49 protein-coding genes and 1 riboswitch (1 of these 50 cut by a window edge) are annotated in these 57,671 nt (G+C 45.2%); of the genes, 28 read left to right on the forward strand and 21 right to left on the reverse strand.

Going from position 1 to position 57,671, the window contains the following annotated elements:
* The first annotated feature begins 36 nt into the window (after positions 1–36).
* From ZX61_RS11305 to ZX61_RS11315, 3 genes are all read left to right on the forward strand, one after another.
* Positions 37–549: a hypothetical protein gene (locus ZX61_RS11305; RefSeq protein ID WP_235431339.1), complete on the forward strand. Its 513-nt coding sequence runs from the start codon at positions 37–39 to the stop codon at positions 547–549.
* Positions 550–554: 5 nt separating this feature from the next.
* The gene (locus ZX61_RS11310) at positions 555–2,027 is read left to right on the forward strand and encodes a diguanylate cyclase domain-containing protein (protein ID WP_235431330.1); all 1,473 of its coding nucleotides are present in this window, start codon (positions 555–557) and stop codon (positions 2,025–2,027) included.
* 62 nt (positions 2,028–2,089) lie between these two features.
* Positions 2,090–3,577, forward strand: a complete 1,488-nt coding sequence (locus ZX61_RS11315; protein ID WP_049844729.1) for a nucleoside hydrolase — start codon at positions 2,090–2,092, stop codon at positions 3,575–3,577.
* Between the two features lie 54 nt (positions 3,578–3,631).
* Here ZX61_RS11315 and ZX61_RS11320 read toward each other — a convergent pair whose 3' ends face one another.
* From ZX61_RS11320 to ZX61_RS11330, 3 genes are read right to left on the reverse strand one after another with little or no spacing between them, the layout of a single operon-like run.
* Complete coding sequence (locus ZX61_RS11320; protein WP_049844730.1) at positions 3,632–4,864, reverse strand: ABC transporter substrate-binding protein; 1,233 nt, start codon at positions 4,862–4,864, stop codon at positions 3,632–3,634.
* Positions 4,861–6,297, reverse strand: a complete 1,437-nt coding sequence (locus tag ZX61_RS11325; protein WP_049844731.1) for an ATP-binding protein — start codon at positions 6,295–6,297, stop codon at positions 4,861–4,863. The genes ZX61_RS11320 and ZX61_RS11325 overlap by 4 nt, the downstream gene beginning before the upstream one ends.
* Complete coding sequence (locus ZX61_RS11330; RefSeq protein WP_049844732.1) at positions 6,287–6,994, reverse strand: response regulator; 708 nt, start codon at positions 6,992–6,994, stop codon at positions 6,287–6,289. The genes ZX61_RS11325 and ZX61_RS11330 overlap by 11 nt, the downstream gene beginning before the upstream one ends.
* A 241-nt stretch (positions 6,995–7,235) precedes the next feature.
* Between ZX61_RS11330 and ptsG the strand changes: the two genes are divergently transcribed.
* Positions 7,236–8,678 carry a glucose-specific PTS transporter subunit IIBC gene (gene ptsG / locus ZX61_RS11335; protein WP_082173464.1) on the forward strand — a complete coding sequence of 481 codons (1,443 nt, stop codon included), beginning with the start codon at positions 7,236–7,238 and terminating at the stop codon, positions 8,676–8,678.
* A gap of 81 nt (positions 8,679–8,759) precedes the next feature.
* Here ptsG and ZX61_RS11340 read toward each other — a convergent pair whose 3' ends face one another.
* Positions 8,760–10,274 (reverse strand): aldehyde dehydrogenase (NADP(+)), encoded by a 1,515-nt coding sequence (locus ZX61_RS11340; RefSeq protein ID WP_049844733.1) that lies wholly within the window; start codon positions 10,272–10,274, stop codon positions 8,760–8,762.
* Positions 10,275–10,307: 33 nt separating this feature from the next.
* Positions 10,308–11,309 (reverse strand): 4-hydroxyproline epimerase, encoded by a 1,002-nt coding sequence (locus tag ZX61_RS11345; RefSeq protein ID WP_049844734.1) that lies wholly within the window; start codon positions 11,307–11,309, stop codon positions 10,308–10,310.
* Positions 11,310–11,420: 111 nt separating this feature from the next.
* On the opposite strand from ZX61_RS11345, the gene ZX61_RS11350 reads away from it, so the two are divergent.
* From ZX61_RS11350 to ZX61_RS11360, 3 genes are all read left to right on the forward strand, one after another.
* Positions 11,421–12,686 (forward strand): NAD(P)/FAD-dependent oxidoreductase, encoded by a 1,266-nt coding sequence (locus ZX61_RS11350; protein WP_049844735.1) that lies wholly within the window; start codon positions 11,421–11,423, stop codon positions 12,684–12,686.
* Positions 12,687–12,772: 86 nt separating this feature from the next.
* On the forward strand, positions 12,773–13,738 hold the full coding sequence (locus ZX61_RS11355) for an ornithine cyclodeaminase family protein (RefSeq protein ID WP_049844736.1): 966 nt from the start codon (positions 12,773–12,775) through the stop codon (positions 13,736–13,738).
* Between the two features lie 76 nt (positions 13,739–13,814).
* Entirely contained in the window at positions 13,815–14,729 is a 915-nt protein-coding gene (locus ZX61_RS11360; RefSeq protein WP_049844737.1) for a dihydrodipicolinate synthase family protein, read from the forward strand.
* Positions 14,730–14,763: 34 nt separating this feature from the next.
* On the opposite strand, the gene ZX61_RS11365 is transcribed toward ZX61_RS11360, so the two are convergent.
* On the reverse strand, positions 14,764–15,648 hold the full coding sequence (locus ZX61_RS11365) for an AraC family transcriptional regulator (protein WP_049844738.1): 885 nt from the start codon (positions 15,646–15,648) through the stop codon (positions 14,764–14,766).
* Positions 15,649–15,822: 174 nt separating this feature from the next.
* On the opposite strand from ZX61_RS11365, the gene ZX61_RS11370 reads away from it, so the two are divergent.
* Complete coding sequence (locus ZX61_RS11370; protein WP_049844739.1) at positions 15,823–17,022, forward strand: sugar efflux transporter; 1,200 nt, start codon at positions 15,823–15,825, stop codon at positions 17,020–17,022.
* A 234-nt stretch (positions 17,023–17,256) separates the two neighbouring features.
* Positions 17,257–19,716, forward strand: coding sequence for a bifunctional diguanylate cyclase/phosphodiesterase (locus tag ZX61_RS11375; RefSeq protein ID WP_235431331.1), 2,460 nt, complete (start codon positions 17,257–17,259; stop codon positions 19,714–19,716).
* On the opposite strand, the gene ZX61_RS11380 is transcribed toward ZX61_RS11375, so the two are convergent.
* Positions 19,713–20,267: a nucleotidyltransferase family protein gene (locus ZX61_RS11380; RefSeq protein ID WP_049844741.1), complete on the reverse strand. Its 555-nt coding sequence runs from the start codon at positions 20,265–20,267 to the stop codon at positions 19,713–19,715. The genes ZX61_RS11375 and ZX61_RS11380 overlap by 4 nt on opposite strands.
* Positions 20,268–20,319: 52 nt before the next feature.
* Positions 20,320–20,976: a 3,4-dihydroxy-2-butanone-4-phosphate synthase gene (gene ribB / locus ZX61_RS11385; RefSeq protein ID WP_049844742.1), complete on the reverse strand. Its 657-nt coding sequence runs from the start codon at positions 20,974–20,976 to the stop codon at positions 20,320–20,322.
* 119 nt (positions 20,977–21,095) lie between these two features.
* Positions 21,096–21,243, reverse strand: a riboswitch (FMN riboswitch).
* 202 nt (positions 21,244–21,445) lie between these two features.
* Between ribB and ZX61_RS11390 the strand changes: the two genes are divergently transcribed.
* Together ZX61_RS11390 and ZX61_RS11395 are read left to right on the forward strand one after the other, a co-directional pair.
* Positions 21,446–21,835, forward strand: coding sequence for a VOC family protein (locus tag ZX61_RS11390; protein ID WP_049844743.1), 390 nt, complete (start codon positions 21,446–21,448; stop codon positions 21,833–21,835).
* 2 nt (positions 21,836–21,837) lie between these two features.
* A complete protein-coding gene (locus ZX61_RS11395; RefSeq protein WP_049844744.1) occupies positions 21,838–22,266 on the forward strand; it encodes a hypothetical protein in 429 nt (142 codons plus the stop codon).
* 66 nt (positions 22,267–22,332) lie between these two features.
* Here ZX61_RS11395 and ZX61_RS11400 read toward each other — a convergent pair whose 3' ends face one another.
* The 4 genes from ZX61_RS11400 to ZX61_RS11415 form a co-directional block, all read right to left on the reverse strand.
* Positions 22,333–23,019, reverse strand: coding sequence for a hypothetical protein (locus ZX61_RS11400; RefSeq protein WP_049844745.1), 687 nt, complete (start codon positions 23,017–23,019; stop codon positions 22,333–22,335).
* Positions 23,020–23,163: 144 nt separating this feature from the next.
* Positions 23,164–24,549: a TRAP transporter large permease gene (locus ZX61_RS11405; protein WP_049844746.1), complete on the reverse strand. Its 1,386-nt coding sequence runs from the start codon at positions 24,547–24,549 to the stop codon at positions 23,164–23,166.
* Positions 24,536–25,093: a TRAP transporter small permease subunit gene (locus tag ZX61_RS11410; protein WP_049844747.1), complete on the reverse strand. Its 558-nt coding sequence runs from the start codon at positions 25,091–25,093 to the stop codon at positions 24,536–24,538. Before ZX61_RS11410 ends, ZX61_RS11405 begins: the two co-directional genes overlap by 14 nt.
* Before the next feature lie 226 nt (positions 25,094–25,319).
* Positions 25,320–26,393, reverse strand: coding sequence for a TRAP transporter substrate-binding protein (locus ZX61_RS11415; protein ID WP_049844748.1), 1,074 nt, complete (start codon positions 26,391–26,393; stop codon positions 25,320–25,322).
* A 214-nt stretch (positions 26,394–26,607) separates the two neighbouring features.
* Between ZX61_RS11415 and ZX61_RS11420 the strand changes: the two genes are divergently transcribed.
* The 6 genes from ZX61_RS11420 (at position 26,608) to ZX61_RS11445 (ending at position 33,325) form a co-directional block, all read left to right on the forward strand.
* A complete protein-coding gene (locus tag ZX61_RS11420) occupies positions 26,608–27,993 on the forward strand; it encodes a cache domain-containing protein (RefSeq protein ID WP_049844749.1) in 1,386 nt (461 codons plus the stop codon).
* The gene (locus ZX61_RS11425; protein ID WP_004746123.1) at positions 27,990–28,622 is read left to right on the forward strand and encodes a response regulator; all 633 of its coding nucleotides are present in this window, start codon (positions 27,990–27,992) and stop codon (positions 28,620–28,622) included. The genes ZX61_RS11420 and ZX61_RS11425 overlap by 4 nt, the downstream gene beginning before the upstream one ends.
* Positions 28,619–29,566 carry a LysR family transcriptional regulator gene (locus tag ZX61_RS11430; protein ID WP_049844750.1) on the forward strand — a complete coding sequence of 316 codons (948 nt, stop codon included), beginning with the start codon at positions 28,619–28,621 and terminating at the stop codon, positions 29,564–29,566. The genes ZX61_RS11425 and ZX61_RS11430 overlap by 4 nt, the downstream gene beginning before the upstream one ends.
* 117 nt (positions 29,567–29,683) lie before the next feature.
* Positions 29,684–31,258: an acyl CoA:acetate/3-ketoacid CoA transferase gene (locus ZX61_RS11435; RefSeq protein ID WP_049844751.1), complete on the forward strand. Its 1,575-nt coding sequence runs from the start codon at positions 29,684–29,686 to the stop codon at positions 31,256–31,258.
* A gap of 119 nt (positions 31,259–31,377) precedes the next feature.
* Positions 31,378–32,112 carry a beta-ketoacyl-ACP reductase gene (locus ZX61_RS11440; protein ID WP_004746120.1) on the forward strand — a complete coding sequence of 245 codons (735 nt, stop codon included), beginning with the start codon at positions 31,378–31,380 and terminating at the stop codon, positions 32,110–32,112.
* A gap of 1 nt (position 32,113) precedes the next feature.
* Positions 32,114–33,325: an acetyl-CoA C-acetyltransferase gene (locus ZX61_RS11445; RefSeq protein WP_049844752.1), complete on the forward strand. Its 1,212-nt coding sequence runs from the start codon at positions 32,114–32,116 to the stop codon at positions 33,323–33,325.
* A gap of 11 nt (positions 33,326–33,336) precedes the next feature.
* On the opposite strand, the gene ZX61_RS11450 is transcribed toward ZX61_RS11445, so the two are convergent.
* On the reverse strand, positions 33,337–33,819 hold the full coding sequence (locus tag ZX61_RS11450) for a DUF2938 domain-containing protein (RefSeq protein ID WP_049844753.1): 483 nt from the start codon (positions 33,817–33,819) through the stop codon (positions 33,337–33,339).
* 89 nt (positions 33,820–33,908) lie between these two features.
* Between ZX61_RS11450 and ZX61_RS11455 the strand changes: the two genes are divergently transcribed.
* A complete protein-coding gene (locus ZX61_RS11455; RefSeq protein WP_049844754.1) occupies positions 33,909–34,298 on the forward strand; it encodes a helix-turn-helix domain-containing protein in 390 nt (129 codons plus the stop codon).
* Positions 34,299–34,303: 5 nt separating this feature from the next.
* Here the strand turns inward: ZX61_RS11455 and ZX61_RS11460 are convergent, their stop codons facing one another.
* Both ZX61_RS11460 and fdhF read right to left on the reverse strand, forming a co-directional pair.
* Positions 34,304–34,858, reverse strand: coding sequence for a class IV adenylate cyclase (locus ZX61_RS11460; protein WP_049844755.1), 555 nt, complete (start codon positions 34,856–34,858; stop codon positions 34,304–34,306).
* Between the two features lie 291 nt (positions 34,859–35,149).
* Positions 35,150–39,361: a formate dehydrogenase subunit alpha gene (fdhF, locus tag ZX61_RS11465; RefSeq protein ID WP_049844756.1), complete on the reverse strand. Its 4,212-nt coding sequence runs from the start codon at positions 39,359–39,361 to the stop codon at positions 35,150–35,152.
* Between the two features lie 316 nt (positions 39,362–39,677).
* Here fdhF and napG point away from each other — a divergent pair, with 316 nt between their 5' ends.
* The 3 genes from napG (at position 39,678) to ZX61_RS11480 (ending at position 43,191) form a co-directional block, all read left to right on the forward strand.
* Entirely contained in the window at positions 39,678–40,439 is a 762-nt protein-coding gene (napG, locus tag ZX61_RS11470) for a ferredoxin-type protein NapG (RefSeq protein ID WP_038197251.1), read from the forward strand.
* The gene (gene napH, locus ZX61_RS11475; RefSeq protein ID WP_049844757.1) at positions 40,439–41,293 is read left to right on the forward strand and encodes a quinol dehydrogenase ferredoxin subunit NapH; all 855 of its coding nucleotides are present in this window, start codon (positions 40,439–40,441) and stop codon (positions 41,291–41,293) included. Before napG ends, napH begins: the two co-directional genes overlap by 1 nt.
* Before the next feature lie 314 nt (positions 41,294–41,607).
* A complete protein-coding gene (locus ZX61_RS11480) occupies positions 41,608–43,191 on the forward strand; it encodes an ATP-binding cassette domain-containing protein (protein WP_049844758.1) in 1,584 nt (527 codons plus the stop codon).
* 21 nt (positions 43,192–43,212) lie between these two features.
* Here the strand turns inward: ZX61_RS11480 and ZX61_RS11485 are convergent, their stop codons facing one another.
* Together ZX61_RS11485 and ZX61_RS11490 are read right to left on the reverse strand one after the other, a co-directional pair.
* A complete protein-coding gene (locus ZX61_RS11485) occupies positions 43,213–45,678 on the reverse strand; it encodes a diguanylate cyclase (protein WP_049844759.1) in 2,466 nt (821 codons plus the stop codon).
* 125 nt (positions 45,679–45,803) lie between these two features.
* Complete coding sequence (locus ZX61_RS11490; RefSeq protein WP_049844760.1) at positions 45,804–46,844, reverse strand: helix-turn-helix domain-containing protein; 1,041 nt, start codon at positions 46,842–46,844, stop codon at positions 45,804–45,806.
* 181 nt (positions 46,845–47,025) lie between these two features.
* Between ZX61_RS11490 and ZX61_RS11495 the strand changes: the two genes are divergently transcribed.
* Both ZX61_RS11495 and ZX61_RS11500 read left to right on the forward strand, forming a co-directional pair.
* A complete protein-coding gene (locus ZX61_RS11495) occupies positions 47,026–47,355 on the forward strand; it encodes a DUF805 domain-containing protein (RefSeq protein WP_049844761.1) in 330 nt (109 codons plus the stop codon).
* Entirely contained in the window at positions 47,352–47,828 is a 477-nt protein-coding gene (locus ZX61_RS11500; RefSeq protein ID WP_049844762.1) for a hypothetical protein, read from the forward strand. Before ZX61_RS11495 ends, ZX61_RS11500 begins: the two co-directional genes overlap by 4 nt.
* 36 nt (positions 47,829–47,864) lie before the next feature.
* Here ZX61_RS11500 and ZX61_RS11505 read toward each other — a convergent pair whose 3' ends face one another.
* Positions 47,865–48,815 carry an endonuclease/exonuclease/phosphatase family protein gene (locus ZX61_RS11505; protein WP_049844763.1) on the reverse strand — a complete coding sequence of 317 codons (951 nt, stop codon included), beginning with the start codon at positions 48,813–48,815 and terminating at the stop codon, positions 47,865–47,867.
* Between the two features lie 235 nt (positions 48,816–49,050).
* Between ZX61_RS11505 and ZX61_RS11510 the strand changes: the two genes are divergently transcribed.
* Positions 49,051–49,494: a CopD family protein gene (locus ZX61_RS11510; RefSeq protein WP_049844764.1), complete on the forward strand. Its 444-nt coding sequence runs from the start codon at positions 49,051–49,053 to the stop codon at positions 49,492–49,494.
* Between the two features lie 98 nt (positions 49,495–49,592).
* Here ZX61_RS11510 and ZX61_RS11515 read toward each other — a convergent pair whose 3' ends face one another.
* On the reverse strand, positions 49,593–50,498 hold the full coding sequence (locus ZX61_RS11515) for a LysR family transcriptional regulator (protein ID WP_049844765.1): 906 nt from the start codon (positions 50,496–50,498) through the stop codon (positions 49,593–49,595).
* Between the two features lie 87 nt (positions 50,499–50,585).
* Here ZX61_RS11515 and ZX61_RS11520 point away from each other — a divergent pair, with 87 nt between their 5' ends.
* On the forward strand, positions 50,586–51,497 hold the full coding sequence (locus tag ZX61_RS11520) for a DMT family transporter (protein WP_049844766.1): 912 nt from the start codon (positions 50,586–50,588) through the stop codon (positions 51,495–51,497).
* A 77-nt stretch (positions 51,498–51,574) separates the two neighbouring features.
* Positions 51,575–51,811: a substrate-binding domain-containing protein gene (locus ZX61_RS24075; protein ID WP_235431332.1), complete on the forward strand. Its 237-nt coding sequence runs from the start codon at positions 51,575–51,577 to the stop codon at positions 51,809–51,811.
* A 61-nt stretch (positions 51,812–51,872) separates the two neighbouring features.
* Here the strand turns inward: ZX61_RS24075 and ZX61_RS11525 are convergent, their stop codons facing one another.
* Both ZX61_RS11525 and ZX61_RS11530 read right to left on the reverse strand, forming a co-directional pair.
* Positions 51,873–53,741 carry a tetratricopeptide repeat-containing diguanylate cyclase gene (locus ZX61_RS11525; protein WP_235431333.1) on the reverse strand — a complete coding sequence of 623 codons (1,869 nt, stop codon included), beginning with the start codon at positions 53,739–53,741 and terminating at the stop codon, positions 51,873–51,875.
* A gap of 205 nt (positions 53,742–53,946) precedes the next feature.
* Positions 53,947–55,650 carry an ABC transporter substrate-binding protein gene (locus ZX61_RS11530; RefSeq protein WP_049844768.1) on the reverse strand — a complete coding sequence of 568 codons (1,704 nt, stop codon included), beginning with the start codon at positions 55,648–55,650 and terminating at the stop codon, positions 53,947–53,949.
* A gap of 90 nt (positions 55,651–55,740) precedes the next feature.
* Here ZX61_RS11530 and ZX61_RS11535 point away from each other — a divergent pair, with 90 nt between their 5' ends.
* Together ZX61_RS11535 and ZX61_RS11540 are read left to right on the forward strand one after the other, a co-directional pair.
* Positions 55,741–56,952, forward strand: coding sequence for an MFS transporter (locus ZX61_RS11535; protein ID WP_049844769.1), 1,212 nt, complete (start codon positions 55,741–55,743; stop codon positions 56,950–56,952).
* Between the two features lie 96 nt (positions 56,953–57,048).
* Positions 57,049–57,671, forward strand: partial view of an Lcl domain-containing protein gene (locus ZX61_RS11540; RefSeq protein WP_049844770.1) — the start only. Its footprint extends 865 nt past the window's final position; only the first 623 of its 1,488 coding nucleotides appear in the window; it begins with the start codon at positions 57,049–57,051; its stop codon lies off the right edge, out of view.

The raw sequence follows: 57,671 nt of genomic DNA on the forward strand, positions 1-57,671 counted from the left end.
ATTCAAAGGATTGATATGGAAGTTTCCAAACGCCTAATGGTGGCTTTGTTGTGTGCAGTGTCTTCAATTGCATCTATTGGTATTGCCTACGCGGACTCAGGTGCAAGTTACCCCGAGGGGTGGGAAGATTGGCCAGTGGTGAAAGAGTCGATGAACCTCCCTGCTGATACTGTTTTACCCCCAGATACCTCTTTGTTTATTCAAGAATCCGTGCGTGCATATGCTTGGATCAATGAAGGGAGAGGCTCGCCTCTGACGATAAGAGTCAACCCAAGCAAGTTAGAACAATACAAAACGCATGGTCCATATACAGATGGAGCAACTGTTGTCGCGGTTTCAGAAGTGGAAGGCATTATTTGGGTGACTGAACATATTGGCGGACTTCCACTTTATGGAAGCTACAACCGAGAAGGTAAAGACATCAGCTCTATGCATCCATCTTTAGAGCCTAGTTTTTGCGCTAGCTGCCATACCACCTACAAAGACATTTGTATTAATGGTACCTGTACAGAGCCAGTGCTAGAAATGTATGCAGAAGCTAAAGAGTAACACTATTGAGTGAGCGCTTGTTTGGCTGGCTAACTATTAACCAGATGTTGTTTATTTCGCATCTGGTATTGGTGCTATCGATCATTTTTGGTCTGTCATACAGCCGTTATCAAAATGATTGGTCAACCAAGGTGGAATATCTTGCTGATATGTCTGCCAGTCATCTTGCTGCTTACAATACTTTCTTCTCCGGCTCAGTTGCAGGTCGAAATTATGCAAACCTGCTTATGCAATCGACTTTGGATAACCTGAAAGCGATTCCCAACTTAAAATATGCGGAAGTGTCCGGTACTAGCGACTATCTAAAACACGAAGTTAAGGTCAGGTATTCGATTGATAGGAGTAGAGGCTGGAGGCTAGATGTATCTGAAGATGAAATTCGATTGCTTTCCAATAAACTGAGTTCACTCGAGAATACTCTCGCTGCTACACCTGTGACAAATAAGGTACATATCAAGAAGCTTAACCATCTGATCAATAAGCTCAAAGTGGATCTCTCGGTTATCAACGAGAATATTCAGTTACAGTCTCTGCCTATCCCAACCATTCCTGAGGAGCGGTATGAATCTACTTACTACCTGGATGAAGGTGCTGATCTTCTCCATGTTCAGATAAAATTGCGCAATAACAATGGCGGTTACTTCAGAGCTGTGGTCGATGCCGCTGCGTTGAAACAGATAAAGGGCGATCTGCTAGCGAGAGTGTTATATGAAGCCTTTATTGCTTTAGTCATTTCATTCTTACTTATCTATTTCGTCACTTTTTGGTTAGTTAGTCCGCTGAAAGTTTTAGCTTCTTCTATGAAGCAAGATATCGAAAAGATAGATCAGGCGAAGATTCCAGAAATAAAAAGAGCAGACGAAATTGGTGATCTGGCTCGTTCATACTCTAGCTTGATCACTAAGATTAAAAACCAACTGCGGATTTTACATAACCAAACTGAAACTGACCCTCTTACAGGCATAGGCTCTCGCTTCAAATATCAGAAACGCGCAGCGCAGGCTGTGCAGCAAGCTTTGCAAAATGGCGAGGTTGTCTATTTCGTTATATGTGATATCGACAATTTTAAATTGTTCAATGATTCTTATGGCCATACGGAAGGGGACAACGCCCTTACTGATGTTGCGAATGCCATGAACTCTCTTCTTGAACCACATGAGTTAGGTTGTCGCTTAGGTGGTGAAGAGTTTGTATTCATTCTTTCCAGTAAAGGGGAAAGTAAGCTGAAACAAAGAGTTGACGAGCTTAAGGTTGCTGTTCAGGATTTAAACATTGAGCATAGCAAAAACGTTCCGCATAACGTTGTCACTGTATCTGTCGGTGCTATCCCTATATCTTCTACATTGCATAAAGTCACGATTGAGCAATCAGATCAGTGTATCCAACGAGCAATTGTCAAAGCCGATGAGCAACTATACCTAGGCAAAGAGGCTGGCCGTAATGTGGTGATGTATAGCCAGTCTCTAATCATTGAATAATAAACTACCCAAAATCTACATGAAATAACCCCCTTAAAAAACGGAAAAACAAAGGAGAGTCTATGCAGAGTCTTGATTCGAAAGACTTCTTAAATCAGCCTCAAAAACGAACATGGATCGATACGGATATTACAATCGATCATTACAATGGCTTGATCCCCTGTGATGTTGACGATGGGTACGCGCTAGGTGTTTTGTTCCGTAGCCAGGAAGTCGATATCGTTGGCTTGAGCTCGACCCTTGGCAACTCAGAAGATATAGAAGTGACGACCGAGATTGCTACCCAGTTTACCGCCAAGTTTGGACCAACCAGTTTGACGGTATCTAAAGGGAGTTCTGTTTTCTATTCTGATGCGGAGGGCAAAGAGTTACCTGAAGCTGTTAAAAATCTTGCTCAAGAGTTAAAGCAAGGCCCATTGACCATTCTAGCTATTGGTGCATTAACCAATATTGCATTGTTAATCAAACATTTCCCCGAGCTAGTGGATAACATTCAAGAAGTGGTATGTGTTGCTGGAAGAAGAAACACAGAGCAGCATTTTGTAGCGAGTAAGCGTCAACTGAGACCATTTAGAGATCTTAACTTTGAGGTGGATGAAACGGCGTTTAACGTGGTTCTAAACAGCGAGGTTCAACTAACGCTGATTCCGTTTGAAGTTTGTGATGATATCTGGATTGATTTCCACGAGCTAAGAAAGATGCGCAACGGCAGTTCGCTGGCAGAATATCTTGAAAAAGAATCTCGTATCTGGGCTTTGGAGTGGGCGACTTTGTTTGGTTCAAGCAAAGGGTTTATCCCGTTCGATATGGTTGCTGCCGCGTATGTCGTGAATCCTGAGTGGTTTACTGTTAAGCAATGGCATGTGCAGGTTCAGTCTGGTCCTAGCGATACGAAAAAGGGTGAAACCAAGGAATATTTGGTCTGCAACGAGCAGTTAGATATGGGGAGGTTGGTTAATTACGCCGTCGAAATCTCTCCTAGCGCTGAACCTGAATTATTCAAACGTCTTACTCAGCAAGATATTAGCAGCTTTATTCTTGGACTGTCTCACGTCAACATCATTGTAGAAGATGTTGATGGTGCTGCTGAGTACTATCATAAGGTACTCGGCTTTGAACGCGCTATCGACGACCAAGGCCAGAAGATGGATTATCGCAATGTTTCAATGGCGGAGTTCAATCAGGATGCTGGACTGGCAGACCAAGATGTCGAACTGGATGTGCTTTTCCTTAAACACCCTTATGCATCGATCTATTTGGAGCTGATGCGTTATCACAAGCCGATAGGTCAATCAGAAATCCCGCCTCAACCAAGAACCTACGATCTAGGTGGTCCGCGACATATTGCCCTTGAAGTCTCGAACTGTACTGCGGTGTTTAGATACCTTAAGCAACAAGAAGGTGTGGCGATGATTGATCCGTCTGATGATTATCACCCTGAGAAGCTAGATGGTTTCCCGATTTCGTTTTTCTACTGGATTGACAAGTATGGTGTGCAGTGGGAAATGGAAGAAGGGCGCCGCGTCGGTGTCGCTAGAGGGATCATGTAAACCTTGTTAGCAATATGAAGCAGTCATTGGCGACTGCTTCACTTACTCCATCATCTAATTGCTTTCTGCGATAGCAATAATGCGTTTTATCACCGTATCTGGCTCAAGATCTTTGTCGCGATAGAAGCGGAAAATGGCTGAGTTGATCGCTTGCTGAGCCACAGGGTTAACCGCCATCGAATCAATCATACTCGGCACGACTTTGTTATTGGTTATTCCGACTTGGAAATCCTGATATGACTGTATCTGACAAGGATTGAAGTCACTGATATCAATATCTTCTCGAACGGGAATAGAGCCTTTTATCTGATTAAAGTCACGTTGAAAGTCTTTGTCCGCCAGAATATCAGCAGCATGATTGGCCTGAGAGAAGCTAAAGGATTTGCTCGCCATAAAGATAAGGCTGTCCATGTTAAACAGGAATACGCCGTCACTTTCTGGTGTGGCGTAACAACCGACATCATTGGGTACATTGATGTTGTTCGCCATTAACTCACCTAATATCCAGTCACCGCCAAGTTGGAACAAAGCTTGGTCTGAAGCCAGCGCACGGGTAGCAGTGTCCCATTTGGTGTCCGGTAGCGAGTTTTCTACCAGTAAACTTATTCGTCTTAGTTGTTGCAGCGCAAGCCTCAAAGGTTCACTGTCGATACTCTCTTTTTGTAGCTCAACCATGGCTTTGGTATAGAACTCTACGCCTTGCGTTGAGATAACTAAATTCTCAAACAACATGGCGATTTGCCACGGCTGCTCACCGACCGCAAGTGGGCTAATACCATTTCGTTTGGCGAGCTCCATAGTGGTGAACATTTGCTGCCATGTTTTGGGAACAGGCTGACCAAGAGAGTTAAGAAGCTTATGGTTAACCCACATCCAGTTAAGTCGATGCAAGGTCAATGGTAAGGCTACGTAACCATTTTGCGTTTTATTAATGTCTCTCGCGAGTGGGTACAAAGTCTCATCCCAATGATGCTTCTGCGCAACGGAATTGACCTCATGAAGAATGCCTATTGCATCCCAAGATTTAATACTCGGCCCTTCTGTCTGAGCAAAGCTTGGAGGATTTCCTGCTAGGGCACGTGCTTGCAGAACCGTCATGGCGCTGTCACCACCGCCACCTAATACTGGGCTTGGGGACAGTGCTAAGCCGTGGCTAGTGAGTTGTTTTTCAAGTACGTTGAGCGCCTGCTGTTCACCGTCCGATGTCCACCAATGAAGAAACTCGACGTTAGCGTAAACGGGTAACGAGAGAAGAGGGAGGGATAATAGTGATACAAGTTTGTTCATAGCGAATCTCTTGGGAAAGATAACGTAGCGCATAAACCACCAAACTGAGACCGAGATAAGGTGAGAGAGCCGCCATGCGCTTTGGCAATGCTCTGGGATATAGTCAAGCCAAGCCCTGAGCCTTCATGCTCAGTGTTGGCGCGGAAATAGGGTTGGTAGAGCTTTTCGAATAGCTCTGGCTCTATGCCCTGACCATGGTCTTCAATCCGTATATCGACATGCTCGGTCTCTTCAATCAAAGTGATTTCAGCTTTATCACCATATTTAAGCGCGTTGTCGACTAGGTTCTGAACGCAGCGTTTGATGGCTAAAGGCTTACCTGCTAAGGGTTTATCGGTATGTCCTAAGATCGTTAGGTTATCGGCTTGGTGAGGAAATGAAGTAGTAATATGTTGGATCAGCTCATTAAGGTTGATAGGTTCAATTTCCTCGTGGATATCTGTGTCTTTTATACATTGAAGGGCACCTTTGACCATAAGATCGAGGTCGTTGGCGATGCGAGTAAAGCGCTCTCGGTCTAATTTATCTTCAAGCATTTCGGCCCTTAGCTTGAGACAAGCAATCGGGGTTTTGAGATCATGAGAAATCGCGCCGAATAGCATTTCACGATCATTAATATGGCTATCTATGCGACGATTCATTTTGTTAAACGCTCTCACCGCCGCTTTTAACTCTTTGCTCCCCCTTTCCTTCACTTTTGGCACATCGAGCCTGCTCGACATTAAGGTCGCAGCTTTAGCGAGCTCGCGAATAGGTAGTATCTCGCGGCGAACGATAAACCAAGTACAGAGCAAAAGTAGCAAGGCAGATAAACAGAGCGTTAACCATTCTCTAAGCTCGAAATAGCTAGTCTCAAGATTCACATAGGGGGCGGGTAGGACGGCAGCAAGGTAAAACCATTCATTTTCGGCCACTTCAACTTGCATCACTAGAATCGGCGGATCTAAATCCCCAAACGAGAGTGAGTAATGTGCCCAGAGTAGTGGCAGTTCATCAATAGGTAACTCGTTATTAAACACACGCAGGTTTTCTCTTTCAGTAAACTCAACGTCGATCTGTGGAACGCCTTGTAACTCGCTTTTTAGCACTTGCTCGACTTGATTGACGACCAGTGTTTTAGTTTCGCTTTGAGCAATCGGCGGGACATCAATACGGTGATTGTTGAGAGAGACAAAAAAGCGCGTGCCACCCATATTTCTCAGTTGATTGAGGACTAAGTGGCGATATTCAGCAGGAAGCGTCTGGAAAAATGAAATCGTCGATGAGGCACTTAAAGCTAAGCTTTTAACGGTATTGGAGAGCCCTTGCTTGTCCCGCTCACTGGCATGCTGATACCAAATCAGTCCAGATAATAGCTGCGCGGCAAGAATCACCACTAACAAGAATGCGCTAGCACGAAAGGCTAACGACTGGCTGAGTGCTTTAATTTTCATAGTGGACGTCCGTTGTCAGCATGTAGCCTTTGTTGCGAACTGTTAAGATCAAAGAGCGATCTTTATCTTCGAGATGATGTCGGAGGCGACTGATTTGAACATCAATACCTCGTTCAAACGGGTCGGCGTCTCTGCCCCATATCTCGCGGGCGATATCGTCGCGCGACAAGATAGCTTGAGCATTGTTTATAAATAGACCAAGCAAGGAGAGGTCTGCGCCACTGAGTTGTTTGACATGTTTGTTATCTAGGTGAGTGAGCTGACGAGTGACGGTATCGAGTTGCCATTCATTGAATATAACTTTACGGGTTAGCTTCGCCTCAGTGGTGTGTTGGCTGCGTCTTAAAATAGTCTTTATTCTAGCCAAGAGTTCACGAGGGCTGAATGATTTGGTGATGTAGTCATCCGCGCCCATTTCGAGTCCTGCTACTCGATCGGCCTCCTCGGTTACTGCAGTGAGCATGATGATCGGAATTTGCGAGTCACGACGAAGTTTTTGGCATAAGGTAAAGCCATCTTCACCGGGCATCATGATATCGAGAATGATTAAATCGGGTTGATTGGATTGTAATAAGCGCCACATCGCTTGACCATTCTCAGCACCAATGACCTCAAAGCCTGCTCGGCCAAGGTAGTCTGATAGGGCTTCTCTTAGCTCTAAGTTATCATCTACCACCAGTATCTGTTTGTTTTCCATTGTCATGCATCCTAGCTTGTGCGCACAAATATGATGCATTTTTGCTTACTCTTTCTCAATCGAGGGCGAGGCAATTTTCAGATTTTGAAGCAACACTTTTGTAAGTCATCACTTACAAACTGGCAGTGTTTTGTAACCTTCAAAATTTCTAGACTCGATAAAATTTCCCTGACTTTACGTGAAACACAAAACCCGAGGCTTTCTCGGGTACTAAATGACTGACATAAGTCAGGAGGGAACCATGTTTGGAAGTTTATTTGGACAACTACAAAAAATAGGGCGGTCATTGATGCTGCCAGTGGCGGTGTTACCTGTTGCAGGCCTGATGCTCGGGATAGGTAATGCCGGATTCGCCTTCATTCCAGAGTTCTTAAGTAAGATTATGCTGGCGGCGGGCGATGGCGTATTTGGCAATATGCAGCTGATGTTTGCGGTCGGCGTAGCGCTTGGGTTATCTAAAGGTAATGATGGCGCTGCGGCACTCGCTGGCTTAGTCGGTTTGATTATTATGAACGCCTCGCTCGGTATCGTCACTGGTTTGAGAGGCTTTGAAACGGATGCGACTATTATGGGCGTTAGCACCTTGCAAACAGGGGTGTTTGGTGGGGTGATCATTGGTGCCGTCGCAGCTCTAATGTACAACCGTTTCTACGATATTCGTTTACCCGAGTATCTTGGCTTTTTTGCCGGAAAACGTTTTGTGCCGATTGTTACTGGTTTAAGTGCCATTGTCGTTGGTGCATTTTTGGCGTTTGCTTGGCCGCCAGTAGGGCAAATGTTAGATGCATTCTCCCATTGGGCGGCTTATCAGAATCCGGTTTTGGCTTGGGCTGTTTATGGAGCAGGTGAGCGCTCACTACTTCCTGTTGGATTGCACCACATATGGAACGCGCCTTTCTTCTTCGAAGTTGGCAGCTACATTGATCCTGAGACAGGCAAAGAGATCACTGGTGAGTTAACTCGCTTCTTTGCTGGAGATAAAACCGCGGGTTATCTATCTGGTGGTTTCATGTATTCAATGTGGGCGCTACCTGCAGCGGCTCTTGCTATCTACCACTGTGCAACACCAGAGCGTAAGAAAATCGTCGGTGGTTTGATGATGTCAGCGGCGCTAACCTCGTGGCTAACAGGTATTACAGAACCTATCGAATTCACTTTCTTATTTGTTGCGCCAGCGCTGTACATCATTCATATCTTTTTGACCGGTATCGCCTTTGCTATTACTGCGTTCTTGGAGATCAAGCACAGTACTGATTTTGCTCACGGTGCGATTCAGTTCTTCTTGTACTACCCAATGTCGACCAACGCGTGGATGTTTATCATCATAGGCCCGATTTGGGCGTGCCTATACTATGGCTTGTTCCGCTTCTTAATCGTAAAACTGGATCTCAAGACGCCGGGGCGTGAGACTGAAATTGCAGAAGTCAAAATCGCGGGCCAGCCCGATGAGATTGCGGTTGATGTGATTGCCGCGCTAGGTGGTAAAGCGAATATCAAGTCTGTTGATGCGTGTATAACCCGCTTGAGAGTATCAGTAAAAGATATTGCCAATGTCGATATAGAAAAACTCAAGCAGCTCGGTGCCCATGATGTGCTAGTGATAGGTGACAGCCTGCAAGCTATCTTTGGTACTCAGTCAGATACAATTAAATCTGAAATTCACGGAGTGCTCGCTACCTCCTGATCTTACCTTTCCCCCTAAATCACCTGATTGGTAAGATTTTGCCAACCTCAAACGAGGTTGGCTTTTTCGTTTTACACTGATTTACTTCCCATCGACGCTCATACGTACATTTAGTGGATTAGTCGACTTCAGTGCTTGAGGCAATAACTCTTCAGGCACTGATTGATAAGCGACCGGCCGTAGCCAACGTTTAATCGCCTCTGCGCCGACAGAAGTACTCGCGGGCATAGTCGAAGCAGGGTAAGGGCCGCCGTGTACCATGGCATAACTGACTTCGACACCCGTTGGCCAACCATTAAACACGATACGACCTGCGACTTCTTCTAACTCAGACAATAGTTGAGCTGCGACCGGATGATCGTTGGGTTCTGCTTGTATGGTCGCGGTAAGGCTACCTGCTAAGTTTTGGCTAAGTTCAAGCATATCTTGGTCGTCTTCACACAAAACGACAATGGATTGGGGGCCAAAAATCTCTTCTTGCCACTGAGGATTTGAGCGCCACTTCTCGCTGGTGGTTTCAAACAGCATTGACGGTACGCCTTGTTCCGCTGACGATAGTGTGCGAGTAAGACCTGTTTGTTGTGCTCTTAGCTCACTTTGCTCTAGATAATTGTGTCTAATGCCAGCGGTGAGCATGGTTTGCCCTTGCTGAGCGGTAATACCTTCGCGTACGGCAGCTAGGAACTCATCGGTTGCAGTGCTTTTTGCGACAAAGACGACCGCGGGTTTGGTGCAGAACTGACCGCAGCCCATATTCATCGACATTACATACTCTTCAGCCAAAGACTTTGCGCCACTCTTCATTCGATTCGAAAGAATGAAGACAGGGTTTGAAGCGCCTAGTTCACCGTAGAAAGGAATCGGTTCTGGTCTTCGCTGAGCGAGATCAAACAGTGCTCGACCTCCATGAATGGATCCAGTAAATCCGACCGCTTTAATTGCAGGGTGCGTTACCACAGCCTGCCCAAGCTCGTGTGTAGTTCCTTGAAGCAGAGCAAAAACGGCTTGCGGCAAGTTTACGATGTTGAGTGCTTTTGCTATGCACTTAGCGACGATGTCACTGGTTCCAGGGTGGGCTGGGTGGCCTTTTACAATCACAGGGCAACCTGCCGCAAGTGCAGAAGCTGTATCGCCACCAGCAGTTGAGAAGGCAAGGGGGAAGTTAGAAGCACCAAATACGGCAACAGGACCTAAGGCGATGTTTTGACGGCGAATATCGGGTTTAGGTAAAGGCTCGCGAGATGAATTAGCAGTATCAAATATTGCCTCCTGCCAAAGACCTCCTTCCACTACATCGGAAAAGAGTCGGAGTTGAGCTGTAGTGCGGCTTAGCTCACCATTAAGTCTTGCAAGCGGGAGGGCTGACTCAAGATTCGCTCTTTCTACAATCGCTTGGCGATCCTCTTCTAAGCAGTCGGCGATGGTCTGTAACAGTTGGCTACGTATATTGGGAGAGGTTTGCCTATATGCTTTTGCTACTTCATGAGCAGCAGTAATCGCGAGATCAACGTCTTGGTCAGAATGCTCGGCGAATACCCCTTGCAAGGGCTGCTGTGTTTGAGGGTTTATGGCTGAAAAAGTAGTTGCGGTACTCATAACGGGTTCCTAGTTGTTCTAATTCGATTCGGGTTATTTAAGTTCAAAGCCATATGCGTAAGGGTCTTGATCATCTACCCATATGGTGTTGTGTCCAGTGACTTGAGCCCACCCTTCGATGCTTGGCAGTATGGCCGCGCGCCCGTTGACCTCAGTGATACCTTCAATACGGCCAGTGAACAAGCTGCCAATAATGCTTTCGTGGATAAAATCTTCGCCCTGTTTGAGTTTTCCTTTGGCATACCACTGCGCCATGCGCGCGCTGGTTCCTGTACCACATGGTGAGCGGTCGAGCGCTTTTTCACCGTAGAAAACGGCATTTCGTGCGGTAGATTCTGGCTGAGTCGGTGTGCCTGTCCACAAAACATGAGACACACCACATACGGTTGGATCTTCAGGGTGGATACATTCGACGGCCTGTGAAACCGCCTGTCTAACTTTAGGGCTAAGCATTAGAATTTCATCTGATGAGTAGTGTTCAAGCCCTTGATAGTTTTCTTGTGGATCAACAATGACGTAGTAATTGCCACCATAAGAAACATCAACCGTTATTTCACCCAGCCCTTCCACGTTAACGGTGACATCTTGATGGGCTAGGTAGGCAGGAACATTGTAGATCTTCACAGAGGTGACTTTCTCGCCATCGCGTTGGTAATGCACTTCAATTTGACCAGCCGGAACATCGAGGATCAACTTGCCTTCGACGCGCGGATTAATCAAACGATGTTCTAGGGCCGATGTCACTGTACCGATCGTGCCGTGCCCGCACATCGGTAGGCAGCCGCTAGTTTCGATAAACAGAATCGAAGCATCAGCATTCTCACTGCAAGGAGGAAGAACGACTGAACCAGACATCATTGCATGACCGCGAGGTTCAAACATCAGCGATTGACGGATCCAATCATAGTGCTCCAAGAAAAACTGACGCTTGTCACTCATCGTCTTGCCTTCTAAATGGGGAACACCGCCTGCTACTAGCCGAACAGGATTGCCGCAGGTGTGGGCATCGATACAAAAGAAGGTTCCTTGTCTCATTTCTTGCTCCTTGAATAAGAAATTGGTTGAAGTGGTGAATTTGGATGTTATCGTGATGTTAAGTATATTTTATACAATTTTGTTTTTGAAACGTGATAAGGAGCAAAATAAATGGTGAACAACAATTCAGCAGATTCGCAAAATATTGCAGTGATTGGTGGTGGGATAATTGGCTTGTGCATTGCTCTGAAGTTACAACTTGAAGGTGAAAACGTGACGGTTTTCGATAAGCGTGGAGCAGGGCAAGGATGCTCGAAAGGCAATGCTGGACACTTCGCGACCGAGCAAGTTTTTCCGCTTGCGACACCAGCACTTTTGCCTCAACTGCCAAAGATGCTTCTGTCTCGTCATAGCCCGGTCTCAATACGCATTCAAGACATTCACAAAACCACCCCTTGGATGATTCGTTTCTTACTAAATGCGAGAGATAAAACGACCAAGCAATCCACTCAAGCCTTGACCCAACTTAATCAGTGCGCAATGCAAAGTTGGTTCGCGCTGCTTGAGGAAGTCGGGTTGCAACACTTAATCGAGATGGATGGTTCATTGCTGACATTTGAAAGTGAGCGGCTGTTTGATTCGTATCGTGCGACGCTAAAAAGCTTGCGAGAACACGGGGTGGAGTGCCAAGTTTGGCAGCAAGAGAAACTGCGCGAACGAGTCCCTCAACTTTCTGAATCAGTAAAGTTTGGCGTGTTTTTTCCAGATGCTGGCCATAGCCTAAACCCTTATAGGCTATGCGTTGAGCTTGAATCTTCTTTTAAGTTTCGACAAGGGAGCTTGGTAGAAGAGCAAGTGGAAGAGGCATTTTTTGATGGTGAGTTGGGTATTGTCGCAACGGAAAATGAAAGCTACTCGTTTGACAAAATTGTCATTGCCACTGGTGCTGAGTCAACCGATTTGGTTAGAAGAATTACCGGTATTAAGGTACCACTTCAAGCAGAAAGAGGTTACCACTTAATGGTGCCAGAGCTTAAAAATGCTCTCCCTTTTCCTGTCAGTTCAGCGGATAGAAAATTCATCATGACGCCTATGGAAGAGGGACTGAGGTTAGCGGGTACGGTTGAGTATGCAGGGCTGAACTCACCCCCGAATATGAAACGTGCGACCATGCTTAAAGAGTTGGCAAAAGGGCTTCTAAAGTCGGAGTTATCCTTTCAGTCCGATGGTGAAAAGTGGATGGGAAACCGCCCCTCATTGCCTGATTCTTTGCCCGTTATCGACAGCGTAGAAGATGGAAAAATCCTGTTTGCTTTTGGCCATCAACACCTTGGTCTTACCCAAGCGGCCATCACTGCAGACCTAATCAGTGAACTAAACCGACAGCGTGAACCATCGCTTGATATTTCACCATTTGCGCTAAGTCGCTTTTGCTAAAAAATTTTAAAATTAAATATTGTATAAAATATACAGACATATTATGTTAACAAAAGGTTGCAGTAAAAATGCAAAAGGAACGAGAGATGATTAACTTAGACGCACAGCAAATAGTCAACTGCCTTTCGATGGTAGGGCTGATTGAGTCAATGCGACTAACCTACCAAGAGCAAGCAACTATTCCACAGCGTAACGTGATGCCTTTAGAGGAAGATAAATACGATGCGTTTGCCTTGTTACCTGCTTGGAGTGAATCGCTGATCACCGTAAAAGCGTTTACTTATTTTCCAGATAACTACATCGAAGGCAAAGACAGCTTAGAATCGAAAATTCTCGCCTTTGATCGCTCTAATGGTGAACCTCTGGCTTTGCTCGATGGCAAAGTTCTTACCTATTGGCGCACAGCCGCAGCATCAGCCCTTGCTGCCGATTATTTAGCAAAGCGTGATGCTGAAACCCTGCTCATTTGTGGAACAGGTAATCTTGCTCCCTACATCGCTTACGCCTATTCAGCCATTCGTCCGATACGCAAAGTGCTGATTTGGGGGCGCGATGAGCAAAAAGCACGTCAAACTCTCGATACTATTTTGACGAGCAATGAGTATCAGTCGCTGCCCAACTCTCATCAGTTCACGTTAGAAGTCATTGAAAATGTCGATTCAGTTCTCAATCAAGTGGATATCATTTCATGTGTCACTGGGTCAGATAAGCCTCTGTTTAATGGCGCTCTGGTTCAACCAGGAACTCATATCGATCTAATTGGTAATCACGACTCTGACAAGCGCGAATGTGACAGCACTATAGTTCAAAGGGCCAATGTGTTTGTTGATAGCAAAATTAATGTGTTGGCAGAAGCGGGTGATTTGCTTATTCCTATCGAAGAAGGGGTTTTTGCAGCCGAGAATATACGAGCAGAGCTATCTGAACTGTGTAAACAAATTCATCAAGGTCGCAGTAATGAAGAGGAAATAACCTTATATAAATCAGTAGGTAGTGCTCTTGCTGATCTGGCGGCAGTAAAGTTTGTGCTACAGGAAAAAGAGATTTTTTAACTAGGGGAAATCCCCGTTTAATTGCAGTTTCGACTGTAAACTTAAATTGCATACAATATACAAATGGAAGGTAAAGATGAACGTAGATTGGAAAGGTGTCTACCCTGCAGTAAGTACTCAGTTTCGTAAAGATCAGAGCATTGATCTCGACGCCACTCAAACTGTAATCGATAACCAAATTAACGATGGCGTTAATGGCATTATTTGCTTGGGGACGGTCGGTGAAAACTGCGCGCTGTACCCTGAAGAGAAGCGTCAGGTTCTCGCGGCAGCGAGAGAAGTGGTTGCAGATAGAGTGCCATTGATTGCGGGGGCAGCAGAGTCGATAACCACTGCGGCGATTGATTACATGCAAGATGCGCAAAAAATAGGTATCGATGGCTGCATGGTGATGCCTGCAATGGTCTACCGCACATCGGATAGCGAAACAGTGGACTACTACCGCACTTTAGCGCAAGCTACGCCTGAAATGCCAATTATGATTTACAACAACCCAGTTTCCTATGGCGTCGATGTGAATCTTGATCTAATGGAACAACTTGCAGCATGTGAAAGTATTGTTGCGGTTAAAGAGTCTACCACTGACACGCGTCGTATTACTGAACTGTACAATCGTTTCGACGAACGTTTTACTGTCTTCAGTGGCGTTGATGATATCGCACTGGAATCTCTCATGCTTGGTGCGACGGGGTGGATTTCTGGTTTAACCAACGCATTTCCTGCTGAGTCTGTTGCTATCTATAAACTGGCAAGCCAAGGGCGCTATGCTGAAGCGTTAGAAATCTACCGTTGGTTCTTACCACTGCTTCGTTTAGATACGATTCCAACTTTGGTTCAATGTATCAAACTGGCGGAACAAGTGTGTGGCCGAGGCAGCGAGCAAGTCCGTGCTCCTCGTCAGCTGCTTAAAGGTGAAGAACGGGCGCAAGTGATTGCATTAGTCGAACAAGCGATTGCGACGCGTCCAGATTTGTCGAAGTACAATCTTTAAATCATGTTCCTAGCAGGGCAAGTTCCATCTTGCCCTAATTAAACCGAGCCCGAAACTGGGTGGGTGTCATCTGCTTAACGGCGCGGAACTGGCGGTTGAAATTAGAAAGGTTAGAAAAGCCCGCTTTTTCCGCGACCAACGCGATTGGAGACTGGGTACTGGCAAGCAGTTCACACGCTTTGCCAATTCGAAATAGCTTTAAGTGATCGGAGAAACTGACTCCAAAGTGCTTTTCAAATAACCGATATGCCGAGCTTTCACTGATGTGGAGGGCGTGGCACACATCAGAGATTTTGATCGGTTCGTGGAAGTGATTTTCGATATATTGTGTGGCTCTTTCCACTTTCTGATGGGCATCCTTATCAGAGATTTGGCTAATTCGATAAGGCGTCGTAGAAAGTTTCTGGGATTCTAAATCATCCGCTAAGTGAATAAGAACTTCCATGACTTTTAAAGCTTGGTAGTGGCGCTCAAGCGATTCCGTTCCAATCAACAGCTGCGCCACTTTTTGCGCAGTATCGTCACTGAACTTGATACCAAACGCCGCTTTTTCTAGTAGCGCTTTGATATTTCGTGCTTCGGGGATGGTTGACTGAAGCCTCTCAATCCAGTGATGCTTAAGCCAAACGATGATAGAGCTGTGCGGTTTTTCTACACTGCTTGCAAGCTTGCCTGTAATCATATGAGGTAACCCTGGCCCATAAAGTAGAAGCGTGTTGTTATGGACTTGGCCTATTGCATCGCCTGCAAGATAATTGCCGTTAAAGACATTCTCCGGATCAAGGTAAAGAACCAACTCGTACTCAGAGTGATAGTGCCATGAACAAGCAAATTCTTCTTTCTTCACACGACAATGAAATTCTCGCACCAGCCAGTCGTAATTTGGTGCGCTGAGTACATTTTCTATAAATGGTTTCATCAATAAGCCCCTTTGTCTGCGCCTAGGCTAAGCCAGATGACTTTAACCGTCAAAAACAAAAGAGATATTGAAGGAATAGTATTAGAGGTGGCTCGAATACTATCAATTGATAGGCATCGGTTTGATTAAACTAGCGATAAGTTAAAGACATTACATCGCACGAGTTGGCTCATCATGTACAAAGATAAAATTGCTCTATTATTTATTTTCACCGCATTTGTAACAGGCTTATGTGGTGCGTTTTTTTACCCACTTTCGAGCTTATTTATCGTCGAACAGCTTGGTGCCTCGCCAATGATGCTGAGCTTATATATGGTACTCGCAGTCGTGAGTTCCGTTGTCGTCTCACAGCTGTTGGCTGCTCAATCTGACAAGAACTGGCAACGAAAAACGATTTTAGTTGTATCGTTGACCTGTTACTTGGTGACCGTAGTGAGCTTTATCTTTATCCGAGACTATTGGATGGGGGTCACAATAGCCACACTGTTTGGCAGCTTCGGTGGTGCGGCGTTTGGACAGCTATTCGCCATGGGGCGCGAGTACGCGGATGATAACGTTGAAGATAGCACAACATTCCTGTCGACCATGCGTGCAGGTATTGCCATTGCGTGGGTGTTCGGACCGCCTATCGCTTTTATGCTTAAAGCGACCTTTGGTTTTGGCGCGGCATTTAGTACATCTGCTGTCATTGTCGCTGTCGGTATCTTAGTGATCATGTTTTTCTTACCTTCATGTAAAACGGCTGCCGAAGAGTTAGAAGAAGACCTGACAAAACCGAGTTCGAAAGGCAAAGGTGGCTTGATTTCGTTATATTGCCTAGTGCTCGTTGTCGCTTTTGGCGCTAACAATCTTTATATCACCAGTATGCCTCTTTATCTCTCGCAAGAGTTACAAGTTGACCCTAACTGGTTGGGCTTTTTATTTGGTGCTGGCGCACTATGTGAGATCCCTGTGATGCTTTGGGCTGGGCGCTTGTCGGAGAAAGTGGGGACAGTAAAACTACTGCTTATGGGTATTACCAGTGGTACGCTTTTTTATGCGGTGATGCTGACCAACACAAGCTTTGAGGCCATGTTAGCTGCTCAACTATTGAATGGGTTCTTTATCGGTATTTGCGCCACATTGGGCATGGTGGTTCTGCAAGACATGATGCGAGATAGATTAGGAACAGCATCAACTTTGTTCTCCAATATGCTAAATATCAGCATGCTAGTAGCGAGTCTTTCTGTCGGCGTTGTCGGTGAACTATACAATTATTACAGTACCTTATATGTCTCCTTAGGTGGAACCTTGGCTGCGCTCATCCTGTTAGTGTTGTTCAATATAAAGTTGAATAGCAGTGGCGATGAACTGAAGCAGGCAAAGGTGTCTTAATTAGGTAGTAAATGATTTATAGAGAGAGTTGATGGACGGCAACATTCCTTACAATACAAGATGTTATTTGCAATCTTGAGTTTGATGGAGTTCTCTTTTCTAGTTCAAAAGTTAACCAAGCACTCAACTTTAGTACTGTTTTATATTGTGGGAGATAGTTTGAAGTATAGTTATTAAATATATCTATAATATTTATGGTTGTTGGAATTGGCGTCTCTTAACGATAGAAAACTGGTGCTGTTAATTCGATATGTACCCACCTTGATTGTTGCTCTGTTTGCGACTGTCATCATGTTGGTGTTTATCAGCGACAGTAAGGAAAAAGCACGCCTTAGTGTTGAATCGTTACGAAGCAATATGTTGGATCACCAAAAGCAAGTGATCTTTGAGCAAGTGGAGCAGGTTTACAACCGAGTTGTTTATCGTCAGGCACAAACGGTATCAGAGTTAAAAAGTCAGGCAAAGCAAAGAGTTGATGAAGCTCATCAAATCGCCGTAAGTATCTTCCAAAATAACCCGAATAAAAATAAATCAGAGATCAAGAAAATGATCTCTGATGCCCTCAAGCCTATTCGCTTCTATAATAATCGAGGTTACTTCTTCATCTTTCAGATGGACGGTATCAACGTAATGCACGCCCTTAAGCCGCAGATAGAAGGTAATTCGGCGTGGAATGCTGTCGATATTAAAGGCACCTATATCTTAAGAGAGCATATCAAGCTGATACAGCAGAATGACGGAGAAGCTTTTTATCGCTGGTGGTACCAAAAGCCGGGCTTCCCTGCCACACAAGAATTTGAAAAGATAGGTTTTGGTAAAGCCTTTGAGCCGTATGACTGGTTTATAGGAACGGGTGAATACGTAGCTGATGTAGAGGGAGACGTAAAATCCGCCTTGATTACAAGTATTGCTGATTACCAATCTAACCAAGAAGAAAAGGTGTTTATCTTTGATGCCGATGGCGTCATTTTAGTGCATGAAAACTCTGATTTGGTTGGAAAGAATGTTTATCAACTCGACGGTCAATTGGCTAAAGCTTGGCAGAAACTCACTCGTCGTGATTTCGCGCAAGGCGATTTCATTGAGCCTCCAATTGAACAAGTCAGCGCAAATTCCAAAATTGCCTATTTGAGGCAGTTTAATCCTTGGGGCTGGTATATCGGGGCCTCGTTTCCGATCAACGAAGTTAATCGTTACATAGAGAAGCAGCAAGAGATACTTGAAGACAGCCACAACCAGCAGTTAATTAACCTCGTTCTTATTAGCTTAGCCTCAACGTTGCTCATGGTTGGACTGAGCTTTGTAGCAAGCCATATTATTGTGAAGCGTTTTGGCAAGTTCCAACAACGGATTACCGATGACTTTGAACGCTTAGAAGAGTCCAAAAACCAAATGCAGTATATGGCGCTGCATGACCCACTAACAGGGTTATCCAACCGCTCTGCTCTGATAGAGCAAATTGAAACGGGAATCGAACAATCGAAAGATAGCCAGAAAAAGCTTGCCGTTATCTTCTTGGATTTAGATGACTTTAAAAAAGTTAACGATCTTTATGGGCACTCTGTGGGTGACAAGCTTTTAGAGTGCTTAAGTCGTAAGTTCGAATCACTGCTTGAACCTCAAGACTCAGTGGCTCGTTTCGGTGGCGATGAGTTTATTTTCTGTTTCCCAGCGTTAGACGACAAGCAGCATGCGATCGCGAAAACATCGGCAGTCAAAAGCGTGTTCGATGAGCCTTTGATCATTGATGGACGCTTACTGACAGCCGATTGCAGCATCGGTGTCAGTATGTATCCATGTGACAGTGATAGCGCAGAAACCTTAATCACCAATGCAGACATGGTCCTTTACCGTTCTAAGCAAAATAAGAAAGGCAGCATCCTTTTCTTTGATCATGAGATTAATCAACAGATCAAAGATGAGTATCAAATTGAACAACAACTAAAACATGCGCTGCGCCGTCAGGAACTTAGCGTGGTGTATCAGCCCCAAATATGCACTGCACGCGGAGAAACGGTGGGTGTTGAAGCCTTAGTCCGATGGAATTCGAAAAAACACGGATTTGTTCCACCGGATGTCTTCATTCCTCTTGCAGAAGAGAATGGAATGATCAACGAAATAGGGCTGTTTGTGTTCAGGAAAGCCTGTGAAGATATTTGCCATTTACCGGGTAATGGCGGTGAGGGGTTAAATGTTTCTATCAATGTTTCTCCTAAACAGCTGCTGCTCGACGGATTTGTTGAAAGTCTACTTGCGATCACGGAAGAGGTTGGAATAACCACCAAGCGAATAATGCTTGAAGTAACGGAAAGTATTTTTATTCATGATTTGGAGAGAGTGACACCTATCATTGCTCGATTGCAGTCACATGGATTCAGCATTTCACTGGATGACTTTGGCACTGGCTACTCTTGCTTGAGCCATCTTAATCAGTTCACTATTGACGAGTTAAAGATTGATAAGAGCTTTATCGCTAATTTAACGGACAACGCGCAAAGCAATGCATTGATCAAAGCTATCTTGGCAATCGGAGAGACTTACCAAATTAAAGTGGTAGCAGAAGGGGTCGAAACGAAAGAGCAACACATGATGCTAAGCTCATACGGTTGCAACTGTGTCCAAGGTTATTACTTCTCTAAACCCATTCCTGTTGAAGCGCTAAATGTGTGGTTGCAAGAGCGAGAGCAAGCTTAGAACGTCACTTTAAGTAAGGGCCATGTTGCAAGCCAGTTTTTTCCCTCAACTCTACTCACGAATAGTTTTTTCGGTCGCGCAGGGTTGTGAGATATTTTTAGGTCAAACAGTGAATCTAAACCGAATGCAGAAACGCATTCATATTCAAGTTTATCGTTTAGTCTAATTGCTACGGCGGTTTCTTTTTCCGGCCAGTAGCCCATCGCATCAACCGAATTTCGGTATGGTGCATCTCCATTTCGAGTATGCATCAATGCTTGGTTTCTAACCTGCCAGTTTAGATTCGGCATCTGTAGTCTTAGTTGTTGTTCATATTCGAGGTAGCGGTCTGAGTTTGATTCACTGCTATCGAAATAGATGACATCAACGTCATTTAACGGTGTTGCTTCAGACTGGTGGTGTAATGAGTCCCACACTAAATTTCGCACAAATCCGGCTGCTATATAACAATCAGGTAGACAGAGTTCAGCAACGCACTTTAGGGCTTGAATGCGTATAAGGTCTGCTTGAGTAAGGTCTATCAACTGTTTTTCAAAGTGCATTTGCTGCATTGGGTAGTCTCAATCAAAAAAGCCAAGTGCTAGAACACTTGGCTTTATCTTTTTAGGCGAGTTTTTGTTCAAACTGCTGGCGGTACATCACCATATCTTCAATGGTCAGTACTGGCATATTGTGAAGCTTACCAAAGGCGACGATTTCTGGCGTTTTCGCCATGCTACCGTCTGGGTTGGTCACTTCGCAAAGTACGCCTGCTGGCTGAAGGCCAGCCATCTGCATGAGATCGATCGTGCCTTCAGTGTGGCCGCGGCGAGTCAGAACGCCACCTTTGCGCGCACGCAGTGGAAAAACGTGACCAGGTCTTGCTAAGTCTGAAGGTTGCGCTGTTGGGTTTGCAGCAGTCTTAATAGTAGTAACGCGGTCTTGAGCGGAAACACCTGTTGTCACACCCACTTTCGCTTCAATTGAAACCGTAAACGCAGTTTGGTTTGCGCTGTTGTTGTTTTCTACCATTGGGGTCAGTTCAAGGCGGTCGGCTTGCTCTTCTGGCAGGCATAAACATACGATACCGCTGCATTCGCGAATCATTAACGCCATTTGCTGCGTTGTAAGTGATTCAACTGAATAGATAATGTCGCCTTCATTTTCACGATCTTCATCGTCAAGCAAAAGCACGCCACGGCCCTCTTTAAGGGCAATAAGTGCGTTTTCAACGCGAGTAATTGGTTCGCCGAACTCGGCAAGTAGAGATGACTGATTCATGGTTAACTCCTAAATATCACCAGAATCAGGGCATACATGAGCACTGAGTAATAAACCCCAGCCAAAACGAAATGCACCACGACACACTTAGATCAACCGATCTTTGCATGATGGTGTGTTTTCATTCTCTCTCATCCGGACTTTAACCGTCGGCTCTGGGTTTTCACCAGATCTGCTGACCTCGACGTATCGAGCGCTCGCGGGCTCACCCTAAACTTTGAAGGGAATACCGCCGGTGGGGAATTTCGCCCCGCCCTGAGAATAAATAAACGTTTGCTTAATTAGCGCAGAGATTGTATCGGTTTTGACAGGGAAATCAATATCGTGCCAAGAAAGCTAAGATTTAAGCGCTTAGTTTGTAAGCTAAAAAGGAGGTGATAATGGGAAAACCTCGCCTTTAATTTCATCTCTTTTTTACATCCTTGTTCGTCTTTAATCTGATGTTTATCGAGACTAAAGAGGCAAAGTGATGAAAATCGAACATATCGCAATTTGGACAAAACAACTTGAAGTGCTTAAAGAGTTTTACATTAAGTACTTTAATGCGACGGCCAATGAAAAGTACCATAACCCAAGCAAGAAATTGTCTTCGTACTTTCTTTCCTTTGATCGCGGCTGCCGACTAGAACTTATGGAGATGGCAGGGGTACCAGAATCAAAAGATGATTTGTATGAACAGTTTACTGGATTGATTCATTTCGCGATTTCATTGGGTAGCGAACAGGCAGTTGACGAGTTAACGGCTCGCTTGGTTGCGGATGGGTATGAGAGAGTTGACGGTCCAAGGCATACTGGCGATGGCTACTACGAAAGCTGTGTGTTTGACCCAGATGGTAATCGACTAGAACTAACGGTATAAAGATGGATAAAGATAAGGTTTTACTGCAACTATTCAATCGGGAAGCAGAGCCGCAAGCCTTGGTGAACAAAGAAGCCTTATCACCAACGCAAATGCAGAGTAGTGAGTATCTATATTGGCTTGAAGGTAAGCGTGAACTTACACATGACGATGTTGCGGGCAATCATTGGATTAAGACCTGTACTGGCGGCTACATTACCGAAGTCGCTTTTCATTGCGATGGTACTTTAGACGAGTATCGATTGTTTGACCGTTTCCATACTACGGGGAAGTGGAGATTGAAAGAGGGGCTCGTCTCGGTAGAGATCTACAAAGGGGAGAATTCCTACAGTTTTTGCATTGTCGGTAACGCAGAGATTAATATTCATTCTGCGGTAGAACACAAGAACGGCGAGCTTCACTCCTATCTTAAGCTGTCGCAGATTAAATAGGGAAACCTTTACTGGTGAGTTGTGCCTATTTAGGGCTACCAAGCAACCTTGGTAGCCCTGCTTAACTTACTTAACTGGCTCGGTATGAACATCTACTTCACCAGTAGCTTGATTTACTTTTGCATGGTAAGTGAAGTCGGGATCACCGTAATGCTTGAAGGTGAAGCGAAACTCTTCGGCCGGTGCCCAAATCTCGACATCATAAACCGCTTTAATATCGTAACCATCTTGTTGATAAAGCTCCGTTGCCATGACTTTCTCCATGGCTCTTTGTCGTTGTGCTTCAAGACCGATCACTGACTCTACGGACGGGTTACTTGGGTAAGACTCGCCGTTGAAGCTCATCAATCGGTATGCGCCATTACTCCAAACGATAAAGTCTTGCCAGCCATTGCGGTAGCTATCAGTGAGTAAGATTGGCGTATCGGTGACCGTCATGTTGGTGATGATGTTGCCTGCATTATCGAAGATGGTCGCACTACAGCCGCCGCTGCCACAAAAGTAAGGATCTCGAATTAGAACAAAGTACTCGGGATGACCATCGCTGTTTAAATCTGCTTTCCCTGATAGATATTCGATATTGTCAGTGGCTAGCGAGAGTCCTTCTGGGGCTAAAATCTGTGAGTCTACCCATCCTGCAATCTGGGCATCAGCATTCTTATCGGTCGCCTTATCGATGTCACCAGTTGATGAGCAGCCAAACAAAGATAGTGAGCCGGAGATTAGTGCAGTGGCAATGAGTTTGTTTTTCATCCAAGTTGTCTCTGTAGTGTGATGTTGGGTCTGAGCCCTAGTATACGCGCTACCTTGCACTTTGAATAAATGTTTTGATATCAAATAAAAAGCCAACTCAAACAAATGAGTTGGCTTTTGGAACACTATACTTTGCGATCAAGATTAACCGTAGGCAACACTCGGGAACCAAAGAACTAACTGCGGCCAAACAACCAAACAGATAAGTGCGACCAACTGAATGGCGATAAACGGAATAACGCCGCGGTAGATATCTTTGAGTGCGACACCCTCTGGGCAAACCCCTTTCAGGTAGAACAACGCAAAGCCAACTGGTGGGGTTAGGAAGCTCGTTTGCAGCGCCATAGCAACCAACATCACGAACCAAACCAAGCTTGGGTTATCCACCACACCATGACCATCCAGTTCAATTCCTAGGCTTGCGATGACTGGCGCGAGTAGTGGCAGCGCAATCAAGGTGATTTCAATCCAATCAAGGAAGAAGCCAAGCAGGAAGACGATCATCAAGATGAAAGCGATAATGCCATAAGGACCAAACGGTAAGCCGCTTAAGAATGACTCAATGAGTTCATCCCCACCTAGCTCTCGCAGCACTAGTGCAAAACAAGAAGCGCCTAAGAAGATCATAAAGATGTAAGCCGTAGTGCCGTAAGATGACAGTAGTACCTCTTTCAGTACTTTGAGGTTAAGCTTCTTATTGTAAGCCGCGAGCATAGTCGCGCCCATTGCTCCAATGCCAGACGCTTCAGTTGGCGTAGCCACTCCAGCGAATATAGAGCCCAGTACACAGAAGATCAGTATGACGGTTGGTGTGATGTCTTTGAAGACTTGCAGAATCAAGCTCCAATCGACGGGCTCAACATCTTCTGGTACAGGCGCTTTGTCCGGATTCATCTTACCTACAACCAGAATGTAGATGATGTACAAACTACCTAGTAGCAGACCCGGCATGATGGCACCCATAAACAAGTCACCGACTGAGAGACCAAGCTGATCCGCCATGATCACGAGCATAATGGATGGGGGAAGTAAAATACCCAGCGTCCCTGCCGATGCGACCGTGCCGAGAGCAAGAGGTAGATGATAGCCCTGACGCATCATACTTGGCAGTGACATTACGGTTAACAACACCACAGAAGCACCGATGATCCCAGTAGAAGCCGCTAAAATGATGCCAATTGCCATCACAGTAATGGCTAAGCCGCCGTGTACCTTACCAAACAGAGCCTGCATTGAAGCCATGAGCTTTTCCGCGATGCCTGATTTATCGAGCATGTTACCCATGAAGATAAACATAGGCAGGGCAACCAAGATCCAGTTGTCCATGATCTTGTAGATACGGTTAACCACCAAGCCTAAACTGGTGTAATCGAGGCCAGTAAAAGTATCGAGATAGATATCCGCGAAATACCCCACTGCCGCAAACACAACGCCAATACCGCCAAGTACGTACGCAACTGGAATGCCGGTAAACAGTAACAGGATAAACGAGCCAAACATGGCGATCACAATCCATTCATTCGCTTCCATGATTTGCTCCTTTTGATTGTTCGCCGCCAAACAAAGTTTCTAAATTGCGCAGAATTCTCGCTAGCATCGACAGCAGCAACATCGTAAAACTTATTGGTATAACGCTTTTGATAAGCCAGCGATAAGGCAGTCCAGATGGGGACGCAGAACTTTCATTCACGCGCCAAGACTCATAAGCGAAATCATAAGAGTGAAGAATCACAATCACGACAAAAGGTATCGCTAGCAGGGTTAGACCAAACAGATCAACGAGTGCTTTTTTACGTTCCGAGAACTTGTGATAAAACAGGTCGACACGTACATGTAAGTTGGATATTTGCGCGTAAGCGGTACCGAACATTACCGCCGTTGCGTACAGGTGCCACTGCAACTCTTCAAGCGCGATTTGGCCATTTGAAAAGACTTTTCTCAGCACTACCTGAATGATGATCACTGCAACTAGGGCTAGGTTCGTCCAAGCCAAGGCCTTACTTGCGGTGGTGATTAAGCGTTCAATGTGGCAGTACATAGGGATTGTCGGGGTTGAATACAATACTTTGCTCATTGGTTACTCCTTACAACCATGGCCGACGCTTTCACGTCGGCCTTTAATACCAACCAGAATAAATATCTGTTCATTCTTGCTAGTTAAAATCGCTGATAGCGTCGTTATAGATTTTGAAGGTAGATCAACTAGCTAGCTGCAATCTATGCCTTGCTCTAAGCGATTTTTCCTGCGCAATTATCTGATCACCTATTTATCCCGATTGGTATAACCAATTAACGTAAGCTTATTGGCTTTGGGTTTCACGAGGTAAGAAGCCGTTGGCTGCCCACAGCGCGTATCCTTCACGGAAGGTGCTTAGATCGCTCCAGACTTTATCGAAGAATGGGTCGGCGGCTTTTTTCTCATCAACCACTTCTAGCCAAGTATTCTCAAATAGGCTGAGCATTTCCTTGTTCCAGTAACGAATCTCTACGCCGTTTTCCTTAGCTTTTTCCATCGCAGCAAATTGCAGTGCTTCACCTTCTGCAATCGAGTAGGTCATGGTTGCCATACAAGTGGTTTCAACCGCGGCTTGTTGAGTGTCACTCATCTTGTTCCACGTATCTTTGTTGATCAGCAGCTCGAATACGGTCGATTGTTGGTGCCAGCCCGGGAAGTAGTTGTACTTAGCCACTTTGTGGAAACCTAAACGTTGGTCAATGGCAGGCTGAGAGAATTCTGAAGCATCAATCGCCCCCTTCTCTAGAGCGCCGAAGATCTCACCACCGGGTAGTTGAACCGTACCAACGCCAAGTTTTTCCATCACCGATGCGCCAAGGCCGAAGAAGCGCATGTTAAGGCCTTTTAGATCCTCTGGCTTCTCGATAGGTTTACGGAACCAACCGGATGTTTCCGGGGAAATGATCGCACAAGGCATCACTTTTACGTTGTAGCCACCTTGGTCATACATCTCTTGGTAGAGTTTTAGCCCGTTGCCGAAGAACAGCCACGCCATGTATTCCCCCGCTTCTGGGCCAAATGGTACTGCTGAGAAAAGTGCGGATGCAGGAAGTTTACCTTGCCAGTAACCAGCAGTTGAATAACCTGAGTTGACCTTACCTGTAGATACTGCGTCTAAGATCTCTGCTGGATTGACCAACTTACCTGGCTCATAGATCTTCATTTTGATCGTACCGCCCGAGGTTTTGGTGATGTGATCGGCGTACCATTGAATCGGTGTACCGAGAGCAGGTAAGTGGCTACCAAAAGCGATTGGGGTTTTCAGTAGTACCTTTTTATCTGCGGCTTGAGCGCTGATAGAAAGACCTGAAGCTGCAAGAGTGAGTGCAGTAGCGATGGCAACTTTCTTAAGGTTCATGGGGGTGTCTCCTTGTTAAGCTGAGTTCCTTGTCAATATTGAGAAATGTGAACATCGCGTAGTAATTTGTGTTAATGCAATGTTACATTTGAGCTTAAGTTTAGAGAGGGGATTTATTGCTCTCTATTGGGAGAATTGCGCAAATTTAGTCGGTATTAAGTGCAATTTTCCGAATAAAGTTTCAGTAAAACTACGTACAAGCATGGATGGCGAAATGGGATTTGTAAGTAACAGAAGGCTGACACTCAACATCATTCTACTATCGATAGTTCCATTAATTATCGTGGTGGTGATTGTTGCTAGCATCCTATTTAGTCAAGCAAAACAATTAGTTGAAGAGCAGGTTGCCTTGACCCGAAATAATGTCCTCGCGGTCAAGAAGCAAGAATTAAAACAGTACGTAGAAATGGCAGTCAAAAGTATCGAGCCTTACTACCTAGATGACTCGTTAACTGAGGAGCTCGCCAAGCAAATTGTTGCCGAAAAGTTGAGCAGCCTCACATATGGCAGTGATGGTTATTTCTTTGCCTATACCTGGGAAGGCGATGCACTCGTGTTGCCATATCAAACAGATAGAATAGGCAAGAACTGGTGGAACGTAGAAGATGTTCAAGGCAAAAAACTGCTGCAAGAGCTCATCCAAGCAGGAAAAAACGGTGGCGGTTTTGTCGATTACCTATGGCATAAGCCATCGAAGAAAGAACCCTTACCCAAGCTGAGCTATGCGGTCTCGCTTGATAAATGGCAGTGGATGGTAGGGACAGGGGTCTATCTCGACGATATTGAGCGACAAGTCGAGCATATGCAAAACGGCTTTGACCAGAATGTTGGCAAGACCAGTAGCGCCTTGTTTGGTTTGGTGTTTGTTGCCGTATCTGTAATTGCTGCTTTGGGTGCTTCACTCAATCTCAATGTTCGCCGATTAGCGAATCAACAGTTAAGCGTATTGAATCAACAGATTATCGATTCGCAAGAGAATGAACGTCGCCGCGTATCGCGAGAGCTGCATGACGGCGTCAACCAGTTGTTGGTCGCCGCTAAATACCGTTTAGACAATGTTTCCCAAGAAGCGAATGAAGAGAAAAAAGAACTCGAGCTCGATGCGAGTAAAAACGCGATGGAGCAGGCGATTGTTGAATTAAGAAGAATTTCGCGTGATTTACGCCCACCGCAATTGGATGACTTAGGGTTGGTGGCGGGGATTGAAGCCTATATTAACGAGCTAAGAGAGCGTACGCAGTTAGAGCTCGTGTTCGAACACGATATAGATGGAGAAGAGTTTTTACCAGAAGTAGAAACGACCTTGTATCGGGTTGTGCAAGAGGCACTGCATAACGTCGAAAAACACGCCAATGCACAAGGCGTCGATGTGATTATGCAAAGAGAAGGCAGAATGTTGATTTTAACCGTTAGTGATGACGGGGTCGGTATTCCGGCCAAGAAACTAAAATCAGGAAAGCGCAAACAACCTATATTTGAACATATGGGATTGCAGAATATGAAGGAAAGGATTCAGGCGATTGGTGGCACATTTGCCGTAACCAGTGAGCAGGGACAAGGTACAGAAGTACGAGTGAGCTTAAACATGGAGTTTGTATGATTAGACTTGTATTAGCCGACGATCATCGTTTGATGCAGGATGGGCTAAAGTCGCGACTTGAAAGGGAAGACAACCTAGATATCCTCGCTTGTGTGGGAACAGGTATCGATGCACTGGACACCACACTGTCACTGAAGCCCGATGTGTTGTTGCTCGATATTAATATGCCGGGCCTCAATGGGATTGAAGTCTTAGAGAAGCTAGAAAAAAGCCATTCACGCACGGCAGTGATTATGTTGTCGATGCACGATAGCCGAGACTATGTCGTTCGCTCTGTCAAAGCAGGGGCGAAAGGGTATGTGCTCAAAGATGTGGGTTCTGAAGAGTTGGTCATGGCAATCAACCAAGTGGCGCAAGGGCGTTCTTATTTGTGTCCTCAGGCATCAGATCGATTGCTTGAGCAGATAAACGATAAGCCAGAGCCAAAAGACGATACGCTAACTAACCGCGAGTCAGATGTGCTGAAGGCGATTGTTAATGGCGCGTGCAATAAAGATATTGCCGACTCGCTTCATATCAGTGTTCGTACGGTAGAAACGCATCGACTCCGAATCAAAAAGAAGCTCGGCGCTACCTCAACAGCCGCGTTGGTCAAACTCGCTCTGCAAAAAGGGTTGGTGAGTGAATGACAACGAATCTGCTTTCAAGCCGACAGCCTATTCTGGATAAGATAGTCTTTTTTTGTGCCGTGATTCGATTTGGCTCTTTTCGTGAGGCGTCCATTCAACAGGGTATTTCTCCTGCGGCGGGCAGTCGGTGGGTTAAAGAGCTTGAACAAGCAATGTCTGTCGAGCTGATTAAACGAAGTACACGGCAGTTGATCGCCACTCAAGCAGGCCAATTACTTTATGAGCGTTTTTCTCCGCTATTGCCCGACATTCATAGCTTGTGTGAAGAGGTGCAAAATCTAGCGGAAGAGCAACGTGGTGAGATAAAGCTCTCTTCCACCCCCTTATTTGCACGTCAATATCTGACCAAGATTGTCGCCGAGTATATTGAAATGCACCCACAGGTGAACTTTAAGATCTTTATTGAGGCAGGAGAGTTTGATCCACTCAGTATCGACTTTGCGTTTCGTGCCAGCGCCAGTTATGACGGTGAACCAGAACAAGATTCGTTACTTGTGCGTAAGCGGCTGCTGCGTGAGCCCTTATACTTATGCGCCTCTCCTCACTACCTTACTAAACATGGTATACCCGAAAATCCCAATGAACTTGGTCAGCATCGTTGCCTATATGCGCGAACCTTGGTTGGAGGAAACCGATGGTGTTTTGAGCGTGATGGAGAAACGGAGATAGCCACCATTCAAGACACTCTAGAGTGTGACAACAGCGAAATGTTGCTTGATCTCGCCCTAGAAAGTGCTGGGATTGCTTATCTACCTCATTCCTTGGTGAGCAAGCTGATTCAAGACGGCGAGCTGCAACACATCATGCAAGATTACCAGTGCGCGAGTTTTGATATCGACCTGTTTTTCCGCCCAAGAACGCCAATGCCAGAACGTTGCCTCGGCTTTAAACAGTACCTCTATCAGAGGGTCGAAGAGATCTGTGCCGCTTACTCCCCTAGCTAAAAACTATTCCTAATATGAAATTCACAATCTCTATTTGTGCAATTAACAACAGTGCCGACAGGACCTAAGCTGATTTGGTGGAAACAAACTCGGGCAGAGAAAGCAAGGAAGGTTGAAGTGGTCGCAAAGCTTACGCCAGAACAGGCAGCGCAATGGATTAATGACGGTGATTCAGTTTTACTCGGAGGTTTCATTGGCAGTGTCGTACCTGAAGCCATTGAAAGAGCCATTGGTGAGCGTTTTACTCACACTCAGCAACCGAAAGATCTTACCCTGATTTTTGCCGCAGGGCAGGGCGATGGGCGAGGTCGCGCTGTTAATCATCTTGCGAAACAAGGTCTAGTGAAACAAGCCGTTGGTGGGCACTGGGGATTAGTCCCTAAGCTACAACAGTTAGCGGTCGATAATCTGATTCAAGGCTACAACCTTCCTCAAGGCATTATCTCTCACTTATTACGTGACACCGCAGCAGGTAAGCCGGGCACGATTAGCAAAGTCGGGTTAGGTACGTTTGTCGATCCGAGAATCGAAGGGGGAAAGATCAACTCAGCAACCACACAAGAGTGGGTAGAGGTGATTGATCTGCTCGGAGAAGAACACCTTTTCTATCACAAACTGCCGGTCAATGTTTCCATATTGCGAGGCACCACAGCCGATGAGAACGGTAACATCACTATGGAAGATGAGTGCCTAATTGTTGAAAGCTTAGCAGCAGCGCAAGCAGCAAAGAACAACGGTGGTAAAGTGATCGTTCAGGTAAAACGTGTCGTCGAAGCCGGAACGCTCGATCCCCATGCGGTGAAAATCCCCGGGATGTTTGTTGACGCTGTGGTTGTGTGCCAAGACGAGGCAGAGCATATGCAAACCTTCGCCACCATGATGAATCCTGAGTTTGTGGGAATCCCAACTCCTCACGAGCACGCAACACCTTCTGATTCTAACCAACCTACTAAGCTTGATGCGAAAACTATTATTGCTCGTCGCGCAGCGATGGAGTTAGAAGCCAACTCGATTTTAAACTTAGGGATTGGTGCTCCAGAGTATATTGCACAAGTCGCGCAGCAAGCGGGAGTTTTGGAGCATTTCACTTTAACGGTTGAGCCGGGCGCCGTGGGTGGAGCGCCGCAAAGTGGATTGGATTTTGGTGCCTCTCGTTTCCCACAAGCCATTATCAGCCAAGATCAGATGTTCGATTTCTACGATGGTGGCGGCGTCGATCAAGCTTTTCTTGGCTTAGCCCAATGTGACCAAAGTGGCAATATTAATGTCTCTCGTTTTGGAAGCAAAATTGCGGGTTGTGGTGGTTTCATCAATATCACGCAGAACGCGAAGAAGGTCTACTTTTGCGGCACTTTTACCGCACAAGGTTTACAAGTTGAGGTAAATCACCAAGCTTTGACTATTATTCAGGAAGGTCGACAGAAAAAGCTCATTAACCAAGTAGAACAAATCACGTTTAGTGCTAAGCAAGCCGTTATGAGCAACAAGCCTGTTCTGTATATCACCGAAAGAGCGGTGTTTCGCTTAACGGAGAATGGATTAGAGCTAATAGAAATAGCTCCGGGTATGGATTTAGAGCGAGACATCTTGCAGCACATGGATTTCGCTCCTGTCGTCAGTTCGTCATTAAAATTTATGGATACTGCAATCTTTGACACGCAGTTTCGACTCAAAATTAGTAAAGATGAATAGCGGTTCAATCGTTCATCGACTTCCAATCAACGCAGACACCGATAAATCGGTAGGCTAAGTGCGTTTGCAATTGATTGGTTTTACTCGTCAGTTTTTTATTTGCCCATAAGGATTAAGACATGTTTGAGAACAAAATTTGTCTGGTAACAGGCGCAGCGCAAGGAATAGGTCGAGCAATCACTGAGAGATTTGCTCAAAACGGAGCAGAAAAGGTATACGCCTTAGATATGAATTCGGACGGATTAGCCGCGGCATTTTCTGATATAGAAAATGTGCAAGCTGTTACGGTGAACATCTGCGACCGACAAGCAATTGCTGAGCTGGTGGAGTCAATTAAACAACAATACTCGCGCGTAGATGTGTTAGTGAATAACGCAGGCGTGACCCGAGATGCACTGATCGACAAAATGACAGAGCAAGAATGGGACTTTGTACTAGACGTTAACCTAAAAGGTGTATTCAACCTGACTCAAGCCATCGCGCCGTTAATGATGGAAAACAACTACGGCTCGATTGTGACTATGTCATCAGTAGTTGGGACCGACGGCAACATTGGTCAAACCAACTATGCGGCCACAAAAGGTGGAGTTATCGCCATGACAAAAGGGTGGGCGAAAGAATTTGCTCGTAAAGGGGCTCAAGTTCGTGCCAACTGTGTTGCACCTGGCTTTATCGAAACGCCTATGACCGCTGATTTACCGGAGAAAGTACTCGATATGATGAAAGGCAAAACGCCACTTGGCCGTATGGGGACAACCGAAGATATCACCAATGGCGTCGAATTTTTAGCCAGTGACAAATCAAGCTTTATCACTGGGCAAGTGCTGAAAATAGATGGTGGGTTGGTACTCTAAGATGACTGAGAAAGTCTATATTGTTGCTGCCAAGAGGACTCCGATTGGCAGCTTCCTTGGTGGGCTGAGTTCCCAATCTGCCGTTGAATTGGCGAGCTTAACCATTAAGAGCGCGCTTGCCCAAGCCGAACTTGCCCCGACTATGATTGATGAAGTGGTTGTGGGTAATGTGCTCGGTGCAGGTTTAGGGCAGGGGGTGGGTCGGCAAGCCGCTATTCACGCAGAGGTACCTGTCACAATTCCTGCGTACACCTTGAATATGATCTGCGGCAGTGGCATGAAATCCATCCTCAACGCCATAAACTCGGTACGAAGCGGTGATGCAAACCTTGTGGTTGCTGCGGGCACCGAAAGTATGAGTAATGCTCCATTTGTGATGGATGGGAAATGTCGTCAAGGCAATAAAATGGGTGATGTCTCCATGGTTGATACCATGCTCAAAGATGGCTTAACGGATGCTTTTGGTAGTTTTCATATGGGTATTACTGCTGAAAACATTGCCAAGCGCTATGAGATAAGCCGTGAGGAGCAAGACGCATTTGCCCTTCGTAGCCAATCAAGAGCTGAGCAAGCAATTAAGTCTGGTTGCTTTGAAGAAGAAATCGTTCCTGTAGTGATTAAATCACGCAAAGGTGAAAGCGCTGTGAATCTTGATGAGCATCCGAGATTCGGCACTACCATAGAAAGCTTGTCTGGGCTTCGCGCGGCATTCGATAAGCAAGGGAGCGTAACGGCAGGCAATGCTTCCGGCTTAAATGATGGCGCGGTAGCCTTGATTGTTGCCAGCGAGCAAGCGGTTCAGCAACATGGGCTGGTTCCTCTGGTTGAGGTAGTCGCAACAGGACAAGGTGGTGTTGAGCCTGATGTGATGGGACTAGGCCCAATCCCGGCGATAAAACAGGCATTGCAACGCGCAGAGCTCGAGCTGATTGATATTCAAAGGTTAGAGCTCAACGAAGCCTTCGCTGCGCAAGCCATTGGTGTGATGAAAGGGCTATCTGAGCAGCATAAAGTGCCTTACGATTGGTTTGAAGATAAAACCAACGTTAATGGCGGTGCGATAGCCCTTGGGCATCCAATCGGTGCATCGGGGGGGCGAATCGTCACTTCGCTGATCTATGAAATGATCCGCTCTAAAACTCAACTCGGTCTCGCCTCTCTGTGTATCGGTGGTGGTATGGGTACTGCGTTGATTCTCAAGCGGATTAGTTAAGCTTAATGTCTCTATAGCGTTACAAGCGCTGTTAGGTACAAGCCAAAACCATAGAAGCTATGCGCTAACAAACTTAACCCTCGTGCTTTCCACGGCGAGGGTGTTTTGGTTGCGGCAATACCAAATCCTAGGCAAGGCTGGATGATCAAGAATGGAAACGCTAATGTCACTATGCCTGTCATAAGTGCAGGTACGATACTCGGATTCATCAGCCATGTTTCGCCCAAAATAAGTATGTGGACTAACGCAAATACGATACCAGTCAAATAATGTAGAGCCCAACCCAACAGCTTCTCTCCCTTGACTGGTGGAGTCGCCATAATCGGACGATGAACCCATTGTCCGCGGGGTATCAAGCATACCCAACGCGCGACTAACGCGTAATCAAGAGGCGGAATGCCAAGCACTCGCTTCTGAATTGAAGCCCAAATATCCATGATCACCGTCGCGCCGATACCAACCCAAATCGCTTGTAGCCAAATTGATACTGCCATTTCGTTTTCCCTGTTGTAATTCGTTTTTAACCTGCTAGTTTTGAACCATGTTACAACTTGAAGTTAACTTTAAGTCAACGGGAATATTTATGGATATTGCAGTCGTTTCGAAAGAGTCAGGTTTGGCGCCGTCCACACTCAGGTATTATGAAAAGATTGGGCTGATTCGTTCGATTGGAAGAAATGGCTTACGTCGACAATATTCACCTAATATTTTGAATAAATTAAATATTATTTCACTGGGTCGGGCTGCGGGGTTATCGCTAGAAGAGATCGCATCCATGTTTGATGTCGACGATGAATTGGCCATTAGCCGAGATTTGCTTACTCAAAAAGTGGAAGAAATTGATGAGCAAATCAAGAGGCTGGCAATAGTACGTGATAACCTCAACCATGTCGCGAACTGCCCTCAACCCTCTCATTTAGAGTGCCCATCTTTCCAAAAACTGATGAAGTCGGCTAAACGCTATTTGCCTTAAAGTGCTTATTCACCGTACTTTTCTACAAACATTTGTTTATAGGACTTTGTCTGTAATTCTGAGTCAGTGAGACCAAACTGACTGGCAAGGGCTTTGAGTTCAAATTTATAGTCAACAAGCATGGATTCATCGTCTGTCATTATGGCGAACTCGGCAAAATCACCAATCTCCTCTAGCGAATCAACTGTGATATGAAAGTTGCCAACAAAATAGATACTTCTTAGCTTTGTTGCTTTTAAGGTGATTTCATAGCCCATGGTTTGCAGCATGCTTATAGCACTGACTTCGTCGGTAATGTTTGTTGCTTCACATCGATCTGCTTCTGGCCCTTTTACTATCCACAACTTGATTCCAGATGGCTCCATTTTACGGATACAGACACTCTTGTTATCGGCGAGCAGCGTTTTGTCAGGAGTATCAAAGTACCAGTCGGACTCTAGGTTGTCCTGCAGCATAACTTCATGCGGAATCTGGTTTAAAATCTCCAAGAAACTCGCTTTTGATTTTAGGCTATACTTCAGTTCTACCTCGTATTTACCTTGAAAGTGCTTGTTACTCATGTGTTGTCTCAGTCGAAAGAAGCAGAGTTTATCATAAGAAGAAAATGGTAAGCATGGTCAGAAGTATGACTCCTTGAAGTTGTATTTCTAACGATGAACATCGACACTATCATGTAGTGCTTCAGAGCGTTCATCCATACCATAGTCTCGAATAACACTAGCAGCCCTCAAATGGCAGCTTTCAAAATATATTTGCTTCGTTGATTTACTCAAACAAAGCGTAGTTATCGATAGATAAACAAAAAGAGCCAACCTTATGGTTGACTCTCTTTTCTTATCAAAACCGGCTAGTTAGGCATGGTTATCTGCGGTGCCTAGCGCTTCAACTCTCACTGCTGCGACCTTAAACTCTGGGATCTTAGCGTGTGGGTCGGTGGCTGTGGTGGTGAGCCTGTTAACTGGCGACTCGACGAAGTGGAAAGGAATGAAGATCACCCCTTTTTGGATTCGTTTGGTCACAAACGCGTCGATCTCTATCTCTCCTCTTCGGGTTGAGACTTTCAATCTTTGACCATTTGAGATTCCTAGCGCTTCGGCGTCTTGTACACTGATCATCGCTCTTGGTCCAGCAAGCTTGTCGAGCCCTTTGGTTTTACGAGTCATGGTTCCGGTGTGGAACTGTTCTAACACTCGGCCTGTTGTAAGCACGAGCGGGAACTCTTCATCAGGCAGTTCGGCCGCGTAGCGGAATGGAACCCCAACCATCTGCCCTTTACCACGAGTGAATTGGGTTTGGTGCATGATGCGTGTGCCGTTAGGGTTATTCTTGTTGCTCGGCCACTGGACACCTTCTGGCGTAATGTTATCCCACTTAAGGCCCGCATATTGTGGCGTGACGCGGGTAATTTCCGCGGTTATGTCAGCGACATTTTGATAGTGCCAGTCACTGCCCATTGCATTGGCGATTTGTTGGATGATCCACCAGTCCTCTTTCGCTTCTCCCGGAGCGTTGACAGCGGCGTTGACTCTCTGCACGCGACGTTCTGTATTGGTGAAGTGACCAGATTTCTCGGCAAACGAGCATGAAGGTAAAACCACATCTGCGTATTGGGCTGTCTCAGTTAAGAAGATGTCCTGCACCACTAAGAAGTCGAGCGTTTCTAACCCTTCAATTACATGGGCTTGGTTAGGGTCACTCAATACTGGGTTCTCACCCATAATGTACAAGCCGCGCACATTACGTTGGCATGCACCATCAATGATCTCGGTGAGTGTTAACCCAGGTTCTGCTGGCAGGTCGGGTGCGTTCCACTCAATAGAGAACTTCTGGCGGATCATTGGGTTATACACCTTCTGGTAGCCAGGGTAGTTGTTTGGTAGTGCGCCCATATCACAGGCACCTTGGACATTAGATTGACCGCGTAGTGGGTTGATGCCGCCACCTTCAATACCAATGTTACCGCACAAGAGCTGTAAGTTGGCGATTGAGCGAACGTTATCGTGTCCCGTTGTATGCTGGGTAATGCCCATAGAGTAGTAAACAGCGGTACGTTTGGCGGTGCCTATGGTGCGCGCCATGGCAAAGATGTCTTCAGCGCTGACGCCAGTGACTAGCTCGACTTTATCTAAGACGTAAGCAGGGGACATCACTTCTTGAAGTAGGGTATCGAAACCATCCACACGCTCTTCTATGTACTCTTGATCGTACCAACCGTTTTTAATGATCTGCTGCATCACCCCGTTTAACAGCATGACATCTGTCCCCGGTCTATGAGCGAGGTACAGCTCAGCATGGTCGACCATATCAATCCGTTTTGGATCGGCGACGATCAGACGAGCGCCATGATGACGAATTGCCTGCTTGATATGCGAAGCGATAATCGGGTGCGCAGAAGTGGTGTCTGAGCCTATGATGAAGATAACATCCGAATGTTTGATGCTTGGGATGTCGTTGGTCATTGCACCACTACCTAAAGAGGCTTCAAGACCGGTAACGCTAGAGGCATGACACAAGCGTGCGCAGTGGTCGACGTTGTTAGTGCCAAGCTCACGACGGATAAACTTCTGGAATGCATAGTTATCTTCGTTGGTGGTTTTTGCTGACGAGAAACCTGCCAACGCATTGCCGCCGAAGTCTTGCTTAATCGCAGAGAACTTCTTCGCGACTAAATCGATCGCTTCTTGCCACGTTGCTGGTTGTAGCCAGCCATCTTTACGGATGAGTGGTGTGGTAAGCCTTGAATCATCATTGATAAAGTCGAAGCCAAAACGGCCTTTGACGCACAGCATACTTTGGTTAACGGGAGATTCAGCACCTTTAACGTAGCGGATTTGATTGCTCGCCTCGTCGACATGCATGGTGAGCTTGCAGCCAACCCCGCAATAAGTACAAATGGTATCGATTTGTTTAAGTTGTTCGCTGCGACCTTGAGAGCGATCTCGGCTATCGACCATGGCGCCTGTCGGGCAGGCTTGCACACACGCTCCGCACTGCACACAGTTGGAGTCTCCCATTAGCAAACGACCATTTCTCGCTGAGCCAAAGTGCGGTCTATCATCGGGGCGAAGGGCAGGGCGTCCTTTCTCATCGTGAACAAAATTGAGAATGCCATGAACGGCTTGTTCGCTACATGCCTGAATACACTGACCACAGCTGATACAGCGGTTAGCATCGAATTCGATAAACTGCGAACTACGGTCAACGCGGAACTTGTGTCTAGGATCTTTACTGCGCAGTGTTAACCAGTCTTGATGAGATTTCACCTCTAGCGAAACTTTGAAATGTTGCTCGGCACCATATTCTGTTGAGTAGTCACGCAAATCACATTGGGTGTTGGCTTGGCAGCCACATTCAAGGCAGCGCAGTGCTTCTTGAATGGCGTCATCGTTATCGAAACCTAACTCGACTTCGGCAAAGCTCTGCTCACGTTGCTCGGGAGTGAGCTCTGGCATAATGCTTCGCGCGACTTTTTCGATATGTTCGAAGTGAAGCGGATCAACTTGAGAGAGTTTCTTCTCTTTACGTGAGTTGAACTCTGGTTTAGGCATATCTGCCATGTCGCCATTGAGGTATAAATCAATCGCTTTCGCGGCGATGCGACCATCTCCAACGGCTTCTACTGCGGTAGCAGGGCCGCGCCTGAAATCACCAATACTGAATATATTACCTGTCCCCGTGTGCATGGTGGCGTCATCCGTTTGCGCGGTATTCCAACGAGTCAGTGGGATGGAGAGTGAATCGTTCTCCAGAAAGCTCAAATCAGGTTTTTGCGATACCGCGGCAATCACGGTATCAAACGCTTCAGTGAAGAACTCACCAGTAGCTTGTGGTCGGCGTCGTCCTGAAGAATCCGGTGCGCCTAGCGCCATTTTCTCTAACCGAACTGAGCTGACTCGACCATTTGAGTCAGCAATGTTTTCGGCAGGGTTAGTTAAGAATAAGAACTTCACACCTTCGTGTTCGGCTTCTTCAATCTCGTAGTCTTCGGCGGGCATCTCTTCGCGAGTACGGCGATAAATCAGGGTGGTATCAGCTCCGGCTCGGCGAGCAGTTCGAGCGCAATCTATTGCTGTGTTGCCTCCGCCGATTACTGCAACCTTTTGGCCAGTGGTGTAGTGCTGCTCAGTGACATAATCTTTGAGGTAATCCACACCTAGGTAGCAGCCATCTAAATCACTACCCGGATAGTTCATCTCGACAGCGAGTGAGGCGCCGACAGCGAGACACACCGCGTCATAATCTTCGCTTAATTGAGATAGGCTAAAATTCTCACCCAGTTTCTGATTCGTTTTCACCACCATGCCGTTACGGCACATTAATTCAATTTCTTTGTCGAGAATCGCTTTAGGGAGTCGGTACTCAGGGATCCCATATCGAAGCCAGCCGCCAGCTTGAGGCATGGACTCGAACACCGTGACATCGTAACCTTCATTGGACAAGTAATAGCCCGCGGTTAGGCCACCCGGTCCGCTACCGACAATTGCAATGGAAAGGTTTTTGGCTGTTTTTTTCTCTGGTACATAAGATTCTTGTGCTGCAAGGTCAGCATCAGCAGCGTGACGTTTAAGTTGTCGAATGGCTATCGACTCATCAACCAATGAACGGCGGCATTCACTCTCACAGAATGCAGGGCAAACACGGCCAATTGAAAGCGGCATTGGTAGTGTCTTTTTGATCACTTCAATCGCTTTTTGATGATCGTTTTGTGCGATGAAATATAAGTAAGACTGTATATCGACACCCGCAGGGCAAGCGGTTTTGCATGGCGCTTCACAATCGGCGTAGTGATCTTGCATGATCCGGTTGAGTGCTTGTTTGCGGTGGGTGCTAAGCTGTTGGGATTGAGTGATAACATTCAACCCAGAATACACTTCGAGTTCACAAGCGCGTTTAGTTCCACCACTTTCGACTTCGACAACACACAAGTCACAAGGGACTTTTTGGTCTGATTTATTGAGACCACATAGTGAGGGGATGTCTACTCCACACACTTTGGCCGCTTCTAGTAGGGTCGAGCCTTGCTCAACAATTCGGTACTTTCCGTCTATTACGATTTCAATCATAAGACCCCCGCAGCAAAAATATAGCCACACACTATATAAGGATAATATGTCGCAAGGAAAGATCGTGTGATAAAAACTCAATCTTTAGATATTTGTAGGAGATGGTGAGCTGTGCTTTCCCTGCAATAATTTCAATATGGGCGCTTTATCACTGCGGTTTGTTGATAAGCATCAATTGAAGTTTGATACACCACTTTAGAGGTATGTATCTCGATCTCATTGCTCGCAAAAATAACCGTAATTTTACTATGGTTGCTATGCTAAAGTAGGTTGTAAGTCATCTTACAATGTAAGCGAAGGCGAGAGGTATTGGGTCATGAGTTCGTCTAATTCAAAGCTATCAGAGAGTCGACGTCGCTTCTTGCGGGATGCCGCGCGAACGGCGGCCGGGGTTGGAGTCGCTGCGACAGTATTGGGACTTCAGTCGACGCAAAGTCAGGCAAGAAACGGTGAAGGTGTGCCCGTTCGACCACCGGGAGCGCTCCCTAAAGGGGAATTTGAGGCGGCATGTACTCGTTGCGGTTTATGTGTTCAGGCCTGCCCTTATGATACCTTGAAGTTGGCAACGCTACTCTCTTCTGTTGAATCAGGAACGCCTTACTTTAATGCGCGCAAAATTCCATGCGAGATGTGTGAAGACATCCCTTGTGTACCTGCTTGTCCAACCGGAGCGCTTGACCCTAATCTAACCAATATCGATGATGCGCGCATGGGTACCGCGGTGTTGATTGACCATGAAAGTTGTCTTAACTGGCAAGGTCTGCGCTGTGATGTCTGTTATCGTGTTTGCCCACTGGTCGATGAAGCAATAACCCTTGAGCATATTCGCAATGAAAGAACGGGCTATCACGCGAAACTCATTCCAACCGTTCATTCGGACAAATGTACAGGTTGTGGCAAATGTGAGCAGGCTTGTGTGACCGAAGTTGCCGCAATTAAGATCATTCCAACAGAGCTCGCGAAAGGCAAGATGGGAGCTCACTACCAATTGGGTTGGGAAGAGGTAACCAAGTCACTGGAAAATAGCGCGCCGGAAGTGCCTGTAGAAGCGTTAGAAACGCTAGGAGGTAAGCTCTAATGGCTAAGAATCTAGCGAAAGATGCAGGAAAAGACGCAATCCGAGAACTCGGCTGGTGGAAGGCTCATCGCTTCTTGCTGCTGCGCCGTGTATGTCAGCTCAGCATCATTGCGTTGTTCATGGCAGGGCCAACCTTAGGTGTACTAAAGGGCAACCTATCGTCTAGCAATCTGTTTGATGTCATTCCGTTTAGTGATCCATTAATTGTTCTTCAAACACTCGCAGCAGGGCATATGCCTGAACTCACCGCTTTGATTGGCTTCGCCATTGTGGTGGTATTTTATGCTGTAGTGAGCCCGCGTGCTTTTTGCGGCTGGGTTTGCCCACTTAATATCGTTACCGACTTCGCCGCTTGGCTGAGAAGAAAGCTCAATTTAAAGGCGAGCTACCGTTGGTCATCTAAACTTCGTTACTGGTTGATTCCAGTACTACTTATTGGCAGCGCAATTTCGGGAAGCGTGCTTTGGGCGTGGATTGATCCGGTTGCCACCCTTCATCGTGGATTGGTGTTTGGAATGGGGGCTGGCTGGATACTGATTGTTATGGTCTTCTTGCTAGACTTGCTGCTTGTTGAACACGGCTGGTGCGGTCACTTATGCCCGCTAGGTGCAACCTACGGTGTGATTGGTTCAAAGAGCTTACTTCGTGTTTCAGCAGTGCGTCGTGAAGACTGCACCAAATGCATGGATTGCTACAATGTTTGCCCAGAGCCAGAGATTTTGCGTCAACCGCTAAAAGAAGGTGACCGACGAGTCATGAGCCAAGACTGTATGAGCTGCGGACGTTGCATTGATGTGTGTGCAGAAAAGGTTTTCGAGTTCAAAAACCGTATTTCAGTCCAGCAAGTCGATTAATAGCATTCGAGATAAAGAGATGAACAAGCTTATGTGTGCGGTTGATCATCTCTTTATTTTTTAGCGCTTGAAGTTTGAACAAAAATCACCCTATACTCCCGCCATCACTTCTTTAGGAGATTACGCCAATATGAATAACTAACACCTGTTATCCAGTTTTACATCGTTATTAGGATTCCACAGGGTTAGTCGGCGTAGCTCCGTCTGTGCTCAATCGAGCATGACTTCTCTTATACAAGATTGTTTTTTATCGCATTTGTTTGCGATCTGTTTGCTACGTGCAATGCCTAATCCTGTCTAACAGGAGGCAATTTATGCCAGTTGTACAAGCCAATAAAATCAGCTACCACTTCGACAATGGCGAGGTGCTTTTCAGTGATATCTGTTGTTCGTTAACGCAATCTAAAGTCGGGTTAGTCGGACGTAATGGGGTGGGGAAATCAATTCTCGCTTCTATTCTAACCAAGGCTCTTTGTCCCACTCAGGGTGAAGTCGCGCTAAATGCGATCGTGAAAACCTACACTCAATTACCTTCAAAGCTACTGGATGGCAATATTACTGTTGCGCAGTACCTTGGAGTTGAAAATGTATTGCACGCTTTGGCGAAAATTGAGCAAGGAGATTGCGACGATCATTGGTTCGAGATTGTCGGAGAGCAATGGTCGTTGAAACAAGAGCTAGAATACCAGCTTGGTGAGATGCAGTTGCCGCGAAACACGGACTTTCTCTGTTCAGAGCTAAGCGGCGGACAGCTCGCACGCTTACAGTTGTGGCAACTGTTTCAATCTGATGCGCAGCTGTTAGTGCTAGACGAACCATCCAACCATTTAGACAAACAGGGTCGCGAGTGGCTTCGTGAGCAAATGAATGCCTTCACGGGTCATATATTGCTTATAAGCCATGATCGCTTTTTATTGCGAGAAATGGAGCAAATATGGGAGCTTTCAACCTTGGGGTTAGCCCAATTTGGCGGTAATTATGACGACTATAGAAGTCAAAAAGAGCTAGAAGTAACGGCGGTTGAACGTCAACTAGACAGTGTCCACAAGGAACAAAAAAGGCTTGAGCGACAAGCGCAAAAGAACAAAGAGAAAGCCGAGCAAAGACAAGCAAAAGGAATAAAAGCGCGCAGAAGTGGCAGCCAACCTAAAATCTTGCTTGATGGTATGAAAGACAGTGCTGAGCGAACCATGTCCAACAAGCTGAAAAACGAAAACAGTCGTCGAGACTTGCTTGATAAGAAAGAGCACGCATTGAACAAGAGGAGTGAGCAGTTAAAAGCGCAAAAGTTCTATATGGGTGAAAGTCATGGAGGCCGGAAAGGGCAGCTAGTTTCGATAGTCAATGGTGTCTTACCTTATGGTTGCCAGGAGCCTATTCATTTGCAGCTAACGGGAACTAGCAAACTTTGGTTGCATGGTGGCAATGGGTCAGGCAAGTCTACCTTGCTTAATATCTTGCGGGGCAAAAGTACTTTGCTCAGCGGTGACTGTTACCTCAATACGCCGTTATTTTACTTAGACCAACACTTTGGCTTGTTAGATAACACCAAGACTCTGTTAGAGACGGTGATGGAAATGTGCCGTGGACTATTGGAAGCGGAGACTAGAACTTTGTTAGCAGGTATCGGCTTTCGGCGTGATTCGGTTTTCCGCACAGTCAAGCAGCTAAGTGGTGGTGAGAAAATGAAGTTAGCAATGCTGGTGGTCAGCCATCAGCCAACTCAGCCGATACTTTTGTTGGATGAGCCTGATAACCACCTTGATCTGGAGTCTAAGCAGTTACTCGCCCAGACGTTAAATCAGTACAGTGGAGCATTTGTCTTGGTCAGTCACGATGAGGACTTTGTGCAGGAAAGTGGGGTAAATGAAACTTACAACCTGAGTAACGAGTTTTAATCGGCTAAAGGCTTAAGTTCGCTATTTTAGCTCTTTAACAACAACCGTGTTACGGCCGCTCTCTTTGGCATCATAGAGGGCGGCATCAGCGGTTTCATAAAGTTGTTCCATCGTGTACTTAGGTTTGTTGGTCGTCACTATTCCGAACGAAGCCGTAATAACATCAGAAGCGCGGCTAAACTGGTGCTCTAACTGTAACGATTCAATCTCCAGTCGGATTTGGTTGACGAACGATATGGCTTCTTCTGGAGAACGCCCCGTAAACAGCACCCCAAATTCCTCTCCGCCCAGGCGGAAGCAGTAATCAGAACTTTGCTGACACTGCTTTTTCAGGGCATTAGCAAACTCGACGAGCTGTTTGTCACCGTTAAGATGTCCGTAATGGTCGTTGTATTGCTTGAAGTCATCGACATCAATAATTACAAAACTCAGCCAGTCTTGGGTGCTCTGCGCTCGTAAGATTTCTGTAGGGAGCTTTTTGTTATAGTAACGGCGGTTAAACAGTCCTGTTAAAGGGTCAGTAATCGACAGCTGCTCGATTTTGTTTTTCTCATGTAACAGCTGCTGTTCTATCTGCTTTCGCTCGGTAATTTCGCTATTGAGTTTGTCATTTAACTTGGAGAGTTTGCTCGTCCAGTAACTTAGTAAAATTAACACCGACAGTGACACAAGAGCGATTTTCCACACGAGACTATAATCCACTCCGTGTTCGTATCTAACCGTTACCCATCGGGAGTAGATGGTTTGTTTCTCTTCTTCAGAGAGGGCGTCCAAAGACTTCTGCAAGATGCTGTTAAGGATTGGCCAGTCGCTTCGCACTGCCATTCTTAGATCAATTCGATACGGTGTGAGCCCTGAGACTTTAAGGTTGCTATACCCTTCGCGTGTCATAACATAGTTGGCGGTTGCAATATTACCTACGTATGCATCTACTTTGCCTGATGCGACGGATTGCAGAGCATCTGATACGTTTTCAGCCGCATACAGCTTGATTTGTGGGTGATTGTCTCGCAGTAGTTCGTATGAGCTATACCCTTCTACCGCTGCAACCTGCATACCATTGAGAGCCTCAATATCGCGCACATAAGGAATGTCTTGATTGGTGATAATCATGAGTGGAAAACTGAGGTATGGGCGAGTGAAGTCCAGATATTGCTCACGATCTTGCGTGACAGGAAGAGCAGGGTAAATGTCTAGTGCTCGCTGTTTTGAAGCTTCAACAACCTCAGACCAACTCATATTGGTACTGGGAACAAGCTCTATCCCTAAGCGCTGAGCGATCAGCTTAATGTAGTCGGCAGCAATGCCCTGATACTCTCCACTACCGTCGACATACTCAAACGGCGGCCAATCTATATCAATTGCTAACCTTAGTTCGTTATGATCTCTTAACCATTCTACTTCTTCATCGGTCAACTTGAGTGCTTTGGTGTTTTGATAATAACCATCAAGTAGGAATTTGATGCTGAAGTTATATAGTTTATCGCTCTCATGTTGTTTAGAGAGCGCCTGAAAATCAATACGTTGCCAATTGTCGTCAATAAAGCTTTGAAACATGGCTACATTGGCATGATTGATTGAATAGAATGGGGAGCGAAACTGGGTGGATTCAGCAATAAAATCGTGACCATCAAGATAGTCGTTCAACAAGATCATGCTCCACGCCGCTTCGGTAAAGTGACCGCCAACCGAGATATAGGGCTCTCCCTCTTCAATTACTCTAAGTGCTTCCGGTAGCCAATCCACTCCTCCGATATAGATGGAATTTAGCGGTAACTCTAGCTCTCGCATGGCATCTCTGGCACCTAATGCGATAGTGTCAGAGGCGGCCCATACCATGTTGATCTCAGGATGACGTTGGTAAAAATGCTTAAATTGGCGTTTCGCTTCTTCACGCCCCCAACTCATATTGGAGTCACTTTCTGCAACAACAGTTACGCTCGGGTTGTGCCGTATAAATTGATAAAGCCCTTGGTTTCTCTCGATTGCCGATAACTCCTTGAGATTACCATTGAGCACCAGCATTTTTACTTTGTTGATCTGACCATTGGCTTTTAGCAGCAGTTGCTCGGCCAAAACGGAACCTGCTTTGATATCGTTAGGAGTAATTTCTCCAATCCAGTAACGATATTTGGTTCGAGGGAGAAAATCGCGGGAGTTAAACCCTGTGTTGAAAAGAATACTCGGTATTTTGCACTTCTCAGTAATGGTAAGCAGCTTTTCACCTATCTGTTCGTAGTTCATGAACAGAACACCATCTACGCCTTTCTCACATGCTTGGGAGACTTGCTTCAACATGGTCTCGGGTTGGTTCTCTGCATCATAGACATGTAAGGTAACGCCAAGGTCATTGGCAGCCGCTTGGGCAAATCTTATTTGTGATTGCCACGAAGCACTCTCTGTTCGCGGAACAAACAGCGCGATCTCTGCACTCATAACTTGAATGGGTAACAATAAGAAAAACAACAGTATTGCGCGAACTTTCATTAGTACCGTTCAAGAGATGGGTTTTCTCTAGTATAGCAGTCGCTACTTTAGTCAGTTAGGCGTAGTTCTAAGTCGTAATTAAGTTTAAGTTCAATGTTTGTGTCAACGAACTCAGATGGTTAGGTTTATTGCGCTGATTTAGCTTTACGATACTGACTTGGGGTCATACCAGTGATTCTTGAAAATTCCCGGTTAAAATTTGATTTAGTCTGAAAGCCACTATTCATGAAAATCTGTGTCACGGTATCTTGAGAGCTGCGTAGCGCCTGTTTTGCATGGCAAACGCGGTAAGAGTTTATGAGTTTAGAAATATTTTGAGCATGTACTTGATTGACTGCGATAGAAATATGCTTAGCGGGTATGACGAGTTTACGGCTAAGTTTCGCGAGTGTTAAATCGGGATCGAGATACAGAGACTCTCGACGTATTTTCTCATCTAACAAAGACGTAATCTCGATAGCTCGCTCTTGTGACATCGTCATTGTAGAAACAGTATTACTTATCAAATGATCTGGCTGTGCTTCAGCGTTCTCAGTCTCTGAGATAGGTGTGTTTATGCCAACAATAACGACAGCAATAGAGAGCGTCGGCAACAATACTAGGTGGGCAACAGTCAGTATATATAACGACATCTCCCCTTTGTTGTAAGCGAAATCCAGTGACATCAATGTATCGACGAGTGCTGAAAACAGTAACATCCAACCCGCAATACTCTCTGCTTTCTTAACGTTATCCCAACTTCCTAGAGAAACATTGATCAATAAGGACTCTTTTCCTGCAAACCGGATCAACCCAATGCCATAACCGATATAGGTAAGAGTGAGAACTTCATCTATAGGGAGTGACAACCAATCTTGAGTAGCCACGCTAGTCAATATGTATGCAGGCGCGACAAAGTGCTTTACTAGTGACCATAAGTTTCTTTGCGTTGATGCCGAAAAAACGAACCAAGCACAAACCGGAATCAGAGAAGCTAAAACGGGCTGGAAAAAGTTAAACAGTGAGACATCAAATGTCCATCTCAAACCTACCATAGCGATTGTTGTTGCGCACAACCCTAGAAACAAACAAGCTGCTTTGGTTTGTGGCCCGAAACGCAAATAGAGCGTAATCGCTAATAGCCCAAGTAGCATTGAGACAACAAAAGGCACAGGAATGGCGAGCATAATCGGTCCTAGATGAAGTTTGATTCCGTTTCGAGTACCAATAAGGATAACTCTTTGAAATTTAATTAAAACCAATAATAGGACAAATGCCGGTTTTGAGACGACCTAGAACGCGATTTAGGTCTTTTTAGATTCGAAATCGCCTGAAAATCTCCTTGTTGTTTATAAAGGAGTGACATTTATGCGGTTTTATTTATTGGCGTGGAGGCGCAGTTTTGACTTCTCTGGCTGCTCGTCGAAACAGGAATTTTGGTGGTTCTTCCTTGTACATGCCTTGGTTAGTTTGGTTTGTATATTGGCTGATGTTGCGATGAAAAGTTGGTTTGATGCTACCTATGGCATTTTGAGCTTAATTCCTACTCTTTCTGCTATAGCTCGAAGGCTCCACGATAGTGGTAAAACAGGATATTGGGGCTTTGTGTTTTTCGTCCCCATTGCAGGGCCATTTTGGTTGGTTTACCTGTTAGCTCAACCGACTCTTACGCATATGACTGAGGAGGCGTCAGCATGAAAAACGTCATCAAGCTTCTATTTCTATGTTCGGCTTCCGCAGTTGCTGTTGCCTCGCAGGAAGTGCCATCCAATTCGTTAGGCGTTATCGTCGCAGATCAAATGACCCAAGGACAATTAGTTTGGCTAAAAGGAAGGGTTGGAAATGCCATCTACCGTTTTTCAGATCCCGATGGTCGCGATTGTACTATGGAGCTGCCAGTGGCTATCGGTAGTGTGTCAGATTCTGGGTTAGGGATCAGCGAAGCAAAGGGTTTTACCCTTTATGTGGTTAGTGAGCAACTTAATCAGGCAATTCAACATGGTCAACGAATAAATAGTAAAAATTGGCGGTTTTCGCTTAACCTAAGTGATGCTCCCATAGATGGATTCATCACTGGTGGTATCGGTGCCGAAGAGGGTTTTATATTGAACTCGAAGAGAAGGTGGATCTCTTGGCTTATGGGAGAGGAACCAAAAATTGGGTGCAGTTAAGTAAGCAGAAAACGAGTGGATGTCACTCGTTTTAGCTTATAGAACAAACTGAACTGTTACAGCGACAAAGGCATGGTCACTGGCTTTCTTGTCTTTTTCAAAGCTTGGGTTGATCAAGTGGGCATCCAGTGTTTGGTACTCTGTGACGTCAGCCATCGAATACTGAGAGTCGGGTTGAAACTCCTGTGACAGCAGAATGTAGTCGAGCACATTCCCTTTAGCAAAATGATAGTGAGTAGGCGGTCGCTCACTTTCAAATGCCGATGTAGGTTGAAGCTGCCAGCTATCTCTTAGCCTGAGTTGTTTATCATCTTCATTGAGTTGCTGAGTCAGTAAACCAGTAATATTGCTGCTTATCGCTTGGTTCATATCTCCCATCAGCACCGTTGGGATTGGGTGGTTATTATATAGCTGTTCCATAAACACTCGTAGCATAACCGCTTCCCATCCCCTTTGCTGGCTTGATAACCATTGACCCAAGAGTGAGTGAGCTTTCTCAGCATCAAGGCTGTCTATTGGCCGTTGTGACTTAAGGTGACAGACATAAACGGCTACCTCGCCGATATCTGGTATCTCGACCGTGGCATAAATTGGTTTGCGGCTAAAGTCGGGAGCCTTAACCTGATAGCTCTCTTCAATCGAAGTTAGCGGAGTGACGGCACTGACGCTGACAATTGGGTATCGTGATGCAATGGCGACAACGGGTTGAGAGCAAATATAGTCCTGCTCTAGATGAGGTTCGTCGACGACCGCAAAATGAGGGTAGCCTAGTTCTTCAAATAAGATTCGCGCGGCGTCGATACTAAACACCTCTTGAACACCAACAATGTCCGCGTTTAGGATGTTGAGTTTTTCTTGAGTCCAGCGACACTTCTCTTTCCATGCTTCGCCATCATAGATGTTTTCAAAGTCGTAAAACGCCTTTGGAGGCTCTACAAAATTAAACAGATTCGCCGTAGCGAAAGTCAGCGTTTTATTGGTCAGCAATGGAACGGCTCTACAAACTCTAAAAGTTTAGTGTAATCAAAATCCAACTAACTTGCTGTAGCTGAATAGTTTTACTGGATAGATTTTTGTCAAAAGGTTCAGGTGGGGGAATTAATTAACTATCAATTAATTGATATTGATTATGGTTCTCATTTTTGTGAGGTGTCACTATTGAAGGTAATCAATCTCGCATCGCTCAATGCGGTCTGCCTAACCAGTAGAGAAGGGACAAAACATGTATGGTTTGTTAGTCACATTACATATACTCGCGGCGACTATTTGGACAGGAGGACATATCGTACTAGCTGTGGTCGTGCTGCCTAGGGTGCTACGAGAACGCTCTGCCCAGAGACTTTTGGATTTTGAATCTGTCTATGAAAAAATAGGTATGCCTGCGCTAGTTATTCAAATCATTACAGGGCTTATGTTGGCATACAGAATGTTACCTGATGTGAGTTTATGGATTGATATGTCTATTCCAATTTCGCACGGGATTGCCGCTAAACTTACTCTGCTATTGCTCACTTTTCTATTCGCATTAGATGCAAGGTTCCGAGTGATTCCTAAATTATCAGAATCTAATCTCACTGATATGGCATTGCACATTATTCCGGTTACTGTTTTCTCAATACTGTTTGTTATTGTTGGCGTATCTTTTCGAGTTGGGTGGTTGTACTAGTAGAAAGTAAAAGTGTTTTCTTTAGCTAGGGCTATTTGGGAGCAAGCACTACCCAGTACCGGCTTTTTAACCATAGCCATCTAAGTATTTACTTAGGGCTAGATAAACATTTTAAATCGGTTTTTCCAATCAATAACATGCTCAATGAAAGCATCGACTCTTGCTGGGCGATTTCCTCTGTCTCTATACATCATATAGACTTCTTTACCGGGAGCCAGCCAGTCAGGCAACAACGGCTGTAGGTTGAAGTGTTCCTGATTAAGGTCATGAAAATAATAGGTGGGTATCCAAGCAATCCCCAGTCCTTGAATGACTGCATCGCGGACAAGTAGAACATCATTAGAAGCGAAATGACATTTAGGCTGCTCACAATATGTTTCATTGGTTAGCTGGTTGATTAACGTCCAAGTGCGGTCGTTGTTTAAAGTAATTAGTCGATGATTAACTAGTTGTTTAGGGTGAGCGATTGGTTCGTACTGCTCTAGGTAACTCCGTGACGCGCATAGCCCGAAAGGAATGGACCAAAGTTTACGAGCAATCCAATCCTGCTCTATGAGATCCCCAAGACGAAATGTGACGTCGATACGATTGGAAACTAGGTTGACCTTCTCATTTTGCACATCTAAATCAATGCATATGTTGGGATGCTTTTCTGCAAATTCATAGACACATCTCTTTAACCACATTTGGGTCATGTTGATTGGGGCCGATATCTTGAGTGTGCCCGATAGGGACTGGCGCTCGGTTGCAATGCGAGTTGTAACGTTTTCTAAACCTTGAAGTAAAGGTTCGCATTGCTGCCTATATTTTTCTCCATCTTGTGTTAATACGAAGTGATGCGCACTTCTGTTGAGCAATCGGCATCCTAAGCTTGTTTCCAGCTTTTTAAGCTTTCGGCTCAAGGTTGCAAGAGGAATATTTAAGTGCTCAGAGGCTTGTGTAAGGCTGCGATAACGCGCTATGGAAACAAATAAATATAAATCGTCTAGAGAATGAGATTCCATATTTGAAATTACCCCTCCCATAAGTGTCTATTAAAAGGCAACTATGAAATATATAACCTTGCTGAGTCAAGTTTATAAGGATACTTTATGTCTAAACATTTATCTGTTTGGGGCGGCGTTGTTATCGCTATCTTTTTCTGGTCTAGTAACTTTAATGTCATTAAAGCTATCGATGGAAATATATCGCCGCTAGTTTCCGCAGCTTTAAGATTTTCAATAGCTGCTTTGATTTTACTGATATTGAGATGGGGTATGCGATATCCACATGAAGTAAAGCTTAAGAGTAAAGACATGTTCTCGTTGTTTATCATCGCGACAATCGGCGTCACTTTACAAAACTGTTCAATTTTTTATGCGATGACTTTCACTGTTCCCGTCAATGCGGCAGTCGTTCAAGCAAATATGCCTCTAGTAGCTATTTTGCTCTCAGGGCTCATTCTTAATTCCCCCATTTCGTATAAAACAATCTTAGGTGCGTTAGTGAGCTTTGTTGGAGTGATTATTGTCATTACTGGTGGGGAAATGACGTCAATAGCACTGAATATTGGTGACATTCTTATGGCGTGCGCCTTGTTGAGTGGTTGTTTATATACGATTTTAGCGAAGCGTTTGACACCTCATATACCTGTAGGACAGCAACTGAGATGGGTGTTGAGCATTGGTGCTATGCAGATGCTATTTATCGCAACTCTTCAAAGGGATTTTGGCAAAAGTATCGATTCTATTGGTGTTCAGGATTTGGCACTAATAACTTATATGAGCCTATTCGGAACTTTGATTGCATATTACTTTTGGATGAAAGGTGCGATAGTCCTTGGACCGGATAAAACGGCATCGTTGTTCAATATCATGCCTGTGTTTACTTTACTGATTTCGATCTATTTTGGTCAGCATGTTGAATGGGTTCATGTTTTAGGTATTGTTTTGGTCGGTGTTGGGGTGTTTATTGGCAACTCAAGTCCCTTTAAAAAGGTATCGATTGAAGCGGTGAAAGCATAGATTTATTAAACAAGGCAGTACAATGAGTACTGCCTTATGCAGAAAGAGTTGAAGACGAGATGACATCTGGGTCGAGAATGATCATCGGCAGAGACTCTGACCCCGTGGGAACGGTGTATGTCTCTATGCCTCATGGGATGGCTTTGACTTCACTAATGGCTTATCTGGCGTGTAATCTGGGGGATAGGCATCCAAACTTAGTACGTGCGCCTTTCCAGAAGCCAGTTCCCTATCGCAGCATTTGGTTATTGGTGCACAGCGATCTGCGCAGAACAGCGCGAATTCGCTACTTTGTTGACTTCCTTGCTGAGTAGGTTCAGTCCAGGGAAAACGAATTTTGGGTAGCAGGAACGGTTAAAAAAATAACGTGTTAAATTACGTTTGATTGGAGTAAATCTGATAGCGATTTCGCCCTGCATCTTTGGCTTGGTACAAAGCGGCATCTGCTTGTGCGAATACGGTTTCCCACTCTTCGGCAAGAAGTTCTCTTTTGCATGACGAAGCACCGATGGAGACCGTGATACTAAATTGCTGCTCATTATGATGAGCGATATGCTGTTCAACGTTCGCCCTGAGCCTTTCTAGGGTTTCTTCAAGTTTGTCTAAGTTGTCAATAGGCATAATTAAAACAAACTCTTCGCCCCCCCATCGAACCAAAATGTCTTTTTTTCGTAAGCTATTTTGTAAAGTTACGACCGTTTCCTTAAGGACTAGATCCCCTATTTCATGGCCATACGTATCGTTAAACAATTTAAAGCTATCAATATCAATTACGCAAACGACATAAATAGGACTTTGCATTGAAGAGGGAGATTGCTCCAGCCAATTCTCCAAAAACCGTCGATTATAAGCCCCAGTTAATGGGTCAGTGGTGTTTTGGTTACGCAGTTCCAAGTTCGCTCGCTTTAAGCGGAATACACTGCGAGCAACAAAATAGGCCAGTATCAAAAACAGTGCTGCGTAGAGGATCTCACGCGAGCGCTGCTCTTTTAAAGTAATGGTCTGGAGTTGGTTTTTTGCTTCGAGTAGCTCGATCTCTCTCTTATTCAAGCGCCTTTCTAAGGCACTCTTTTCACTGAGTATGTCTTCGTTATAAGTTTGGCGGTAATAGTTTTTACGCACTAAGTATTTTTGTTTCATGAACTTAAGTGCTTTTTCATAGTTGCCTATTGCTTCATGTGCTTCGACAAGTTTTGATAGAATGTCCATTTCCCATGTGATTTCTTTACTCTCTGAAGTATGCAAAATATTAAGAACTTTATGGGCATATGTGATGGCTTTCTGATAGTCGTGCTGCATTAGGTAAGCGCTTGAATAGGCCTCATAGCAGCTCGCCAACATAAGGCTTGAATTCGAGGCTTTTTCGGCCTGCAGTACACAACGCTTCGCCATCGTGAGCGCTTCTTTGGGTTGACCAACGGTAGAAAATAATTGTGACATGTTGGATAAGGTCGAAATTTTTATTCGATTTGAGCCCGTTTTTTCTGCTTGTTTTAGTGCTTTTTTTATATAGTCTCGGGCTTGCTCATTTTGCCCCGTTGCGAAATAGATAGCGCTTGAATTGGCAAATAAAATGGCCTCAAATAGGCTGTTGTCATATTTGTTGTCAGTATAGAGTTTTAATGCACGTTGGATATATTTGCCAGCACGCTTCCAATCTTCAGACTGCATATAGACGGTGGCAATATTGTTTAGTGTCATAGTGGTTTGAAAGTCATCACCAATTTCACTGACCAGTTCGTATGCGGTTTTGTAGTAATTCAAACTGGCTTTGATATCGGAACGCTGAACTTTTATGTTTCCTAACCAGCGATAAGTACGAGCAAGAAGGCGTCGATAACCAATTTCACGAGCAACAGGCACTACCTCATTGAGAAGGTATTCTGCTTGGAGTAACAAGTCGGCATCAATGAGTTTAAGTGCTTGATTGAGTTTAGCTTCTGCAATTATCCAGTTTATGTTGTTCTCAGTCCCGAGTTTTTCCATATCAGGGATGCTTGAGCTTGTTATTCCTTCGTACTTTTTTAAATTGCCAAGAGCAAAGTAATAAAGTGCTTGAGAAGAAGCAGAAGCATTACTAGGCAGCCTTACTTCGCTAAAGCTGTCCGACCCTGGGCGGCATAAGGAATGATAGTAAAACTCAAGCATTGGGCGATCTTGAGGAGTAATATGTGAGTATAGGAAGTCCTGATCAGCCGCAACATTGCAGGCAGCATAAGTCGGAGCTGCGGCAATCCATGCCAAAATGGGAACCATTATGGTAAAAAGGCGTTTCATTAAATCAGGTAGTCTCACTCATTAGGGGTTGTTATCTTAAAGGTCTAAAACTTCAGATTATTAATACTTTAGTTTACCACCTTATAGATAGGCTGCACTGCATTATGGACGATATTTAATAATGGTTTGTCCAGCCAATACCGTATCAATAGCTTTACAATATAGCCCAACGTTACTTGGTAGATTGGTTCATTACGATTTGATTAAAGTCGATCCATCCATTGGCGAGTTGATCCGGTGCAGATATTTCGTCAGAGACATTCAGGTCTTGCATTGTGTGAAATAGAGGTTGGTATAAGTTCTTAGTAATTAGTTGTTTTTCAATTTTTTCAAGCATCTTTAGCTGCGTACTTTCCGTCGGTTCTGACATGGCTTCAATGACTTTTTGTTCCAACCAAAGCTTGTTCTTGTCTGAAAGGCAAACTTGGTGGCAATAGTTACACACTAACCAGTCAACCCAAGAAAACAGAGTATCTTCGCCAAATACTTCTCCACTTATAACGATATCTGCTTTATTAAATGTTTCTGGTTGATTGAATTCAGGGTACTCCAATACGTGTAGTCGGCAGTCTACATCAAGTTGTTTCAAGCAATCCGTAACGAGTTGAGCGGTGGCGATATTGGTTCCAAGTTGATAGGTGAGAACTATCAATGGCTTCAGTGGACCGTTCAATTCAGTTAAAGCTTGCCTAGCGTTCGATAGGTCTTTTTCTGAAACTGATGTTGGTGATGAGAGCATACCTTTTGCGCGCGCAACGACCTCACATTGATTTTCGCTTGGCCTTCCCATACTAAGCAGTAGCTTTTGAATCCACTTGCGATGAACTCGATTTCTCATCCAAGGATGATTATGTGGATTGAGCATTGCGTAGGTGCAGCCTTGTTCCCATTTCTGTTTAGCTGTGAAATCAGCATTTAATTGGTCTGACAAGTGATGACCATGAACAATATCGCAGTTGAATTCGAGTGTTTTGGCATTATCACCCACGTTCCATATTTCGACTCCATCGACCCAAGGCCTTAAGCCGTGATAGTGCGGGTTAATGCTAAGTAATGTGCGCCATTCTGTTTGCTCTGATAGTAAAAATGAGCCGCTTCCGAGTAACTTTCCATCCTTCACTTTCGTTATGCCCATCGCACTATGACTAAGCAATCTAGGCAACAGAGATGGCATAGTATGGCTGGTGAATCTAATACGAAGAGGGTTAATTACCTCCACTTTATCGACAAATCGGAAAAGCTCGACTTGTGCACCGCCTTGCTCCATCAAGCGTTGAAAATGTGCTTTGACATCTTTTGCCCTTAGTGGGCTTCCATCATCAAACTTGAGCCCCTTTCTCAAGGTTATCGTCAGACTGTCGTCACGTTGTTGCCATGAGTGTGCCAGATCGCCATGCAGAGTAGGCTGAGTTCGAATTAAGTTTGCATATAGATAGCTGGCGATGTGCAGCTCGGTGCGGCGATTAATCTTGACTGGATCTAGGCAATGCGTGCCACGATAGAAAGGAATTTGTAAGATGTCTTGTTGAGTTTTAACTGGCTGATATTGGGAAAGGTATTGGCTAAGAAAGCCCTCCCTTTCCTGTGCATCAACGAGAACAAGCGCCGCTTCCACATTGCCTTGCTTAAGTAGGCTAGTTGCTTTTTGTTTTAGCAAACCATCAAGCGGTTGTTTTAGTTTCGCCTGAGGTAAATTTCCGCGCCCAACCCCTGATTGCCATTCAATTCTCTCTTCTTCAACCAAGCGTTTAATTAGCAACTGTGCATTACGACGCGTGCAATGTAAAGCATGGCTGAATTGATCTAGTGATATTTGAGTCCAATGTTGGAGCGAAAGGTTATTACGGCAAAATGCCAGAGCATTCCAATAGCGCATAAAGGTGAAATCCTAATTTTATATTTCTATTTTTCTTCATCTTTTAATCTCGATAATAGGAGATTCTATTCAGGATAAAAGGAGAAATAAATGAATACGTTAGCTAAGCCTCAAACTTCTATCTGGCGTAACAGGCCATTTCAAATTCTATTTTCCAGCGCACTATTTGTTGCGTTTTCAGCACAGATTTACAACCTAGCGTTACCACTGCTGGTTTATGAACTCACACAATCTTCAAAGATGATGGGGTGGATGCGCGCAGTGGAATTTTTGCCAAATTTACTCTTGGCGCTGTTTATCGGCGTGATAGTCGATCGCGTTGATAAGAAGCGCTGGTCACAAGCGATGTTGTTGGGTCAGTTGGTGGTTGTTTTGTGTTCGTATCTTGCAGTGGAGTGGCTAAGTGAGCCACTTTGGGTCCTGTTTCCCGCCGCCTTTTTGATGATGGCGTTTAACTATGGCTATCACAATGCGCGCATGACGATGATGAAAAGGGCATTGGCTCCTGAAATGCAAAATACCGCGATAGCGAGGATGAGTTCGTTAAACAGTGTGATGGAAACGGTTGGACCAGTGTTATCGGGAGCATTGATGCTGATGTCGACAATCCACAATGTTTTTCTCGCTGTGGCGGTGCTTCTATTGCTTTCGTATTGGCAATTAGAAAGGTTAACGCTTGCTCCAAGTGAGCCGCCAAAAAAGCAGAGTGTCTTTGCGGCATTAAAAGAAGGTTGGGCAGTGTTACGAGCTGAACGCAATATGTGGATTATTACTCTTGCGGTAATGGTTATTAACACCACAGGAGCCGTTTTCTGGATCCAAGCGATATTCTACGCGAAATCAGTGCTTGAGTTTAACGCTTTGGAGGTGAGTTACTTGATCGCCGCATCGGGTATTGGTGGGCTGTTAGGGTCATTCAGTGCAGATAAATTACGCGCAAGATTGGGTTTAGGTGTGGTACTTATAGGCTCGATAGTTTTAGAATCTCTTGGTTTTATTTTCCCGCTAATCATCAACAATGTCTGGGGTATGGCTGCGGCATTTTTATGGATTTCTGCCGTTGGTTTGTATAGCAGTATTTGTATCTGGAGCTACCGACAGGAAGCGTTTGAAGAGAAGTTTTTAGGCAGAGTTGCAGGTATCACGGGTTCTCTATTTAAGTTGCTGATGCCTTTTGGCTTGGCGGCATCGGGCTATTTGATTGCTCACTTCGGTATAGAAGCTATCTTTATATCTTGTTTTGTCGTTCAGTTATTCGCTGCATTGGGCCTACTGTGTTCTCAGGTGAGACGAGTAGCGTAACTCTTACGTGAGCTTTACATACCTTTACGCTCTGAATGAGTTTCTTTACTTGCCACTGCCTAGACTATGAGTACGTTGAGTAAACAAGGAATGACAATGAAAAATGCGCCAATTAAAAGTTTGTCAGCTATAGCTAGTTTAGCCATATGGTCTAGTGCGGCTAATGCAAACGAGTTGACCACACCGATTGTAGATACCAACCAAAGTCAATGTTTTGGAGTTAGAAACACATTGAGGTCTTGTCCCTCTTCTTCTGATGCCATTTTTGGACAAGATGCTCAGTATCAAGGAAACACACCAAGCTATACCAAAAATAGCAATGGTACCGTAAGTGACAACGTGACGGGTCTTATGTGGACACAGTCAACGGATCTCAATGGCGATGGCAAGATAGATGCACAAGATAAGCTGAGTTATGACGATGCATTGGATTACGTCGCCTCATTGAATCATGGTGGTTATAGCGATTGGCGCTTGCCCTCGATTAAAGAGCTCTATTCTTTGATTTTGTTTGATGGCCAAGACCCAAGTGGTGTTAATCAGCCCGGCACCGTTAAGATGATTCCTTTCCTTGATGCAAGATACTTCGACATGAATGCGGGAGATGTTCATTCTGGCGAAAGGCTGATTGACAGTCAGTTTGTGTCGAGCACCAAGTATGTTTCTACCACCATGAACAAAGATGAAACGGTGTTTGGCGTTAATTTTATTGATGGACG

Origin of the sequence: Vibrio sp. VPAP30 (assembly GCF_001188205.1) — a bacterium.
GTDB lineage: Bacteria > Pseudomonadota > Gammaproteobacteria > Enterobacterales > Vibrionaceae > Vibrio > Vibrio bivalvicida.

What these genes read in the sequence shown, in the direction of transcription:
- ZX61_RS11535 (WP_049844769.1), top strand. Translation starts at nt 55,741, where the DNA reads ATGAATACGTTAGCTAAGCCTCAAACTTCTATCTGGCGTAACAGGCCA.
- ZX61_RS11430 (WP_049844750.1), top strand. Translation starts at nt 28,619, where the DNA reads ATGACAACGAATCTGCTTTCAAGCCGACAGCCTATTCTGGATAAGATA.
- ZX61_RS11440 (WP_004746120.1), top strand. Translation starts at nt 31,378, where the DNA reads ATGTTTGAGAACAAAATTTGTCTGGTAACAGGCGCAGCGCAAGGAATA.
- ZX61_RS11420 (WP_049844749.1), top strand. Translation starts at nt 26,608, where the DNA reads ATGGGATTTGTAAGTAACAGAAGGCTGACACTCAACATCATTCTACTA.
- ZX61_RS11390 (WP_049844743.1), top strand. Translation starts at nt 21,446, where the DNA reads ATGAAAATCGAACATATCGCAATTTGGACAAAACAACTTGAAGTGCTT.
- ZX61_RS24075 (WP_235431332.1), top strand. Translation starts at nt 51,575, where the DNA reads ATGATCATCGGCAGAGACTCTGACCCCGTGGGAACGGTGTATGTCTCT.
- ZX61_RS11415 (WP_049844748.1), bottom strand. Translation starts at nt 26,393, where the DNA reads ATGAACCTTAAGAAAGTTGCCATCGCTACTGCACTCACTCTTGCAGCT.
- ZX61_RS11355 (WP_049844736.1), top strand. Translation starts at nt 12,773, where the DNA reads ATGATTAACTTAGACGCACAGCAAATAGTCAACTGCCTTTCGATGGTA.
- ZX61_RS11345 (WP_049844734.1), bottom strand. Translation starts at nt 11,309, where the DNA reads ATGAGACAAGGAACCTTCTTTTGTATCGATGCCCACACCTGCGGCAAT.
- ptsG (WP_082173464.1), top strand. Translation starts at nt 7,236, where the DNA reads ATGTTTGGAAGTTTATTTGGACAACTACAAAAAATAGGGCGGTCATTG.
- napG (WP_038197251.1), top strand. Translation starts at nt 39,678, where the DNA reads ATGAGTTCGTCTAATTCAAAGCTATCAGAGAGTCGACGTCGCTTCTTG.
- ZX61_RS11360 (WP_049844737.1), top strand. Translation starts at nt 13,815, where the DNA reads ATGAACGTAGATTGGAAAGGTGTCTACCCTGCAGTAAGTACTCAGTTT.
- ZX61_RS11520 (WP_049844766.1), top strand. Translation starts at nt 50,586, where the DNA reads ATGTCTAAACATTTATCTGTTTGGGGCGGCGTTGTTATCGCTATCTTT.
- ZX61_RS11530 (WP_049844768.1), bottom strand. Translation starts at nt 55,650, where the DNA reads ATGCGCTATTGGAATGCTCTGGCATTTTGCCGTAATAACCTTTCGCTC.
- ZX61_RS11340 (WP_049844733.1), bottom strand. Translation starts at nt 10,274, where the DNA reads ATGAGTACCGCAACTACTTTTTCAGCCATAAACCCTCAAACACAGCAG.
- ZX61_RS11510 (WP_049844764.1), top strand. Translation starts at nt 49,051, where the DNA reads ATGTATGGTTTGTTAGTCACATTACATATACTCGCGGCGACTATTTGG.
- ZX61_RS11445 (WP_049844752.1), top strand. Translation starts at nt 32,114, where the DNA reads ATGACTGAGAAAGTCTATATTGTTGCTGCCAAGAGGACTCCGATTGGC.
- ZX61_RS11325 (WP_049844731.1), bottom strand. Translation starts at nt 6,297, where the DNA reads ATGAAAATTAAAGCACTCAGCCAGTCGTTAGCCTTTCGTGCTAGCGCA.
- ZX61_RS11380 (WP_049844741.1), bottom strand. Translation starts at nt 20,267, where the DNA reads ATGCAGCAAATGCACTTTGAAAAACAGTTGATAGACCTTACTCAAGCA.
- ZX61_RS11405 (WP_049844746.1), bottom strand. Translation starts at nt 24,549, where the DNA reads ATGGAAGCGAATGAATGGATTGTGATCGCCATGTTTGGCTCGTTTATC.
- ZX61_RS11400 (WP_049844745.1), bottom strand. Translation starts at nt 23,019, where the DNA reads ATGAAAAACAAACTCATTGCCACTGCACTAATCTCCGGCTCACTATCT.
- napH (WP_049844757.1), top strand. Translation starts at nt 40,439, where the DNA reads ATGGCTAAGAATCTAGCGAAAGATGCAGGAAAAGACGCAATCCGAGAA.
- ZX61_RS11350 (WP_049844735.1), top strand. Translation starts at nt 11,421, where the DNA reads ATGGTGAACAACAATTCAGCAGATTCGCAAAATATTGCAGTGATTGGT.
- ZX61_RS11455 (WP_049844754.1), top strand. Translation starts at nt 33,909, where the DNA reads ATGGATATTGCAGTCGTTTCGAAAGAGTCAGGTTTGGCGCCGTCCACA.
- ZX61_RS11485 (WP_049844759.1), bottom strand. Translation starts at nt 45,678, where the DNA reads ATGAAAGTTCGCGCAATACTGTTGTTTTTCTTATTGTTACCCATTCAA.
- ribB (WP_049844742.1), bottom strand. Translation starts at nt 20,976, where the DNA reads ATGAATCAGTCATCTCTACTTGCCGAGTTCGGCGAACCAATTACTCGC.
- ZX61_RS11320 (WP_049844730.1), bottom strand. Translation starts at nt 4,864, where the DNA reads ATGAACAAACTTGTATCACTATTATCCCTCCCTCTTCTCTCGTTACCC.
- ZX61_RS11480 (WP_049844758.1), top strand. Translation starts at nt 41,608, where the DNA reads ATGCCAGTTGTACAAGCCAATAAAATCAGCTACCACTTCGACAATGGC.
- ZX61_RS11365 (WP_049844738.1), bottom strand. Translation starts at nt 15,648, where the DNA reads ATGAAACCATTTATAGAAAATGTACTCAGCGCACCAAATTACGACTGG.
- ZX61_RS11395 (WP_049844744.1), top strand. Translation starts at nt 21,838, where the DNA reads ATGGATAAAGATAAGGTTTTACTGCAACTATTCAATCGGGAAGCAGAG.
- ZX61_RS11410 (WP_049844747.1), bottom strand. Translation starts at nt 25,093, where the DNA reads ATGAGCAAAGTATTGTATTCAACCCCGACAATCCCTATGTACTGCCAC.
- ZX61_RS11330 (WP_049844732.1), bottom strand. Translation starts at nt 6,994, where the DNA reads ATGGAAAACAAACAGATACTGGTGGTAGATGATAACTTAGAGCTAAGA.
- ZX61_RS11500 (WP_049844762.1), top strand. Translation starts at nt 47,352, where the DNA reads ATGAAAAACGTCATCAAGCTTCTATTTCTATGTTCGGCTTCCGCAGTT.
- ZX61_RS11515 (WP_049844765.1), bottom strand. Translation starts at nt 50,498, where the DNA reads ATGGAATCTCATTCTCTAGACGATTTATATTTATTTGTTTCCATAGCG.
- fdhF (WP_049844756.1), bottom strand. Translation starts at nt 39,361, where the DNA reads ATGATTGAAATCGTAATAGACGGAAAGTACCGAATTGTTGAGCAAGGC.
- ZX61_RS11490 (WP_049844760.1), bottom strand. Translation starts at nt 46,844, where the DNA reads ATGCTCGCCATTCCTGTGCCTTTTGTTGTCTCAATGCTACTTGGGCTA.
- ZX61_RS11495 (WP_049844761.1), top strand. Translation starts at nt 47,026, where the DNA reads ATGCGGTTTTATTTATTGGCGTGGAGGCGCAGTTTTGACTTCTCTGGC.
- ZX61_RS11305 (WP_235431339.1), top strand. Translation starts at nt 37, where the DNA reads ATGGTGGCTTTGTTGTGTGCAGTGTCTTCAATTGCATCTATTGGTATT.
- ZX61_RS11450 (WP_049844753.1), bottom strand. Translation starts at nt 33,819, where the DNA reads ATGGCAGTATCAATTTGGCTACAAGCGATTTGGGTTGGTATCGGCGCG.
- ZX61_RS11315 (WP_049844729.1), top strand. Translation starts at nt 2,090, where the DNA reads ATGCAGAGTCTTGATTCGAAAGACTTCTTAAATCAGCCTCAAAAACGA.
- ZX61_RS11370 (WP_049844739.1), top strand. Translation starts at nt 15,823, where the DNA reads ATGTACAAAGATAAAATTGCTCTATTATTTATTTTCACCGCATTTGTA.
- ZX61_RS11425 (WP_004746123.1), top strand. Translation starts at nt 27,990, where the DNA reads ATGATTAGACTTGTATTAGCCGACGATCATCGTTTGATGCAGGATGGG.
- ZX61_RS11460 (WP_049844755.1), bottom strand. Translation starts at nt 34,858, where the DNA reads ATGAGTAACAAGCACTTTCAAGGTAAATACGAGGTAGAACTGAAGTAT.